Origin of the sequence: Streptomyces sp. NPDC058469 (assembly GCF_042721125.1) — a bacterium.
In the GTDB taxonomy this organism is placed as follows: domain Bacteria; phylum Actinomycetota; class Actinomycetes; order Streptomycetales; family Streptomycetaceae; genus Streptomyces.
In genome coordinates this window covers 1-56,158 of sequence record NZ_JBHXME010000040.1, presented here as the reverse complement: position 1 = coordinate 56,158, position 56,158 = coordinate 1, and the positions used below count along the sequence as shown (strand labels likewise).

General features: G+C 70.6%; 52 protein-coding genes. 32 read left to right on the top strand and 20 right to left on the bottom strand.

Annotation, left to right across the window (positions count from 1 at the left end):
• Positions 1 to 54: 54 nt before the first annotated feature.
• The 4 genes from ACFWP5_RS19450 (at position 55) to sucD (ending at position 3,689) form a co-directional block, all read left to right on the top strand.
• Positions 55 to 927 carry a hypothetical protein gene (locus ACFWP5_RS19450; protein ID WP_384157557.1) on the top strand — a complete coding sequence of 291 codons (873 nt, stop codon included), beginning with the start codon at positions 55 to 57 and terminating at the stop codon, positions 925 to 927.
• An 80-nt stretch (positions 928 to 1,007) separates the two neighbouring features.
• Positions 1,008 to 1,217, top strand: a complete 210-nt coding sequence (locus ACFWP5_RS19445) for a hypothetical protein (RefSeq protein WP_384157554.1) — start codon at positions 1,008 to 1,010, stop codon at positions 1,215 to 1,217.
• Positions 1,218 to 1,603: 386 nt separating this feature from the next.
• Positions 1,604 to 2,782, top strand: coding sequence for an ADP-forming succinate--CoA ligase subunit beta (sucC, locus tag ACFWP5_RS19440; RefSeq protein WP_384157551.1), 1,179 nt, complete (start codon positions 1,604 to 1,606; stop codon positions 2,780 to 2,782).
• Between the two features lie 22 nt (positions 2,783 to 2,804).
• Positions 2,805 to 3,689 (top strand): succinate--CoA ligase subunit alpha, encoded by an 885-nt coding sequence (gene sucD / locus ACFWP5_RS19435; RefSeq protein WP_019055633.1) that lies wholly within the window; start codon positions 2,805 to 2,807, stop codon positions 3,687 to 3,689.
• 262 nt (positions 3,690 to 3,951) lie between these two features.
• Here sucD and ACFWP5_RS19430 read toward each other — a convergent pair whose 3' ends face one another.
• Positions 3,952 to 5,088: a sigma factor-like helix-turn-helix DNA-binding protein gene (locus ACFWP5_RS19430; RefSeq protein WP_384157548.1), complete on the bottom strand. Its 1,137-nt coding sequence runs from the start codon at positions 5,086 to 5,088 to the stop codon at positions 3,952 to 3,954.
• A 96-nt stretch (positions 5,089 to 5,184) separates the two neighbouring features.
• Between ACFWP5_RS19430 and ACFWP5_RS19425 the strand changes: the two genes are divergently transcribed.
• On the top strand, positions 5,185 to 7,047 hold the full coding sequence (locus ACFWP5_RS19425) for a DUF6350 family protein (RefSeq protein WP_384157546.1): 1,863 nt from the start codon (positions 5,185 to 5,187) through the stop codon (positions 7,045 to 7,047).
• Between the two features lie 13 nt (positions 7,048 to 7,060).
• Here ACFWP5_RS19425 and ACFWP5_RS19420 read toward each other — a convergent pair whose 3' ends face one another.
• Positions 7,061 to 7,849, bottom strand: coding sequence for a hypothetical protein (locus tag ACFWP5_RS19420; RefSeq protein WP_384157543.1), 789 nt, complete (start codon positions 7,847 to 7,849; stop codon positions 7,061 to 7,063).
• A 295-nt stretch (positions 7,850 to 8,144) separates the two neighbouring features.
• Between ACFWP5_RS19420 and purN the strand changes: the two genes are divergently transcribed.
• Together purN and purH are read left to right on the top strand one after the other, a co-directional pair.
• Positions 8,145 to 8,774 (top strand): phosphoribosylglycinamide formyltransferase, encoded by a 630-nt coding sequence (purN, locus tag ACFWP5_RS19415; protein ID WP_384157584.1) that lies wholly within the window; start codon positions 8,145 to 8,147, stop codon positions 8,772 to 8,774.
• Positions 8,771 to 10,336 carry a bifunctional phosphoribosylaminoimidazolecarboxamide formyltransferase/IMP cyclohydrolase gene (gene purH, locus ACFWP5_RS19410; RefSeq protein WP_384157540.1) on the top strand — a complete coding sequence of 522 codons (1,566 nt, stop codon included), beginning with the start codon at positions 8,771 to 8,773 and terminating at the stop codon, positions 10,334 to 10,336. The genes purN and purH overlap by 4 nt, the downstream gene beginning before the upstream one ends.
• On the opposite strand, the gene ACFWP5_RS19405 is transcribed toward purH, so the two are convergent.
• Positions 10,308 to 10,757, bottom strand: a complete 450-nt coding sequence (locus ACFWP5_RS19405) for an ATP-binding protein (protein ID WP_384157537.1) — start codon at positions 10,755 to 10,757, stop codon at positions 10,308 to 10,310. The two genes, purH and ACFWP5_RS19405, sit on opposite strands and share 29 nt — an antisense overlap.
• Positions 10,754 to 10,963, bottom strand: a complete 210-nt coding sequence (locus ACFWP5_RS19400) for a hypothetical protein (RefSeq protein WP_384157534.1) — start codon at positions 10,961 to 10,963, stop codon at positions 10,754 to 10,756. Before ACFWP5_RS19400 ends, ACFWP5_RS19405 begins: the two co-directional genes overlap by 4 nt.
• A gap of 109 nt (positions 10,964 to 11,072) precedes the next feature.
• Between ACFWP5_RS19400 and ACFWP5_RS19395 the strand changes: the two genes are divergently transcribed.
• From ACFWP5_RS19395 to ACFWP5_RS19380, 4 genes are all read left to right on the top strand, one after another.
• Positions 11,073 to 11,924: a Scr1 family TA system antitoxin-like transcriptional regulator gene (locus ACFWP5_RS19395; protein ID WP_384157531.1), complete on the top strand. Its 852-nt coding sequence runs from the start codon at positions 11,073 to 11,075 to the stop codon at positions 11,922 to 11,924.
• Positions 11,905 to 12,099, top strand: a complete 195-nt coding sequence (locus tag ACFWP5_RS19390; RefSeq protein ID WP_384157528.1) for a DUF397 domain-containing protein — start codon at positions 11,905 to 11,907, stop codon at positions 12,097 to 12,099. Before ACFWP5_RS19395 ends, ACFWP5_RS19390 begins: the two co-directional genes overlap by 20 nt.
• A 25-nt stretch (positions 12,100 to 12,124) precedes the next feature.
• Positions 12,125 to 12,400: a DUF397 domain-containing protein gene (locus ACFWP5_RS19385; protein ID WP_384157525.1), complete on the top strand. Its 276-nt coding sequence runs from the start codon at positions 12,125 to 12,127 to the stop codon at positions 12,398 to 12,400.
• Positions 12,401 to 12,806: 406 nt separating this feature from the next.
• Entirely contained in the window at positions 12,807 to 15,773 is a 2,967-nt protein-coding gene (locus tag ACFWP5_RS19380) for an alpha-L-rhamnosidase C-terminal domain-containing protein (RefSeq protein WP_384157522.1), read from the top strand.
• Positions 15,774 to 15,842: 69 nt separating this feature from the next.
• Here ACFWP5_RS19380 and ACFWP5_RS19375 read toward each other — a convergent pair whose 3' ends face one another.
• Positions 15,843 to 16,454, bottom strand: a complete 612-nt coding sequence (locus tag ACFWP5_RS19375) for an RDD family protein (protein WP_384157519.1) — start codon at positions 16,452 to 16,454, stop codon at positions 15,843 to 15,845.
• A gap of 244 nt (positions 16,455 to 16,698) precedes the next feature.
• Here ACFWP5_RS19375 and ACFWP5_RS19370 point away from each other — a divergent pair, with 244 nt between their 5' ends.
• The 6 genes from ACFWP5_RS19370 to ACFWP5_RS19345 all read left to right on the top strand — a co-directional run bounded on the left by ACFWP5_RS19370 (position 16,699) and on the right by ACFWP5_RS19345 (position 22,461).
• Positions 16,699 to 17,553: a bifunctional methylenetetrahydrofolate dehydrogenase/methenyltetrahydrofolate cyclohydrolase gene (locus tag ACFWP5_RS19370; RefSeq protein ID WP_384157516.1), complete on the top strand. Its 855-nt coding sequence runs from the start codon at positions 16,699 to 16,701 to the stop codon at positions 17,551 to 17,553.
• Between the two features lie 46 nt (positions 17,554 to 17,599).
• Positions 17,600 to 18,079, top strand: coding sequence for a DUF3017 domain-containing protein (locus ACFWP5_RS19365; RefSeq protein WP_384157581.1), 480 nt, complete (start codon positions 17,600 to 17,602; stop codon positions 18,077 to 18,079).
• Positions 18,080 to 18,391: 312 nt separating this feature from the next.
• Complete coding sequence (locus ACFWP5_RS19360) at positions 18,392 to 18,874, top strand: helix-turn-helix domain-containing protein (protein WP_384157513.1); 483 nt, start codon at positions 18,392 to 18,394, stop codon at positions 18,872 to 18,874.
• A 93-nt stretch (positions 18,875 to 18,967) separates the two neighbouring features.
• A complete protein-coding gene (locus ACFWP5_RS19355) occupies positions 18,968 to 20,200 on the top strand; it encodes a helix-turn-helix domain-containing protein (protein ID WP_384157511.1) in 1,233 nt (410 codons plus the stop codon).
• Between the two features lie 317 nt (positions 20,201 to 20,517).
• Positions 20,518 to 21,507, top strand: a complete 990-nt coding sequence (locus ACFWP5_RS19350) for a malate dehydrogenase (RefSeq protein ID WP_384157508.1) — start codon at positions 20,518 to 20,520, stop codon at positions 21,505 to 21,507.
• 153 nt (positions 21,508 to 21,660) lie between these two features.
• Positions 21,661 to 22,461: a hypothetical protein gene (locus tag ACFWP5_RS19345; protein WP_384157505.1), complete on the top strand. Its 801-nt coding sequence runs from the start codon at positions 21,661 to 21,663 to the stop codon at positions 22,459 to 22,461.
• Between the two features lie 45 nt (positions 22,462 to 22,506).
• On the opposite strand, the gene ACFWP5_RS19340 is transcribed toward ACFWP5_RS19345, so the two are convergent.
• Positions 22,507 to 23,487: a GNAT family N-acetyltransferase gene (locus tag ACFWP5_RS19340; RefSeq protein WP_384157502.1), complete on the bottom strand. Its 981-nt coding sequence runs from the start codon at positions 23,485 to 23,487 to the stop codon at positions 22,507 to 22,509.
• Between the two features lie 196 nt (positions 23,488 to 23,683).
• Between ACFWP5_RS19340 and ACFWP5_RS19335 the strand changes: the two genes are divergently transcribed.
• From ACFWP5_RS19335 to ACFWP5_RS19315, 5 genes are all read left to right on the top strand, one after another.
• Complete coding sequence (locus ACFWP5_RS19335) at positions 23,684 to 25,210, top strand: aldehyde dehydrogenase family protein (protein ID WP_384157499.1); 1,527 nt, start codon at positions 23,684 to 23,686, stop codon at positions 25,208 to 25,210.
• Between the two features lie 117 nt (positions 25,211 to 25,327).
• Positions 25,328 to 26,854, top strand: coding sequence for a GMC family oxidoreductase (locus ACFWP5_RS19330; protein ID WP_384157496.1), 1,527 nt, complete (start codon positions 25,328 to 25,330; stop codon positions 26,852 to 26,854).
• Positions 26,851 to 27,930 carry a glycine betaine/L-proline ABC transporter ATP-binding protein gene (locus tag ACFWP5_RS19325; RefSeq protein ID WP_384157493.1) on the top strand — a complete coding sequence of 360 codons (1,080 nt, stop codon included), beginning with the start codon at positions 26,851 to 26,853 and terminating at the stop codon, positions 27,928 to 27,930. The genes ACFWP5_RS19330 and ACFWP5_RS19325 overlap by 4 nt, the downstream gene beginning before the upstream one ends.
• Positions 27,930 to 29,885, top strand: coding sequence for an ABC transporter permease (locus tag ACFWP5_RS19320; RefSeq protein ID WP_384157490.1), 1,956 nt, complete (start codon positions 27,930 to 27,932; stop codon positions 29,883 to 29,885). The genes ACFWP5_RS19325 and ACFWP5_RS19320 overlap by 1 nt, the downstream gene beginning before the upstream one ends.
• Before the next feature lies 1 nt (position 29,886).
• Entirely contained in the window at positions 29,887 to 30,843 is a 957-nt protein-coding gene (locus tag ACFWP5_RS19315; protein WP_384157487.1) for an ABC transporter substrate-binding protein, read from the top strand.
• Positions 30,844 to 30,849: 6 nt separating this feature from the next.
• Here the strand turns inward: ACFWP5_RS19315 and ACFWP5_RS19310 are convergent, their stop codons facing one another.
• Positions 30,850 to 31,572: an isocitrate lyase/phosphoenolpyruvate mutase family protein gene (locus ACFWP5_RS19310; protein ID WP_384157484.1), complete on the bottom strand. Its 723-nt coding sequence runs from the start codon at positions 31,570 to 31,572 to the stop codon at positions 30,850 to 30,852.
• Positions 31,573 to 31,618: 46 nt separating this feature from the next.
• Positions 31,619 to 32,116, bottom strand: coding sequence for a carboxymuconolactone decarboxylase family protein (locus tag ACFWP5_RS19305; protein ID WP_384157481.1), 498 nt, complete (start codon positions 32,114 to 32,116; stop codon positions 31,619 to 31,621).
• Positions 32,117 to 32,163: 47 nt separating this feature from the next.
• On the opposite strand from ACFWP5_RS19305, the gene ACFWP5_RS19300 reads away from it, so the two are divergent.
• Positions 32,164 to 33,555: a PLP-dependent aminotransferase family protein gene (locus tag ACFWP5_RS19300; protein WP_384157478.1), complete on the top strand. Its 1,392-nt coding sequence runs from the start codon at positions 32,164 to 32,166 to the stop codon at positions 33,553 to 33,555.
• A 174-nt stretch (positions 33,556 to 33,729) separates the two neighbouring features.
• On the opposite strand, the gene ACFWP5_RS19295 is transcribed toward ACFWP5_RS19300, so the two are convergent.
• Both ACFWP5_RS19295 and rocD read right to left on the bottom strand, forming a co-directional pair.
• The gene (locus ACFWP5_RS19295; RefSeq protein ID WP_384157578.1) at positions 33,730 to 34,581 is read right to left on the bottom strand and encodes a hypothetical protein; all 852 of its coding nucleotides are present in this window, start codon (positions 34,579 to 34,581) and stop codon (positions 33,730 to 33,732) included.
• Positions 34,582 to 34,697: 116 nt separating this feature from the next.
• Entirely contained in the window at positions 34,698 to 35,903 is a 1,206-nt protein-coding gene (gene rocD, locus ACFWP5_RS19290; protein ID WP_384157475.1) for an ornithine--oxo-acid transaminase, read from the bottom strand.
• A 212-nt stretch (positions 35,904 to 36,115) separates the two neighbouring features.
• Between rocD and ACFWP5_RS19285 the strand changes: the two genes are divergently transcribed.
• Positions 36,116 to 37,570, top strand: coding sequence for a glycine hydroxymethyltransferase (locus tag ACFWP5_RS19285; protein ID WP_384157472.1), 1,455 nt, complete (start codon positions 36,116 to 36,118; stop codon positions 37,568 to 37,570).
• A 45-nt stretch (positions 37,571 to 37,615) separates the two neighbouring features.
• Here ACFWP5_RS19285 and ACFWP5_RS19280 read toward each other — a convergent pair whose 3' ends face one another.
• The 4 genes from ACFWP5_RS19280 to ACFWP5_RS19265 all read right to left on the bottom strand — a co-directional run bounded on the left by ACFWP5_RS19280 (position 37,616) and on the right by ACFWP5_RS19265 (position 41,030).
• Positions 37,616 to 38,368, bottom strand: coding sequence for a hypothetical protein (locus tag ACFWP5_RS19280; RefSeq protein ID WP_384157469.1), 753 nt, complete (start codon positions 38,366 to 38,368; stop codon positions 37,616 to 37,618).
• Positions 38,369 to 38,404: 36 nt separating this feature from the next.
• Complete coding sequence (locus ACFWP5_RS19275) at positions 38,405 to 39,103, bottom strand: hypothetical protein (RefSeq protein WP_384157466.1); 699 nt, start codon at positions 39,101 to 39,103, stop codon at positions 38,405 to 38,407.
• A 333-nt stretch (positions 39,104 to 39,436) separates the two neighbouring features.
• On the bottom strand, positions 39,437 to 40,441 hold the full coding sequence (locus ACFWP5_RS19270) for a hypothetical protein (RefSeq protein WP_384157463.1): 1,005 nt from the start codon (positions 40,439 to 40,441) through the stop codon (positions 39,437 to 39,439).
• Complete coding sequence (locus ACFWP5_RS19265) at positions 40,428 to 41,030, bottom strand: RNA polymerase sigma factor (protein WP_384157460.1); 603 nt, start codon at positions 41,028 to 41,030, stop codon at positions 40,428 to 40,430. Before ACFWP5_RS19265 ends, ACFWP5_RS19270 begins: the two co-directional genes overlap by 14 nt.
• 100 nt (positions 41,031 to 41,130) lie before the next feature.
• Here ACFWP5_RS19265 and trpS point away from each other — a divergent pair, with 100 nt between their 5' ends.
• Together trpS and ACFWP5_RS19255 are read left to right on the top strand one after the other, a co-directional pair.
• Positions 41,131 to 42,144, top strand: a complete 1,014-nt coding sequence (gene trpS, locus ACFWP5_RS19260) for a tryptophan--tRNA ligase (protein WP_384157458.1) — start codon at positions 41,131 to 41,133, stop codon at positions 42,142 to 42,144.
• A gap of 163 nt (positions 42,145 to 42,307) precedes the next feature.
• Positions 42,308 to 42,889, top strand: a complete 582-nt coding sequence (locus ACFWP5_RS19255; RefSeq protein ID WP_384157455.1) for a 2'-5' RNA ligase family protein — start codon at positions 42,308 to 42,310, stop codon at positions 42,887 to 42,889.
• A gap of 32 nt (positions 42,890 to 42,921) precedes the next feature.
• On the opposite strand, the gene ACFWP5_RS19250 is transcribed toward ACFWP5_RS19255, so the two are convergent.
• Positions 42,922 to 43,665, bottom strand: a complete 744-nt coding sequence (locus ACFWP5_RS19250) for a decaprenylphospho-beta-D-erythro-pentofuranosid-2-ulose 2-reductase (protein WP_384157452.1) — start codon at positions 43,663 to 43,665, stop codon at positions 42,922 to 42,924.
• Between the two features lie 160 nt (positions 43,666 to 43,825).
• On the opposite strand from ACFWP5_RS19250, the gene ACFWP5_RS19245 reads away from it, so the two are divergent.
• Complete coding sequence (locus tag ACFWP5_RS19245) at positions 43,826 to 44,779, top strand: YihY/virulence factor BrkB family protein (protein ID WP_384157449.1); 954 nt, start codon at positions 43,826 to 43,828, stop codon at positions 44,777 to 44,779.
• Here ACFWP5_RS19245 and ACFWP5_RS19240 read toward each other — a convergent pair.
• Positions 44,727 to 46,070: a D-alanyl-D-alanine carboxypeptidase family protein gene (locus ACFWP5_RS19240; protein WP_384157446.1), complete on the bottom strand. Its 1,344-nt coding sequence runs from the start codon at positions 46,068 to 46,070 to the stop codon at positions 44,727 to 44,729. The genes ACFWP5_RS19245 and ACFWP5_RS19240 overlap by 53 nt on opposite strands.
• A gap of 91 nt (positions 46,071 to 46,161) precedes the next feature.
• On the opposite strand from ACFWP5_RS19240, the gene ACFWP5_RS19235 reads away from it, so the two are divergent.
• The 4 genes from ACFWP5_RS19235 to ACFWP5_RS19220 all read left to right on the top strand — a co-directional run bounded on the left by ACFWP5_RS19235 (position 46,162) and on the right by ACFWP5_RS19220 (position 49,957).
• Positions 46,162 to 46,401, top strand: coding sequence for an SCO4848 family membrane protein (locus ACFWP5_RS19235; RefSeq protein WP_384157443.1), 240 nt, complete (start codon positions 46,162 to 46,164; stop codon positions 46,399 to 46,401).
• A 4-nt stretch (positions 46,402 to 46,405) separates the two neighbouring features.
• Positions 46,406 to 47,665, top strand: a complete 1,260-nt coding sequence (locus ACFWP5_RS19230; RefSeq protein WP_384157441.1) for a metallophosphoesterase — start codon at positions 46,406 to 46,408, stop codon at positions 47,663 to 47,665.
• A 202-nt stretch (positions 47,666 to 47,867) separates the two neighbouring features.
• The gene (locus ACFWP5_RS19225; protein WP_384157438.1) at positions 47,868 to 49,424 is read left to right on the top strand and encodes an ABC transporter substrate-binding protein; all 1,557 of its coding nucleotides are present in this window, start codon (positions 47,868 to 47,870) and stop codon (positions 49,422 to 49,424) included.
• 128 nt (positions 49,425 to 49,552) lie between these two features.
• Entirely contained in the window at positions 49,553 to 49,957 is a 405-nt protein-coding gene (locus tag ACFWP5_RS19220) for an ATP-binding protein (protein WP_384157435.1), read from the top strand.
• Between the two features lie 47 nt (positions 49,958 to 50,004).
• On the opposite strand, the gene ACFWP5_RS19215 is transcribed toward ACFWP5_RS19220, so the two are convergent.
• Both ACFWP5_RS19215 and ACFWP5_RS19210 read right to left on the bottom strand, forming a co-directional pair.
• On the bottom strand, positions 50,005 to 51,462 hold the full coding sequence (locus ACFWP5_RS19215; protein WP_384157432.1) for a sensor histidine kinase: 1,458 nt from the start codon (positions 51,460 to 51,462) through the stop codon (positions 50,005 to 50,007).
• Entirely contained in the window at positions 51,459 to 52,145 is a 687-nt protein-coding gene (locus tag ACFWP5_RS19210; protein ID WP_384157429.1) for a response regulator transcription factor, read from the bottom strand. The genes ACFWP5_RS19215 and ACFWP5_RS19210 overlap by 4 nt, the downstream gene beginning before the upstream one ends.
• A 188-nt stretch (positions 52,146 to 52,333) precedes the next feature.
• Here ACFWP5_RS19210 and ACFWP5_RS19205 point away from each other — a divergent pair, with 188 nt between their 5' ends.
• Positions 52,334 to 54,736 (top strand): MMPL family transporter, encoded by a 2,403-nt coding sequence (locus ACFWP5_RS19205; protein ID WP_384157575.1) that lies wholly within the window; start codon positions 52,334 to 52,336, stop codon positions 54,734 to 54,736.
• 91 nt (positions 54,737 to 54,827) lie between these two features.
• Here ACFWP5_RS19205 and ACFWP5_RS19200 read toward each other — a convergent pair whose 3' ends face one another.
• Both ACFWP5_RS19200 and ACFWP5_RS19195 read right to left on the bottom strand, forming a co-directional pair.
• Positions 54,828 to 55,640, bottom strand: coding sequence for a TetR/AcrR family transcriptional regulator (locus ACFWP5_RS19200; protein WP_384157426.1), 813 nt, complete (start codon positions 55,638 to 55,640; stop codon positions 54,828 to 54,830).
• 11 nt (positions 55,641 to 55,651) lie between these two features.
• The coding region (locus ACFWP5_RS19195; protein ID WP_384157423.1) for a thiol-disulfide oxidoreductase DCC family protein at positions 55,652 to 56,158 on the bottom strand (507 nt) is incomplete at its 5' end.

Here is a 56,158-nt window from a genome sequence, read left to right as displayed (position 1 = left end):
GAGTAACAGGGGGCTTGCGCGTCCTCGGGAGGCCCGTGCAAGGATCGACGCCTCATGAACTGGCCAGCCGCACTGCCCGGTGCCGCTCTGCGCGTGACGCGTACGGCGGTTGGGCGGCGTGTGCGTCAACGTGTGTTTCAAGTCGCCCTGCTGGTGGGCGGGTTGTTCGCCCTCGGGTTCTTGTGCGGGGGACAGGCGCAGGCGGCGGACGGGGTGTCGGGGCAGCGGCCGGGGATTCCGGTGGTGGCTTCGGTGGTCAAGCCGGTTCCGGTTTCGGTTCCTGTACTCGCTCCGGTGCTGGCTCCGGTCTCGGACACCGTGGAGCGGCTGGCCCCGGTCTCGGACACCGTCGAGCGGGTCGTGCGGCCCGTGAGTGACGTGGTGACGAAGACGGTGACCGAGGTGTTGACCGAGGCACCTTCGTTGCCCGCTTTGCCCACGCTGCCCTCGGTCCCCGCAGTGCCGAGTCAGCCGGTGCTTCCGGTGCCGGCACCTCCGGCGCACACCGCGCCGGTGCCGGGGCCGGGGCCCGTGCCCGTCCGGTCTGCCCCGCAGCCTTCGGGCGATGGGCATCGTTCGGATGCGAGGCCCGCCGAGGTGACGGCAGGCGTAGGCGCCACGTACGGGCCGCACTTCGTCGTAGACACCGCCGATGAGTCCGGCGCCGTAGGACACGCGGTCGTACGTCACGCGCCGTCCCCCTCCGCCGGACACACCCCCACCCGGCACCAAGCACCCACCGGCGACCCCGATGGCGCGCAGCGCGATCAGCCGGGCGTGGACACCGGGTCGTCGCGGCACTGTGACGCGCATGCGGTGACGTTGGACAGTCGGCTGCCGGTGCGGATCGTGCTCGGTGCCGCCGCGCGTGTGGACGCGGGCGAGGCCCGGGACAGGTACCGGGACGTTCCCGTTTTCCCGGGTTAGGCAGGGACTTTCCGGCAGTTGAGCTGCCCGGAACGTCGCCATGTCTCCAGCCCCGGAATCCCTGAGGAACCGACGCACGCATGAGCATGAACGCCGGCACACGTATGAACCAGAACGCCGACACCACCCCCGCCGAACTCCGACGACGCCTCGTCGACGCCATGGTCTCCGTCCCGAGAGAGTCCAGGGTCAGGGCCGCCGCGGCCATCCAGGGTGCTCGGGCCGCACGCACTGTCTGCACCCAGGTCGGCCCCGCGGCGCAGCCGCGCCGGGCCCGGCACTGGGAGTAACCGACTCCGTGAGGCAGTGACCCCGGACGGCCGAATGCCGTCGGTCTGTCCGGAGCGCGTCTCACGGTATGGGGCCTCGCCGGGCCAACCCCAGCCCGGTGAGGCCCCGCCCGAACCCAATACCCGAACCACCCGCCCGAACGACCTGCCCGAACGTCCCGTCCGCGGCACTCCGTGTCACGGAATCCGGCATCATGTGACAGGTATCACCGCTCAGGTGTGACCCTCGATTTAGGGGCCCCCTGCAACCAGCGATAACCTGCGAGACGGACATGCCGCGCGCTCGGTCACCGTGTGCGCCTCCCTTGTGACAGCGGACGTCACGTTGCCCTTCGCGGCACGCCCACGCATCCAACGAACCGCGATATCACTGAGGACGGAAGCGCGTGGACCTGTTCGAGTATCAGGCGAGGGACCTCTTCGCCAAGCACGATGTACCGGTGCTGGCCGGTGAAGTCATCGACACGCCTGAGGCGGCCCGCGCAGCCACCGAGCGGCTCGGTGGCAAGTCCGTCGTCAAGGCCCAGGTGAAGGTCGGCGGCCGTGGCAAGGCCGGTGGCGTGAAGCTCGCCGCCACCCCGGACGAGGCCGTCGCGCGTGCGACGGACATCCTCGGCATGGACATCAAGGGCCACACGGTCCACAAGGTGATGATCGCCGAGACCGCGCCCGAGATCGTCGAGGAGTACTACGTCTCGTACCTCCTCGACCGCACCAACCGCACCTTCCTCGCCATGGCGTCCGTCCAGGGCGGCGTGGAGATCGAGGTCGTCGCGGAGGAGAACCCCGAGGCCCTCGCGAAGGTCCCGGTCAACGCCAACGAGGGCGTGTCGATCGAGAAGGCCCGCGAGATCGTCGCGCAGGCCAAGTTCCCGGCCGACGTCGCGGAGCAGGTCGCCGAGATCCTGGTGACGCTGTGGGACACCTTCGTCAAGGAGGACGCCCTCCTCGTCGAGGTCAACCCCCTCGCGAAGGTCGCCGGCGGCCGTGTCATCGCGCTCGACGGCAAGGTCTCCCTCGACGAGAACGCCGAGTTCCGCCAGCCGGAGCACGAGGCGCTCGAGGACAAGGACTCGGCCAACCCGCTTGAGGCGGCGGCCAAGGCCAAGAACCTCAACTACGTCAAGCTCGACGGCGAGGTCGGCATCATCGGCAACGGCGCGGGTCTCGTCATGAGCACCCTCGACGTCGTCGCGTACGCCGGTGAGAACCATGGTGGCGTGAAGCCGGCCAACTTCCTTGACATCGGCGGCGGCGCGTCCGCGGCCGTGATGGCGAACGGCCTGGAGATCATCCTCGGCGACCCGGACGTCAAGTCCGTGTTCGTCAACGTCTTCGGCGGCATCACCGCGTGCGACGAGGTCGCCAACGGCATCGTCCAGGCGCTGCAGCTGCTCGCGGACAAGGGCGAGGAAGTCACCAAGCCCCTCGTCGTCCGTCTCGACGGCAACAACGCCGAGCTGGGTCGCAAGATCCTCTCCGACGCCAACCACCCGCTGGTCCAGCGCGTGGACACCATGGACGGCGCGGCCGACAAGGCCGCCGAGCTCGCGGCTGCGAAGTAAGGGAAGAGGGACAGACACAGCCATGGCTATCTTCCTCACCAAGGACAGCAAGGTCATCGTCCAGGGCATGACCGGCTCCACGGGCATGAAGCACACCAAGCTCATGCTGGCCGACGGCACCAACATCGTCGGTGGCGTGAACCCCCGTAAGGCGGGCACGTCCGTCGACGTCGACGGCACCGAGATCCCGGTGTTCGGCACGGTCGCCGAGGCGATCGAGAAGACGGGCGCGAACGTATCCGTCCTCTTCGTACCGCCGGCCTTCTCCAAGGCCGCCGTGGTCGAGGCGATCGACGCCGAGATCCCGCTCGCGGTCGTCATCACCGAGGGCATCGCCGTCCACGACTCGGCCGCGTTCTACGCGTACGCCGTGGCCAAGGGCAACAAGACCCGGATCATCGGCCCGAACTGCCCCGGTCTCATCACCCCGGGCCAGTCGAACGCCGGCATCATCCCGGGCGACATCACCAAGCCGGGCCGTATCGGCCTGGTCTCGAAGTCCGGCACGCTGACGTACCAGATGATGTACGAGCTGCGTGACCTCGGCTTCTCGTCCGCCGTGGGCATCGGTGGCGACCCGGTCATCGGTACGACGCACATCGACGCGCTCGCCGCGTTCGAGGCCGACCCCGACACCGACCTGATCGTGATGATCGGTGAGATCGGTGGCGACGCGGAGGAGCGGGCGGCGGACTTCATCGCGAAGAACGTGACGAAGCCGGTCGTCGGTTACGTCGCCGGGTTCACCGCGCCCGAGGGCAAGACCATGGGCCACGCCGGTGCCATCGTCTCCGGTTCCTCCGGTACGGCCGCCGCCAAGAAGGAGGCCCTTGAGGCCGCCGGCGTCAAGGTCGGCAAGACGCCGACCGAGACGGCGAAGCTCGCCCGCGAGATCCTGGCCGGCTGATTTATCTGGCTTCACGTTGATGGGCCCGTTCCCTGTGTGGGGGCGGGCCCATTGGCGCGTTCTGGGGTGCGTGGTCCGGTTGTCTGGCGGCTGCGGGTGCGTCGTGGCTGGTCGCGCAGTTCCCCGCGCCCCTAAATACGCCGGCCCGCCGTTTCTTTCAGGAGCGCGCGGAACTGCGCCCCTGAAAAACGCAGGCCGGCCCATGTCTTTTAGGGGCGCGGGGAACTGCGCGACCAGCCCCCACCGGCCCGCGGCCAACGACTCAGCGACTCAGCGGTGCCAGCCTCTCCGGACCACTCGTCATCCCGCTCCGCAACCGGTCCCGAAGAGCAACCTCCTCCTCGGACAACGCGCCCTGCACAACCCGCGCCGGCACCCCCTCCACCCGTTCCCCCACCGGCACCGGCGCCTCGTAATGCGTGGGCGCAACCCGCAGCGTGAGCGTCGTCGCGCCGATGATCGCGACCGTGAACGCGATCGCGGTCCGGGTCCAGAACGCGGTCCGGCGTTCGCCGACGAACCGCACCGTCGGCGGCTTGGCCGCGTGCAGCCGCCCGGTGGAGGCCAGTTCGGTCAGCCGCCGGTGCAGTTCGGTCGGGTCGGACAGGTCGGGCAACTGCGCGGCGACGGCCTCGCGCGCGTGCAGCAGCCGGTTCGCCGCCGCAGGCGTGCTCGCCTCCGTCTCCGCCGCGGTCTCCGCGAGCCCGAGCCCGACACCGTCGTAGAGGAGAAGCGTGCGGCGGTACGACGGCGGGAGTTTCAGGAGGGCGGTCAGCAGGGCGCGGTCGGACGTGTCGGGGGGCGGGGGTTCCGGGTGGCGGTATCTGGGGCGGAAGCGGTGCCAGGGGGAGAGGGCGTACTCGTACGCGACCGAGCGCACCCAGCCGGCCGGGTCGCGGTCGACGGCCACCTCGGGCCAGCGCTGCCAGGCGAACTGGAAGGCGCGCTCGACGGCCTCCCGCGCCAGTTCGCGCCGTCCGGTCAGCAGATACGCCTGCCGTACGAGGGCGGGGGCGCAGAACGCGTAGAGCGCGTCGAAGGCCTGAGCGGGCGTCAGGGGAGCGGTCGGCGGCGGCGTTGGCTCGGGTTCCGTCAGCATCGCCGCCAGCCCCGCGATCTCCGCCGTGTCCTCCGCCCTGTCCTGCGCCGTGTCCTCCACGGCTGCTTCCGCGGGGAGTTGTTCTTCGGTAGGGGTGTCTTCACCCAGGCTGGTGAGCAATTTCGCGTACGCCTCCCGTTTCCGGCCACGTGGTGTCGTACGGCCGGTCTCCCACGAGCGCACCGTCTCGCGGCTGACGCCCACCTCTGTCGCGACCTGAGCCTGCGTCAGCGACCGTGCCTCGCGCAGGCGTCGGCGTTCCTTGGGCGGAGGGAGCGGGCTTGCAGGGCTCTGCGTCACCGGAAGCCCCTTCGCACGAAAAAGTACATAAACGTATATTGAGCGACACTTCCGAGGTTAGCCTGTTACGACGAGAAAGCGCGTGTCGTTGGGAGCATGGCGGTCGTGATGCCGATGACCCACCGCCGATCGCTGTTGTCGCCCCTGCTCGCCCGGATGCGCGACCGATCCCCCGGACTGGCCGCCAGCCTGTTGGGTGGCGCGGTCGCGGCGGGGCTCGGGCTCGGTTCGTTCGCGGTGCTCGTGATGGTGCTGTGGATCAGTTCGCCGTACCCCGACAGCGGGCCCGGCGGCGCCCTGCACATGGCCGCCGCCCTGTGGCTCCTCGCGCACGGCGTCGAACTGGTCCGCACCGACACGCTCTCCGGAGTCCCAGCCCCCGTGGGCGTCACCCCGCTGCTCCTTCTCGCCCTGCCGGTGTGGCTGCTGCACCGGGCGGCCCGGGACGCGGCACTCGGCGGAGACGCCGGGGACAGCGGTGACGGAGGAGGCGACGACCACGAGAGCCCACCCCTCGTCGCCGCGCGCACGGCCTGGATCGGCGTCGCCCTCGGCTACCTCGCCGTAGGCACCGCCGCCGCGCTCTACGCGTCCGGTGGCGAACTCTCCCCCTCCTGGAGCTGGACCGCGGTCTGTCTGCCGCTGCTCGCCGCGGGCGCGGCCGGTTCGGGCGTGTGGAAGGCGTACGGGCGCCCGCGCGAGCCCGTGTTGAGCGTGCTGGTCCTGTTGCCACGCGGGCTGCGACGGCTCGTCCTCGGCCCGGAGGCCCGTGAGTCCCGGGCCCGTATCGGCACCGCCGCACGCGCCGCGGGACTCGGCACGGCGGTGCTCGTCGGGGGCGGCGCGCTGCTGCTCGGGGCGTCCCTGGTCTGGCACGGCGGTGCCGCCCGGACGTCCTTCCTCCAGCTGACGGAGGGTCTGTCGGGCCGGTTCGCCGTCCTGTTGCTCTGCCTCGCGCTGATCCCGAACGCGGCGGTGTGGTCCGCGTCCTACGGCCTCGGCCCCGGCTTCGCGCTGGGCGTGCACCACACGGTGGCCCCGCTCTCCTCGGCCCCGGCCCCCCTCCTCCCGCCCTTCCCGCTCCTCGCGGCGGTCCCGGACGCGGGCACCGGAACCCCGCTGAACTGGCTCGCCGGGCTGGTGCCGGTGGCGGCCGGGGTGACGGTGGGGTGGTTCGTGGCGCGGGTCGCGGTAGGGGGCGTCGCGGGTCAACGGGGCGATGACGGGGGCGAGTTGACGGGGGAGAGGAAGAGGACGGCGGTCGCTGCCGGGCTCCGTCAACAGCCGACGTCGGTTCCCGGGCGAACATCGACGTCGGCCCCCTGGGCGCAGGGCCGCACCGCCGCCACCGCCCTGTTCGCCGCCGCGCTGTGTGCCGTAGCGCTGGGTCTGCTCGCGGAGTTGTCCGGTGGGCCGCTCGGGGGTGCCGCGCTCGCGCGGTTCGGGCCGGTGTGGTGGCAGACCGGGGGTGCGGCGCTGGCGTGGATCGCGGCGGTGGCCGTGCCCACGGCGATGGGGCTGCGGGCGTGGCGGCTGCGGGAACGCCGGGTGCCGACGCCGACGATCGGGAAGCCGCGGGAGGGTGGAGTGGAGGTCACGCCGGTGCCTGCGCCCGTGCCGGTCGCGGGGGACTCGGGGCGGCGCTGGTACCGGACGCCGTTCGCGGTCGGGCGGGGTTGGTTCGCGCGCGAGCCGAAGGCGGATCAGCCGGTCCCTGTACCCGTACCGGCCCAGGCTCCCGTCGACCAGCCGTACATCGCCTACGACCACGATCCCACGTTCGACCCGTACGACTTCCTGCCCGTCGACGTGCCGTCGGAGCCGACGCCCACCCCCTGGTACGACGACGCCTCCCGCGAGGCCCGCTGGGCGGCCTTGAGGGAGGCGTCCACGCCGTCTGAAGCCTCGGAACATCCGGACGAGCCGGAACCGCCCGCCGATATGAACGAGACGAACTGACCAGTACCGCCTGTCAGTTGCTGGTCCCCAGCAACCCCCGCAGATCCTTCGGCAGCAGATGGTTGCAGGACTGCTTGGCCTCGTTGGTGAGGGCGTCGTTGGCGCAGGTGTAGTAGTCCTTGTAGGCCAGTTGCGCGACGAACATCGCGGCGACCAGGGCGATCGCCAGGGACGCGGTGACCAGGCCGCTCACCGCCGCCGTCGTCTGGGGGCGGGCCTGCGCCTCGGGCACCGCCGGGGTGTCCGGGTTGGGAGTGGGGGTCTTGGCGCGCAGGGCGCTGCCGCCCCAGTAGAGGGCCAGCGCGCCGAGCAGCAGGGCCACGTACGGCCAGCTGAAGAGGGCGAAGAAGAAGGCCCACATGCCGCTCAGCAGGGCGTAACGGGCGCGGCGCTGGGCCGGGTCCGTCGGGTCCCAGCGCATGCCGCCCTGGCCGGGACCGCCGTTGCCCGGTCCTTCGGGCCCGCCCTGTCCGCTGGGTCCACTGGGCCCACTGGGACCGCCGGGCCGGTCGCCGAAGTTGCCCGGGGAGCGCCCCGGCTGCTGGTCGCTCCACTGACTGCCCCACGGCGAACGATCGCCGTCACCCTGCGGGGCGTCGCCGTCCTCGCGGTCCTCACCCTCCGGGCGCCGCGGCTGCCACGGCCGGTCCGGGGTGCCCTCGGGCGGCGGCGCGAACGGGTTGTCGTCCTGCCCCGCGCCGCTCTTCCCGTCCGAGGGCGCGTCGGGCGGCGACGAGGGCCGCTCCCGGAGCAGCACCGACTGCGGCGGGAACGTGAGAAGTCGCAGACTGCGGTCCGGCATCAAATGAGCGTCTTCCCCTTGATGGATACGTCTCTCCGACATGAGCTGTCACTCCGTGAACGCGTCGCACGACAACGGCGTTCCCGAACCCGCTCTCCCCAGACGCTACCTTCCGGCCACGCCCCCGTCCCGTGGGGGCTGTCCGGTGTGCCGGTATCGTTGCTGACGGTCGGCCGCTTCGTAGACTTCCCCGTATCCCGGGGCGCGAAGCATTCGTATGAACGCACGAGACGTACGCATGCACGAGCCGGCCGTGCAGGACGCTCCCCCCGCTCCCCCGAGAAAGGGCACCGCCGTGGCCGCCAAGCCCGTGGCCAAGCGCCTCGTCGTGCTGGTCTCCGGATCCGGTACGAATCTGCAGGCGCTCCTCGACGCCGTCGGTACCGCCGGCACCGAGGCGTACGGAGCCGAGATCGTGGCCGTCGGCGCGGACCGGGAGGGCATCGAGGGGCTCGCCCGCGCCGAGCGCGCCGGGCTGCCCACGTTCGTCCGCAAGGTGAGGGACTTCGGGACCCGCGAGGAATGGGACGCGGCCCTGGCCGAGGCGACCGCTGCCTACGAGCCCGACCTGATCGTGTCGGCCGGGTTCATGAAGATCGTGGGCAAGGAGTTCCTGGCCCGCTTCGGCGGCCGGGTCGTGAACACGCACCCCGCCCTGCTGCCCAGTTTTCCGGGAGCCCACGGCGTACGGGACGCGCTCGCGTACGGCGCCCGGGTCACCGGCTGCACCGTCCACTTCGTCGACGACGGCGTCGACACCGGGCCGATCATCGCTCAGGGCGTGGTCGAGATCCGGGACGAGGACGACGAGAGCGCTCTGCACGAGCGCATCAAGGAAGTCGAGCGCACGCTGCTCGTCGATGTCGTGGGGCGGCTCGCCCGCAACGGCTATCGCATTGAGGGACGAAAGGTAGTTATCCAGTGACCGCCGAGAGCAACAAGCGAGCCATCCGTCGCGCGCTGGTCAGCGTCTACGACAAGACCGGCCTGGAGGAGCTGGCCCGCGGCCTGCACGAGGCGGGCGTGGAGCTCGTCTCCACGGGTTCCACCGCCGCCCGTATCGCCGCAGCCGGTGTCCCCGTCACCAAGGTCGAGGAGCTGACCGGCTTCCCCGAGTGCCTGGACGGCCGGGTCAAGACCCTGCACCCCAAGGTGCACGCCGGCATCCTCGCCGACCTGCGCCTGGAGAGCCACCGTCAGCAGCTCGACGAGCTGGGCGTGGCCCCCTTCGACCTGGTGGTCGTCAACCTGTACCCGTTCCGGGAGACGGTCGCCTCGGGCGCGTCCCCGGACGAGTGCGTCGAGCAGATCGACATCGGCGGCCCGTCGATGGTCCGCGCCGCCGCCAAGAACCACCCCTCGGTCGCGGTGGTCACCAGCCCGGCCCGCTACGCCGACGTGCTGAGCGCCGTACAGAACGGCGGTTTCGACCTCAACACCCGCAAGCGGCTCGCGGCGGAGGCCTTCCAGCACACGGCGTCGTACGACATCGCGGTCGCCGGCTGGTTCGCCAGCGCCTACGCACCCGTGGACGACTCCGGGTTCCCCGACTTCCTGGGCGCCACCCTGGAGCGCAAGAGCACCCTCCGGTACGGCGAGAACCCGCACCAGCCCGCCGCGCTCTACGTCGACGGCCTCGGCGTCGGTCTCGCCGAGGCCGAGCAGCTGCACGGCAAGGAGATGTCGTACAACAACTACACGGACACGGACGCCGCCCGCCGTGCCGCGTACGACCACGACGAGCCCTGTGTCGCGATCATCAAGCACGCCAACCCCTGCGGTATCGCGATCGGTTCGGATGTCGCCGAGGCGCACCGCAAGGCACACGCGTGTGACCCGCTGTCGGCGTTCGGCGGCGTGATCGCGGTCAACCGCCCGGTGACGAAGGAGCTGGCCGAGCAGGTCGCCCCGATCTTCACCGAGGTCATCGTCGCGCCCGACTACGAGGAGGACGCGCTGGAGATCCTCGCCAAGCGGAAGAACCTCCGGGTCCTGAAGACCCCGGGCGCGCCCTCGCACCCGGCCGAGGTCAAGCCCATCGACGGTGGCGCCCTGCTCCAGGTCACCGACCGCCTCCAGGCCGACGGCGACGACCCGGCCAACTGGACGCTGGCGACGGGCGACGCGCTCTCCGAGTCCGACCTCGCCGACCTCGCCTTCGCGTGGAAGGCCTGCCGCGCGGTGAAGTCCAACGCGATCCTGCTCGCCAAGGACGGCGCCTCGGTCGGCGTCGGCATGGGCCAGGTCAACCGCGTCGACTCCGCGAAGCTCGCCGTCGAGCGGGCGGGCGAGGAGCGGGCCCGGGGTTCGTTCGCGGCCTCGGACGCGTTCTTCCCGTTCCCGGACGGGCTTGAGGTCCTGACCGAAGCGGGCGTCAAGGCCGTGGTCCAGCCCGGCGGTTCGCTCCGCGACGAGCTGAGCATCGAGGCCGCGAAGAAGGCGGGCGTCACGATGTACTTCACGGGGACGCGGCACTTCTTCCACTGAGATCAGCCAGATCCTCCGGGATCGAAGCGGGAGTTGAAGCAGGGGCCGGAGGCGGCTCGGACGGTGGCAGTTCGCACCACACCGTCTTGCCCTCCGGCCCCTGTTCCACGCCCCACCGCACCGCGAGCGCGTCGAGCAGCAGCAGGCCGCGACCGTTCTCGTCGTCCGGCCCGGCCGCGCGTACGACGAGCCAGGCGTACGGCTCCGGGTCCGTGACGGCGACGCGGATACGGCCGTCCTCGCACGTCACCCGCAGCGTCACCGGTGTGCCCTCGCCGAGGTGCTTGATCACGTTGGTCAGTAACTCGCTGACACAGAGCTGGACTTCGGGACACGGGACGCCGAGGTGTTCGCGTACGGCACGGCGGGCGTCCGGTACCGCCTTGGGGACGGCGAGGAGTTCCAGGGCGAGCGGCGTCACCGGTCGGCCGCCTTGCGGAGGGCGGCGGTGAGGGCCCTGGCGGTGTCGAGGTTGCAGTTCCCGAGTTCGACGAGCGGGGCGCCGTAGGTCTGGACGACCGAGGGAAGGTCGACGCCGAGGGACGGCAGGGTGATCCCGTGCGCCTTCAACGCGGCCTGTAGTTCGGCTACTTCGGTGTTGGCCTCGTGGGAGTGGGGGCTGATCATTGCCGTACGCCTCTCTCTGTGACGAATTGCTCACACAGTGACGCGAAATCTCGTACCGTGACAGTGCTTTGGGTTGCACCCGGGAACTGGCAAAAGGCGGTGGTGAGTTGTGCCCCCACGCAAGGACACCGACGCGTCGGCGAATGTCCCTTCCTTCTACGGCGCGGAGTTGCGCTTCAAGAGGGAAGCGGCGGGCTTGACGCTCGAACAGTTGGCGGAGGGAAGCTTTCGTGGCGTTCCTTTTCTGAGCCTGATCGAGCGGGGTGAGCGGCGAATGCCGTTGGATCTCGCCCAGCACGTCGACAGGCGGCTCGGCACGGACGGCTTTTTCGAGCGGCGTTGTGAAGACGCGCGGAAAGCGAAGCAGGCAGGGCATGCGGAGTACTTCGCGGATGTCGCGGAGATGGAGAAGAGCGCGGAGTCGATTGAGGACTGGGCGCCCTCGCTGATTCCTGGGCTGTTGCAGACGGAGACCTACGCCACGGCGGTTGTCCGCACTTCGCTGCCTTGGTTGCCGCCAGAGACCGTCGAGAAGCAGGTCAAGGCTCGCATGGCCCGTTCGAAGCTGTGGGAACGGGACGAGCGTCCGTCGTTCTGGGCGGTACTGCACGAGTCGCTGATCCGTAAACCGCTGTTGTCCCCCGAGGAGATGGCGGTCCAACTGGAGCACATCGGGCAGGTGATCAGCTCCAATCAGGGCGTTTTGCAGATCCTGCCGGAAACGGCGGTGGCTCACCCGTTCATGATGGGCATGGTTCGGGCCATGACCTTCCCGGACGCACCACCCGTGGTGTACACGGAGGGTCTGCACAGCGGCCAACTGATCGACTTCCCAGCCCTCGTGAAGGACTACCGCAGGTCGTACGATCTGCTCAGGGCTGCGGCGCTACCGCCGGACGCATCCCTGACCATGATCGAGCAAGCGGCAGAGGACTACCGAAATGGCAAGCACCGAGCATGACTTGAGCTGGCGTAAGAGCACCTACAGCAACGGCTCTGGTGGCGAGTGCGTCGAAGTCCGCGACGATCTCCCCGGCGTTGTCCCTGTGCGGGATTCCAAGGTCCCGCACGGTCCGGCGCTGTTCATCCCCGCTCCCGCCTGGGCGCCCTTCGTCGACTGGGCCGGTACTGCCTAGCCGTCCACCTTGGAGGATCACGGAAATGGCAAGCACAGGGCCTGACTTGAGCACTGCGGTGTGGCGCAAGAGCAGCTACAGCAACAGCAGCGGCGGTGAGTGCGTCGAGGTTGCGGAAGCCTTCCCCGGTGCCGCGCTCTGGCGCGCAAGCAGCTACAGCTACGGCTCTGGCGGCGAGTGCGTCGAAGTCCGCGACGACCTCCCCGGCATCGTCCCCGTCCGTGACTCCAAGGTCCCGGACGGCCCCGCCCTCCTCATCCCCGCCCCCGCCTGGGCGCCCTTCGTCCACGGGCTCAAGTAACTCAAGTAACGGCGAGTACGACCGCGGCCTCCGATGTACCGCACGGGGACGGCCGCACTTCTTCCACTGAACGGCGGCAACTGCCGCGACCTGTCGGTGAGTTCGCCGGGCGTGAGGCTCGGCGAACTCACCGCACACCGGCTGATTCCGGTGTCGTGATGCCGTAGACCGCCCGCAAAACCCCGCCCTGTCACATCCATTGACGCGTACCTGGCGAATCAATAGCCTCCCAGCGACACCTGTGATTGAAACGTTCCAATCGGTGAGGCGAGCCGCCCGCCGATCCGCTTCTCGTCACCAGGATCCCCCCATGGTCGCTGATCGCCGAACCCCCCACCACAGACGAAACCGCAGGCTGGCAGCCCTCGCCGGGGCCGCCGCACTCCTCCTCTGGTGCCTTCCGCAGATGGCGCAGACCGCGTCCGCCGCCACGTCCGCCACCCCGTGGCCGTCGGCGCCGGACTGGCAGAGTTACGTCGAGGCGCCGAGCGGCGCGACCGTGTGCCCCACGGCGGTGACGAGCACGTCGGGCAGCGTCAGCGGGGCGGCGAACCTGGTGTGCGGGGGCTCGGGTGGGGCGACGCTGACGCTGGCGGCCGGGGGGACGACGCCGACCATCGTGCTGGACTACGGGAAGAACGTCGGCGGGTTGCCGTACTTCACGGTCTCCGCGGAGACGGGGTCGCCGCAGCTCAAGGCGGGGTACAGCGAGAGCTCGCGGTATGTGTCGGCCTCGGGCGACGGCGGCACCCCATGGGGGGAGGGTGACTCCGCCCGCTCGGACACGTACACGGTGACCGGGCCGGGGACGATCACCAACCGCTCAGTGCAGGGCGGCGAGCGGTACGAGGAGATCACCCTCACCTCGCCGGGCACACTCACGCTCACCGCCGCCGGGGTCCAGTACATCGCCGACCGTACGACGGCCGACGGGTACCAGGGCTACTTCGTGTCCAGCTCGGACCAGTTGAACAAGATCTGGTACGAGGGCGCGTACACCGCGCAGCTCGACTCGGCCGCAGCGGGTTCCCTGCCCGGGAGCTGGCGGGTCAGCGGCGGTGTCCTCGACGCGTACGGCAGCGCGCCGCCCAACGCGGGGCTGCTGAACCAGGGCGGTTCGTGGGGCGACTACACCACCACCTTCGACACGAACCTCGTGAGCAACCAAGCGGGTTGGGTGGTGCGCGGCCAGAACGCGGACAACGGCTACGTGTTCATCCTGAACGCGCACGACGACACCAGCGGCGCCGCGGACACGCTCCAGGAACTCGACCTCCACGACGGCACCTACACCAGCGTCGGAAGCACCCCGCTCCCGGCGTCGCTGACCACCGGCAGCTGGCACACCGTCACCACCACCGTGTCCGGCACGACCATCACCGTGTCGCTGGACAACACCCCGCTCGTCACCCTGAACTCGGCGTCCTTCCCCTCCGGCACCACCGCCTACCCGACCGGCACGGTGGGCTTCCGCGAATACACGGGCGAGGAGGCGTACTTCCGCAATCTGAAGGTCGTGAACAGCTCCGGCGCCACCCTCTACAGCAACGCGCTCGGCACGACATCCGCGCTGTCCGACTTCGCCGTACCCGGGGTCAACTCCGTGGCGTCCATCCTGGACGGCGCGAAGCGCGACCGCGCGATCTGGTCCGGCGACCTCAACGTCGAGGGCCCGACGGTGTACGACTCCACCGGCCGGACGGACTACCTCAAGGGCGCCCTCCAACTCCTCGGCAGCTACCGGTTGTCCAGCGGTTTCGTCACCGGCGCCCTGCCCCCGCAGAGCGCACCGCACACCGGCGCCGCGATCCAGGGCACCACCGGTACCTACTCGGCGACGTACTCGATGTACTGGCTGCTCGCCTTGGAGTCGTACTACCTCTACACCGGTGACACCGCGTTCGTGCAGCAGGAATGGCCCATCGCCCAGGCCGAGTTGGCCTGGAACGCGACCCAGGTCGATTCCCGCGGACTGTTCGTCACCGACGCCGCCGACGGCGCCGACTGGGACTTCTACGACAACGTGAAGACGGGTGCGGTCACCGAGTACAACCTCATCTACTACAAGGCACTGCTCGACGGAGCCCAACTGGCCACCGCGGCAGGCCAGTCGACGCTCGCCGCGCAGTACACCCAACAGGCCGCGACCCTCAAGGCGGCCATCAACACGTACCTGTTCAACAGCGCGACCGGCCTCTACCGCATCAGCGACACCAAGACCACCGGTGTGCCGCAGGACGCCAACGCCCTCGCCGTGCTGTACGGGGTGGCCCCGGCGGCGAACCACGCCTCGATCCTGGCGGCACTGAAGACCGCCCTGTGGACCACCCCCTACGGCCCCCTGCCGTTCAGCTCCGACGCGGGCTACAGCCCGGTGATCAGCCCGTACACCAGTGGGTACGAACTCGAAGCCCGGCTGGCCGCGGGCGACACCGCCGGCGCGGAGACCCTGCTCGGCACGCTGTGGGGCCACATGGCCACCGCGGGGACCGACTTCACCGGGACCATGTGGGAGAACGTCGCCACCGACGGCTCCCCGGGCCTGGGAACCAGCACCAGCCTGGCGCACGGCTGGTCGACCACCCCGACCTCGGCACTGTCCGGCTACGTACTCGGCGCCCAGCCCGTGACCGCCGGATACGCCACCTGGTCCGTGCGGCCCCACCCGGGCGACCTGGCCTGGGCCGAGGGCAGAGTCCCCACCCCGCACGGCGCGCTGGCGGTGTCCTGGGCGGGCGAGAGCGGCATCGGCCAGTTCGGGATGCAGGTCACCGCGCCCTCCGGCACCAGCGGCACGATCGCGGTGCCGACGTACGGCGGAGCCAACCCCGTCGTGTCGGTCGGTGGTCAGGTGGTGTGGAGCAACGGCGCGTTCACCGCGGCCGGCGGCATCGGCGGCGCCCACGCGGACGCGGACTACGTCTACCTCACCGGAGTCCAGCCCGGCACCTACCTGGTCGCGGCGAACCCCGGCGGCGCGGCCACCCCGGCCGGCTACACCTCCTGCGCGCAGGAGAACGGCACCTGCTCCTTCACCGGGACCCGGTCGGTGGCCTTCGGAGCGAACGGCATCTACTCGTACCAGACCCTGACCGACGGCACACCCTGTACCAGTGCCGCGCTCTTCGACCCCGACTACGGCGTCGCGAAGTCCTGTTACACCGGCCCCGTCACCACCGGCCCGGCCGGATCGACGCTCTGCGCCACGGAGAACGGCATGTGTCCTTTCACCGGCACCCGCACGGTCGCGTACGGCGCGGGGAGCACGTACATCCAGAAGTCGCTCACCAGCGGTACCCCTTGCACCAACGCGGTGTTCACCGACCCACTGCAGGGCACGGCCAAGGCCTGCTATCTACTGCCGACCACCTAGCCGCACAACGAAACGGCCGCCGGTTCTCCCGCGAGAACCGGCGGCCGCCGTCGTTCGACGAACCAATGCTCACTGCGTGCGGATCACGATCGAACCGCAGACCTTGTCCGCGAACGTCTGACGCTTCGCGTCCCACGCCGGCCACAGCCAGCCCAGGTAGCACGCGATGCTGTCGAGGAAGTGGGCGAGGCGGCGGACGAAGGCCATGCCGACGCCGAGCGGCTGGCCGTCGCTCTCGCGAACCAGGCGGATGCCCAGCGCCTGCTTGCCGACGGTCTGGCCGGTGCGGCCCTCGCGGATCAGCTGCCAGATGGCGAGACCGATGATGAGGATGCCGCCGATGGCCGTCAGCGCTCCGTTGCCGCGGCCGACGATGATGAGGATGTACGGCACGATGAAGACGAGGGCGTCGACCAGGGTGCCGAGGAAGCGCTGACCCCAGTTCGCGTACGGCGGGGTCGCGCCGTAACCGGCCTGCTGGTAACCGGGGTAGCCCGGCTGCTGCGGGTAGCCGTAGCCCTGCTGCGGCGGGACACCCTGGGGGGCGCCCTGCGGGTAGCCGTAGCCCGGCTGACCCTGGGGCTGCTGGGGCTGGCCGTACCCGGGCTGGCCCTGCGGCTGGCCGTAGCCCTGCGGGGGCTGCTGCGGCTGCCCGTAGGGGTTGTTCGGGTCGTAACTCATGGCGGGTTTTCCTCCGTTGGCAATGCGGGGACGATGCGGATTGCGCGGAGGTATGTCACAAGATGAGCGGCTTGCCCCCCAACACCTACCGCAGTACTGCGGCGTTCATCGTTCTAGCCGGGGCTGGATTTTGTCCAGCGGCATTCCATAGGTGTTGTGTAAGTGCAACATCAGTGATCATGGCGATACACCCGGGGTGTACCCGGATTGGAACCCGGAGGGCGTCATCCGCGAGGATGGGTCCATGACCGCCCAGATTCTCGATGGCAAGGCCACCGCAGCCGCGATCAAGTCCGATCTGACCGCCCGCGTGGCGGCGCTGAAGGAGAAGGGCGTCACGCCCGGCCTCGGCACGATCCTGGTCGGGGACGACCCCGGCAGCCAGAAGTACGTCGCGGGCAAGCACCGGGACTGCGCCCAGGTGGGCATCGCGTCCATCCAGCGCCAACTGCCCGCCACCGCCACGCAGGACGAGATCGAGGCGGTGGTGAAGGAGCTGAACGAGGACCCGACCTGCACCGGTTACATCGTCCAGCTCCCGCTCCCCAAGGGCATCGACGAGAACCGCATCCTCGAACTCATGGACCCGGACAAGGACGCCGACGGCCTCCACCCGATGAACCTCGGCCGTCTCGTCCTCAACGAGCCCGCCCCGCTGCCCTGCACCCCGAACGGTGTCCTCACCCTCCTCCGTCGCTACGGCGTGGAGATCAAGGGCGCCGAGGTCGTGGTCGTCGGCCGCGGAGTCACCATCGGCCGCCCGATGCCGCTCCTCCTGACCCGGCGCAGCGAGAACGCGACGGTGACCCAGTGCCACACGGGTACGCGCGATCTCTCCTCGCACCTCAAGCGCGCCGACATCATCGTCGCCGCCGCCGGTTCCGCCCACCTGATCCGGCCCGAGGACGTGAAGCCGGGCGCCGCCGTCCTCGACGTCGGTGTCTCGCGGGGCGCCGACGGCAAGATCGTGGGCGACGTCCACCCGGGCGTCGCCGAGGTCGCCGCCTGGATCTCCCCGAACCCCGGCGGAGTCGGCCCGATGACCCGCGCCCAGCTGCTCGTCAACGTGGTCGAGGCGGCGGAGCGCAGTGTCGCCTGAGAGCAAGGACCCCGGTCTCGGCAAGGGCACGGATGCCGTGGACGACATCGAACCCGACAGTGGTGCGGACTCCGTGGACGACATCGAGGTCACGGACGCGGTCAGCGCGCCCGACGCCGAGGGGAACCCGCGCCGCACCACCCGCCGCTTCCCCCTCTTCACCCGGGACACCGCCCGCCCCGAGGGCGGCGGCCGGGCCGCCCCGCGCGACGCCCCGGCCCCGGCCCGCCAGTGGCCGATCCTCGCCGTCCTCGGCACGGTCGGCCTCGGCCTCCTGCTGACCGCCTTCGACGTCTTCCGCTACGGAATCCTGCTGATCGGCGCCGCGCTGCTGGCCGGCGCCGTCCTGCGCTGGGTCATGCCGGACGTCGGCATGCTCGCCGTACGCTCCCGCTTCACCGACATCGTCACCTACGCCGTACTCGGCCTCGCGATCGTCCTGCTGGCGATGATGGCGCAGCCGAAGCCGTGGCTGACGATCCCGTACCTCAAGGACACGCTCCACTACACGGTCAACAGCAACTAGCGCCCGGCACACGGCAGTTCGCGACACCCGCAGTTCGCGAAACACGACGGCGGCCCGTCCTCTCCCCCGAGCAAGGACGCGCCGCCGTCTGCGTTCACCTTGCCGACTTGTGGACCGGCTGTTCAATGGCTGTCGGCGCGCTGTGGCAGGGAGGTGACCGTTTCGCTACGCGGTCCGCACCGCCCGGCGACGAGGGAACCGTTCCCCTTCCGGCGTCGTCATTTCGCTCGGAGCGGCCAAATGAGGACACCTATGGGGAACGCCTATGGGGAACACCTGTGGGGACCCCTATGGGGACGCGGGGGAGGTGCGATGGGCGGCTGGCAGCCGCTGCCGGACGAACTGCCGGCGGAGGTGCGGCACTTCGTGGAGCAGTTGCGCCTCCTCAAGGACCGCACCGGGCTGAGCCTGGTCGCGCTCGGCGCGCGCACCGCGTACAGCAAGTCCTCCTGGCACCGCTATCTCAACGCCACCCAGCCCCCGCCCCGCCAAGCCGTCGTCGCCCTGTGCCGGGTGGCCGGCGTCGACCATGAACGCATCGGTGTGCGCTGGGAGTTGGCGGTCCAGGCATGGCCCCGCCCGGAGACGGTTCCGGGAAAGGGGGAGGGGGAGGAGGAGGCCGGGGACGAGTACCGGGACGATCCGACCCTGCCGTGGTGGGACACACCGCCGGAGAAGCCGAAGAGCGGGCGAGGGCAACCCGGTGGACGACTGCTCCGGTACGCGTTGTTGCTGTTGCTTTTCATGCTCCTCACGGCTGTTGTGGGAGTGATGGCCCTTGTGTCGATGTATTGACAAGTTTGCGGATTTGCAACGAACTCGACCAACAACCGCGTTAGCGTGGGCAATTCAGGGCAGAGGGGGGAAGCAATGCCTCGTTGGAGGGCCTTGCCGGATGAACTCGATCCGCAGGTCAGGGAGTTCGCGAGCCAGTTGCGCAGGCTCGTGGACCGCAGCGGCCTGAGCATCGCGGCGGTGGCCGACCGCACGGGCTACAGCAAGACGTCCTGGGACCGTTATCTCAACGGCCGGCTCCTCGCACCGAAGGGCGCGATCGTCGCCCTGGCCGAGGTCACCGGCACCAGTCCCGTTCATCTGACCACGATGTGGGAGCTCGCCGAGCGTGCCTGGAGCCGCTCCGAGATGCGGCACGACATGACCATGGAGGCGATGCGGGTCTCCCAGGCGCGTGCCGCGCTGGGGGAGTTCGGAGCGCCCCCGGCACCCGCACAGGGCGGCAAGGCGCAGGGCGGCAGGACGGCCCGTAAGGGTGGCGGCGGTGCCACCGCAACTCCGGGGATCGCAGGCCCGGCGGGAGTGTCCCCGACGGTGCCGCCACAGCCGACGACACCCGACAGCGACGTACGGGAAGGTGCTTCGAAGGACGCACGGGAGGGTCCGTCGGACGTACGAGAAGGTGCGTCGGACGTACGGGAGGGTCCGTCGAAGGTCGCCAACTCCTGGGGGATCGCCGGGTATCCGGGACCGAAGCAGGCCGGTGGCGGGGGCGGCTCCGGTGCCGAAGCGGCGGCCGTGAAGCCCGAGCCCGAGGTGCCGGTTCCGTACGGCGAACCGGCGCAGCCGTCCCGGCCCTTGGCGCCGCCCGGCGGGGTGGGCGGTGCCAAGCGGCGGGTGCTGATGTTCGGTGCGGGGGTCGTCGGGGTGCTCGTGGTGATCGCGGCCGTGTTCCTGTTCACCAACAACGGCGGCGAGGACAAGAAGGCCAGGGCCACGCACACCTCGGCCTCGGCGTCCGCCCGTACGAACCCCGACCTGCCGGCCGGAGTGAAGTGCGTGGGCTCCGGCTGCACCGGCAAGGACGCCGAGGGCATGGGCTGCACCACGGAGGCGGGCGCGGTGACCACCGCCAAGACCGCGACCGTCGGCACGACCGTCGTCGAGGTCCGCTACAGCAAGACCTGCGGCGCCGCCTGGGGCCGTATCACCACGGGTGTGGCGGGGGACTCCGTCCAGGTGAGCGCGGGGACCGCCAAGGAGACCGACACCATCACGGCGACCGGCGACGCCATCGCCTACACCCCGATGGTGGCCGTGAAGGACGCCGGCGAGGCGAAGGCCTGCGTGACGCTGGCGTCGGGGCAGAAGGGGTGCACGACGTAGTCCACATGTGTGGGGATTCTGTGTACGTGCGGAATGCCTGCCCCCGATCGGGGGCAGGCGGAAAGTACCCCCACGGGAGTCCGGACACTCGGTACCCCCGACGGCGGTCGTCCGGTGTTCCTCTCCCGAGCCGGACGGCCGCCTCATTTGTGCGTGGACCCGTTCTGTGGGGTGGGCCACATGGACCCGGGAGTCCGGGATCGCGGATGCGCGATAGCCTGACCGGTGGATCTCTTGACGCCAAGAGATCGATCATTTGTACGTCCCGCACCCCGGGGCAGTGCCGCCCCACCGCCAGCTGTCATACGGAGAACGCCATGACCCGCACTCCCGTGAACGTCACCGTCACCGGCGCGGCCGGCCAGATCGGTTACGCCCTGCTCTTCCGCATCGCCTCCGGCCAGCTGCTCGGCGCGGACGTGCCGGTCAAGCTGCGTCTCCTGGAGATCACCCCGGCGCTCAAGGCCGCCGAGGGCACGGCGATGGAGCTCGACGACTGCGCCTTCCCGCTCCTTCAGGGCATCGACATCACGGACGACCCGAACGTCGCCTTCGCCGGCACCAACGTCGCCCTCCTCGTCGGCGCCCGCCCCCGCACCAAGGGCATGGAGCGCGGTGACCTGCTCTCCGCCAACGGCGGCATCTTCAAGCCGCAGGGCAAGGCCATCAACGACAACGCCGCGGACGACATCAAGGTCCTCGTCGTCGGCAACCCGGCCAACACCAACGCGCTCATCGCGCAGGCCGCCGCCCCGGACGTACCGGCCGACCGCTTCACCGCGATGACCCGCCTCGACCACAACCGCGCGCTGACCCAGCTCGCGAAGAAGACGGGCACCACGGTCGCCGACATCAAGCGTCTGACCATCTGGGGCAACCACTCCGCCACCCAGTACCCCGACATCTTCCACGCCACGGTCGCCGGCAAGAACGCCGCCGAGACCGTGAACGACGAGAAGTGGCTGGCCGAGGAGTTCATCCCGACCGTCGCCAAGCGCGGCGCCGCGATCATCGAGGCCCGCGGCGCGTCCTCGGCGGCCTCCGCCGCGAACGCCGCGATCGACCACGTCCACACCTGGGTCAACGGCACGGCGGACGGCGACTGGACCTCGATGGGCATCCCCTCGGACGGTTCCTACGGCGTCCCGGAGGGCCTCATCTCCTCCTTCCCGGTCACAACGAAGGACGGCGTCCACGAGATCGTCCAGGGCCTGGACATCAACGAGTTCTCCCGCGCCCGCATCGACGCGTCGGTGAAGGAGCTGGAGGAGGAGCGCGAGGCGGTCCGCTCCCTCGGCCTCATCTGAGCCGCTCGATCCGAGCCATCTGCGGGCCGTTCTCGACGGCTCTGTCACGGGCTTGCGCGGGCCCTGTTCCGGTTACGACCGGAGCGGGGCCCGTTCCCTTTTCTGTCGCTACCGTCTGAAGCGGTACGTGGTGGGTGATTCGGGGGGTTCGTGATGGCTGGTTGGGATGGCTCGGGCGATGGCTCCGGGGGCTTCGGTGCCGAGCGCGGTCCGAGCGAGGAGAGGGGACAGGCGGCCTGGTCCGTGTGGTCCACGGCGGAGACGCAGACCTCGCTGACCCCGCCGGCGTGGGTGTCACCACCGGCTCCCGCCCCGGCTCCAACTCCGGTTCTCGCGCCCGCTTCCGGCCGTCGTGCCTGGCGGGTGGTCCTCGCGGTGGCTCTCGCGGTGGTGCTGGGCGCCGGCGCCGGGGGCGGGGTCTGGTACGTCACGCACGGGCGCGGCACGCACAACCACGTGGACGCGAGCGCGAGTTCGAGTCCGAGTGCAACCGGGCCCGGATCGTCGTACCGCGCCGCCCAGGACCCCACCGGCTACACGGTCGACGTCCCCAAGGGCTGGACCCGTACCCAACGGCAGGGCGCGAAGGCCCCGGTGATCACCTACGACTCCCCGGACCGCACCCGCCGCCTCCAGATCTTCCGCGTCTCGGAGAACTCCCCGGCCGAGTCCCTCGACCTGGCCGAGAACGACCCCGGCTACGGCTTCGTCCGGCAGCCCGGTTACCAGGTCGTCGACCGCGCCTCCGGCCCCACTTGGGCCGAATTGACCTACCGCTACGACGACCAGGACAAGGGCGCCCGCCGGGTGATCGACCACCGCTTCCGGGCGGCCGACGGCAGGCTCTACGCGATCCGGTCCAGTGGCCCCGAGTCTCTCGATCCCGCCCTGGTCAGGGGCGCGCTCACCGCGGCGGTGGGTTCCTTCTGCCCGGCGGGCGCGAACTGCGGGTAGGCCGGAGGCGGACTACGGGTAGGCCGGGGGCGGACTACGGATGGGTCAGGGGCGGACTAGGGGTGGGTCAGGGCGCCGGGGGGTCGGGTCCACCAGCCGCTTCTCGAACCAGTGGTCCGCGTAGACATGGTCCACGTACGCCGGAATCTCCGCGTACCCGCACGCCCGGTACATCGCCTGCGCCTCCGTGAGCGCCGCGTGCGTGTCCAGCCGTACGACGGTGAAGTCGTGTTCTACGGCGGCCCGTTCCAACTCCGCGAGGACGCGGCGGGCGAGGCCGAGGCGGCGGGCGTCGGGGTGGACCCAGAGGTGCCGGATCTCGCCGACGCCCGGCTCCAGGGTCCGCAGCGCCCCGCAGGCCACGGGCCGCCCCTCCTCGTACGCGACGAAGAACGCGCCCGCGTCCCCGGTGACCTCCTGCGGCCGTACGAGATCGGTCTTGTCGAAGCCCTCCGGGAAACGGGCGTCGATGTCGGCGGCGTAGGCGTCGAGGCAGGCGCGGGCGTCCTCGGTGGCGCCGTCGACGAGGGTGATCGTGATGCCGGCGAGGCGGAGGAGGCGTTGTGTCGTTGCCAACGCGTGGGTCAGTTCGGTGCGTTGGGGTGCGGTGAGGGTGGCGAGGAGACCGGCGGCGAGCGCGTTGGCGCGGCGTTGCTGCTCCTTGACCTCGACGCGGCCTGCGTCGGTGAGCTCGATCAGGCGCAGGCGGGTGTCGTGCGGGGGCACGGTGAGCCGTACCAGGCCCTGCGCCTCCAGGGACTTCGCCATCCGGCTCAAGTAGCCCGCGTCCAGGGCGAGTCGGCCGCGCAGTTCCCGCAGCGAGACCCCGTCACCGATCTCGAAGAGCAGCCGGGCCTCGCCGAGCGGGCGGTCCTGGCCGAGGTAGTGGTCGTCGAGCGCGCCGATGCGGCGGGTGAAATAGCGGTTGAAGTGCCGGAAGGCCGCGACGTCCTCCGCCGGCGCCGATTCGGTCGGCATCGATTCGGTCGGCACCGGTTCCGCCGGGGTGTCCGTGACTGGCTCCATAGTTCTTTGACTTTAGTCAAAGGAGTCGAGGGAGTCCATGGTGATGCGGCTTTTGTGCCTCTGTTAAGTGACTCGGCCCACTTTCGGCCATGGATTGCGCATGCATACGGACGTCCCGGGCAGGCGCTCCCGGTCCCCGAGAGTGACAGTTAGGTGACGCTGGGACGCTGAACAGGAACGGAAGGCAATACCGATCATGGCCGACAACACGGAACAGCAGGCGGGGAAGACCATTCACGCGGGCGGGGAGTGGCTGGAAGCGGTCTCCGGCGCCACGCGCGAGATCATCGACCCCGCGGACGCGCTGCCGTTCGCCGTGGTCGCGGAGGGCGACGAGAAGGACACGGACATAGCCGTCGCCGCCGCCCGCGCCGCCTTCGACGGCGGTGAGGGGGCCTGGCCGCGCACGCCCGTCACCGAGCGCGCCGACCTGCTGCGCCGCGTCGCCGACCTGCTCGTGCGCGACCGCGAGCAGCTCGGCCTGCTGGAGAGCCGGGACGCGGGCAAGACCGTAGAGGAGGGTCGTGTCGACATCGACTGTGTCGCCGACGCCTTCCGCTACTTCGCCGACCTCGTCGCCGCCGAGGCCCCCGGCCGGGTCGTCGACGCGGGCACGCCCGAGGTGCACAGCGTCGTCGTGCACGAGCCCGTCGGCGTCTGCGCGCTGATCACCCCCTGGAACTATCCGCTGCTCCAGGCGAGTTGGAAGATCGCGCCCGCTCTCGCGGCCGGCAACACCTTCGTCGTCAAGCCCAGCGAGATCACCCCGCTGACGACGGTCGCCCTGATCGACCTGCTCGTCGAGGCCGGACTGCCGTCCGGTGTCGCCAACATCGTCACCGGGCCAGGGCACTCGGTCGGCGCCCGGCTCGCCGAGCACCCCGACGTCGACCTCGTCTCCTTCACCGGCGGTCTGGCCAGCGGCACGAAGGTGGCCCAGGCCGCCGCCGTGAGCGTCAAGAAGGTCGCCCTCGAACTCGGCGGCAAGAACCCCAACGTCGTCTTCGCCGACGCCTGCGCCACCGAAGAGGGCTTCGACACCGCCGTCGACCAGGCCCTCAACGCGGCCTTCATCCACAGCGGCCAGGTCTGCTCGGCGGGCGCCCGGCTCATCGTCGAGGAAACCGTCCGGGAACGCTTCGTCGCCGAACTCGCCCGCCGCGCCGAGAAGATCCGCCTGGGCCGCGGCACCGAGGACGGCGTCGAGTGCGGCCCGCTCGTCTCCGAACAGCAGCGCGCCAAGACCGAGTCGTACGTCGCCGCCGCCCTCGCCGACGGCGCGGTGCTGCGCTCTGGCGGCAAGCGTCCCGAGCCGACCGCGACCCGGCCCGCCACCGGTTACTTCTACGAGCCGACCGTCCTGGACCAGTGCCACCGCGAGATGAGCGTCGTACGCGAGGAGGTCTTCGGACCGGTCCTCACCGTAGAGACCTTCCGCACCGAGGACGAGGCGGTCGCGCTCGCCAACGACACCGAGTACGGCCTCGCGGGCGCCGTCTGGACCGCCGACGCGGGCCGCGCGCGACGCGTCGCCGGACGGCTGCGGCACGGCACCGTCTGGATCAACGACTTCCACCCCTACCTCCCGCAGGCGGAGTGGGGCGGCTTCGGAAAGAGCGGTGTGGGCCGGGAGCTGGGCCCCGCCGGACTCGCCGAGTACCGCGAGGCCAAGCACGTCTACCAGAACCTGGCGCCGAAGCCGGTGCGCTGGTTCGCGGGCTGACGCTTGTCCGGTTCGCGGGCCGACCCGTGCTCGGCTCGCCGGCCAACCCCCCCGTTCGGTTCGCGGGCGGCCCCACGTCCCCTTCGACCCCCAGCCCCCACTGGAGTGAGTACCCCCATGCCCGACAACGAATACGACTATGTCGTCATCGGCGGCGGCACCGCAGGCTCCGTCATCGCCTCCCGTCTCACCGAGAACCCCGACGTCACCGTCGCCGTCATCGAGGGCGGCCCCAGCGACGTCGGCCGCGAGGACGTACTGACCCTGCGCCGCTGGATGGGCCTCCTCGGCGGCGAGCTGGACTACGACTACCCGACCACCGAACAGCCGCGCGGCAACTCCCACATCCGGCACAGCCGCGCCCGTGTGCTCGGCGGCTGCTCCTCGCACAACACCCTCATCGCCTTCAAGCCGCTGCCGTCCGACTGGGACGAGTGGGAGGCGGCCGGCGCCAAGGGCTGGGGCGCGATCTCGATGGAGGCGTACTACGCCCGCCTCCTCAACAACATCGTCCCCGTCGACGAGAAGGACCGGAACGCCATCGCCCGCGACTTCGTCGACGCGGCCCAGGCGGCGCTCGACGTCCCGCGCGTCGAGGGTTTCAACAAGGCGCCCTTCACGGACGGCGTCGGCTTCTTCGACCTCGCCTACCACCCGGAGAACAACAAGCGGTCCTCGGCTTCGGTCGCGTATCTCCACCCGGTGATGGACGAGCGCCCCAACCTCACCCTTTTCCTTGAGACCTGGGCCCACCGCCTGGAGTTGGACGGCACTCGCGCGGAAGGTGTGCACGTCCGCACCAAGGACGGCGAGGAACTCCTCGTCCGCGCCCGCCGCGAGGTCGTCCTGTGCGCCGGCGCCGTCGACTCCCCGCGTCTGCTCCTGCACTCGGGCATCGGCCCCCGCGAGGACCTCGAAGCGCTCGGCATCCCCGTCGCGGTCGACCTCCCGGGCGTCGGCGAGAACCTCCTCGACCACCCCGAGTCGGTGATCGTCTGGGAGACCCACGGGCCGATCCCGGAGAACTCCGCGATGGACTCCGACGCGGGCCTGTTCGTGCGCCGCGACCCCGGGCACCCGGGCCCCGACCTGATGTTCCACTTCTACCAGGTGCCCTTCACCGACAACCCCGAGCGCCTCGGCTACGAACGCCCCGAGTTCGGCGTCTCCATGACCCCCAACATCCCCAAGCCGAAGAGCCGCGGCCGCCTGTACCTGGAGAGCGCCGACCCGGCGGTCAAACCCGCCCTGGACTTCCGCTACTTCACCGACGAGGACGACTACGACGGCCGCACCCTCGTCGACGGCATCCGCATCGCCCGCGAGATCGCGAGGACCGAACCACTCGCCGGCTGGCTGAAGCGGGAGGTGTGCCCCGGCCCGGAGATCCTCGGCGACGCGGAACTGAGCGAGTACGCCCGCAAGGTCGCCCACACCGTCTACCACCCGGCGGGCACCTGCCGCATGGGCGCCGACACCGACGAACTGGCCGTGGTCGACCCCGAGTTGAGGGTCCGCGGCCTGGACGGTCTCCGTGTCGCCGACGCCTCCGTCTTCCCGACCATGCCCGCCGTGAACCCGATGATCGGGGTGCTCATGGTCGGCGAGAGGGCCGTCGACCTGATCGGAGGCGGTGCCCGATGAGTACGACTCCGATGACACCCCCGACCCTGCCCCCGACCGGGCCGGTCTTCTCCGTCGAGGGCCTGTGGAAGGTCTTCGGCCCGAAGGCCGACCAGGTCCCCGCCGACCCCGAGCTCACCGCCCTGGACGCCGCCGGCCTGCGCACCCGCACCGGCTGCACCGCCGCCGTCCGTGACGTCTCCTTCGACGTGCGCAAGGGCGAGGTCTTCGTGGTGATGGGCCTGTCCGGCTCCGGCAAGTCCACCCTGGTCCGCTGCCTCACCCGCCTCATCGAACCCACCGCGGGCACCATCGCCATCGACGGCGAGGACGTCCGCGCCATGGACAAGGCCCGGCTGCGCGAACTCCGCCGCCACCGCGCCGCGATGGTCTTCCAGCACTTCGGCCTCCTCCCGCACCGCACGGTCCTCGACAACGTCGCCTACGGCCTGGAGATCCAGGGCATCGGCAGGGCCGAGCGCCGCCGCCGGGCCGCCGAGGTCGTCACCAAGGTCGGCCTGGAAGGCATGGAACAGCGCCGCCCCGGCCAGCTCTCCGGCGGTCAGCGCCAACGCGTCGGCCTGGCACGGGCGTTGGCGGTCGACCCCCAAGTCCTCCTGTTCGACGAGCCGTTCAGCGCGCTCGACCCGCTGATCCGGCGCGACATGCAGGAGGAGGTCGTCCGGCTGCACCGCGAGGAGGGCCGCACGATGGTCTTCATCACCCACGACCTGAACGAGGCGCTGAAGCTCGGCGACCGCATCGCCCTGATGCGCGACGGCCGCATCGTCCAACTCGGCACCCCCGAGGAGATCGTCGGCTCACCCGCCGACGACTACGTCCGCGAGTTCGTACGGGACGTACCGCGCGCGGAGGTCATGACGGTCCGTACGGCGATGCGGCCCGGCGACTGCGGAGGTCAGGAGCACCCCGGTGCGCTCGCGGCCGACGCGGTCGTCGCCGAGGCGATCAAGGTCGTGTCCCGCACCGGACAGCCCGCCTGCGTCGTGGAGGACGGCCGCTGTCTGGGCGTGGTCGACCACGCGCGGTTGCTGGACGTCGTGGCGGGGGCGGAGCTCCACAAGGAGGCGGTCTGATGGCCACGGTCACCGCACCCGCCCCGCGCCTCGCCCTCCCCGGAGTCCTCCGGCACCGGGCCGCGCACAAGCTCCTGCTGCTCGCGCTCGCCGCGGCGGTCCTCGTGCCGCTCGCCAACGCGCACTGGTCCAGCGGCAGTTGGCCGCACGCCCTCACCGTCGACCTGTCCGGGCCGCTGGGCCGGGCCAACGACTGGATCATCGACAACCGCGACAGTTCCCCGCTGTTCCTCTACTTCTTCGGCTACATCAGCAACGCCGTCGTCCTCTCCGTACGCGCCGTGTACCTGGTCCTGCTCGCCGCGGGCTGGGCGGGCGTCACAGCGTTCGGCGCGCTCGTCGCCTGGCGGGTGGCGGGCGTACGGCTCGCGATCGGGACGGGCGTCGCCTTCCTCGCCTGCGGGCTGCTCGGCATGTGGGTACCGACCATGCAGACCCTCGCCCTGATGGTGGTCGCGGTGCTCACCTCGGTCGTCGTGGGCGCGCTGCTCGGCCTGGCCGGCGGCCTCTCCGAGCGGACGGACCGCGCACTGCGCCCGGTCCTGGACACCATGCAGGTGCTCCCGGCCTTCGCCTACCTCCTCCCCGTCGTCCTCGTCTTCGGCATCGGCGTCCCCGCCGCCGTCCTCGCCACCGTCGTCTACGCCGCCCCGCCCATGGCCCGCCTCACCGCGCTCGGCCTGCGCGACGCCGACCCGGAGGTCCTGGAGGCCGTCGAGTCCCTGGGCGCCACCGGACGCCAGCGCCTGTTGACCGCACGGCTCCCGCTGGCCCGCAAACAACTCCTCCTCGGCCTCAACCAGACGATCATGATGGCCCTCTCCATGGCCGTCATCGCCTCCGTCATCGGCGCCGGAGGCCTCGGCGACCGCGTCTACCAGGCCCTCGCCTCCGTGGACGTCGGCGCGGCCCTGGCCGCCGGCATCCCGATCGTGCTCCTGGCCGTCGTACTGGACCGCGTCACCGCGGCGGCGGGCCAACAGTCCGACGCGTCCGCGGGGGAGCCGGGGTCGGGACTCCGCCCGTGGCTGTACGCGCTCGGCGCCACCGTGGTCGTAGCGGTGGCCGTCCGTCTGGCCGGCGCCCTGGACTGGCCCTCCGGCTGGACCCTGAACATCGCCGAACCGGTGAACCGCGTCGTCGACTGGATGACCGCCCACCTCTACTCCGGCGTCCCCTACCTCGGCGGCACCGCCGACTGGGCCGGCCGCTTCACCACCTGGGTCCTGGACCCCGTCCGCGACGGTCTGCAGTGGCTGCCCTGGTGGTCGGTGCTGCTGATCGTCGCCGCCCTCGCCTGGGTGATCGGCACCTGGCGCACCGCGATCACCGCCGTCCTCGCCATGGCCGCGATCGGCGTGCTCGGGGTGTGGAAGCCGTCCCTCGACACGCTGTCGCAGGTGTTGGCCGCCGTGGCCGTCACCCTCGTCCTCGGCTTCGCGACCGGCATCGCCGCCGCCCGCAGCGACCGCTTCGAACGGGCCCTGCGCCCCGTCCTCGACGTCTGCCAGACGATGCCGCAGTTCGTGTACCTGATCCCGGTCGTCGCCCTGTTCGGCGTAGGCCGCGCCCCCGCCGTCGCGGCGGCGGTCGTCTACGCCCTCCCCGCCGTCGTCCGCATCACCACCCAGGGCCTGCGCCAGGTCGACCCGGCCGCCCTGGAGTCGGCCCGCTCACTCGGCGCGACCAGTGCCCAGCAGCTACGGCAGATCCAACTCCCGCTCGCCCGCCCGGCGTTGCTCCTCGCCGTCAACCAGGGCGTGGTCCTCGTCCTCGCCGTCGTCATCATCGGCGGCCTGGTCGGCGGCGGCGCCCTCGGCTACGACGCCGTATTCGGCCTCGCGCAGGGCGACTTGGCGACCGGACTCGTCGCCGGCGCCGCGATCGTCTGCCTCGGCCTGATGCTCGACCGGGTGACCCAGCCGACGGAACGCCGCACCAAGAAGGGAGCGTGACATGCGAGTTCGTACGGTGTATTCGGTCGCCGCGGTGACGTCCCTCGCCCTGCTCTCGGGCTGCGGCGCCGCCGACATGACCAAGCAGGCCTCGCCCTTCGCCAACGCGCAGGGCGCCAAGACCGTGACCCTCTCCGTCCAGTCCTGGGTGGGCGCGCAGGCCAACGTGGCTGTCGCGCAGTACCTGTTGGAGCACAAGCTCGGCTACCGCGTCGACACCGTCCAGGTCGACGAGGTCCCCGCGTGGGACGCGCTCAGCCAGGGCCGGGTCGACGCGATCCTGGAGGACTGGGGCCACCCCGACCAGGAGAAGCGCTACGTCGACGACAAGAAGACGATCACGCGCGCGGGCGGCCTCGGGGTCACCGGGCACATCGGCTGGTACGTCCCGACCTACCTGGTCAAGCAGCATCCGGACATCACCAACTGGAAGAACCTCAACAAGTACTCCTCGCTTTTCCGCACCGCCGAGAGCGGCAGCAAGGGCCAGTTGATGGACGGCTCGCCCTCCTACGTCACCAACGACAAGGCCCTGGTGACGAACCTGAAGCTCGACTACCAGGTGGTCTTCGCCGGTTCGGAGGCCGCGCAGATCACCCAGATGAAGCAGTTCGCCAAGGAGAAGAAGCCCTTCCTCACCTACTGGTACGCACCCCAGTGGCTCTTCAAGAAGGTCCCCATGACGGAGGTGAAACTCCCCGCCTACAAGGAGGGCTGCGACGCCGACGCCGCCAAGGTCGCCTGCGCCTACCCCCACACCCCGCTGGAGAAGTACCTCAACACGGACTTCGCCAAGCGCGGCGGCAAGGCGGCGGCCTTCCTGAAGAAGTTCAACTGGACGACCGAGGACCAGAACGAGGTCTCCCTGATGATCGCCGACCAGAAACTGTCCCCGGCCGACGCCGCGAAGAAGTGGGTGGACAACCACCCCTCCACGTGGAAGGCGTGGCTGTCCTGACCCCGCTCACCGCTTCAGCTCGTCGGCCCTTCCCCGGAGTGCGAGTGCCGCCCAGCGCTGGAGCCCCGGCCCGAACGTGATGCGCGTGGCCCCGAGTTCACCGAGTGCGGTGGGCGAGGGGCCGCTGCCGTCCAGCCGCGCGAGCGCGTTGACCGGCCCGCGGATACCGGACCGCAGCAACGGCAGCACATCCGCTGGAGCCATGATCGGATAGACACAGTCGGCACCCGCCGCGACGTACAACGCGGCCCGCTCGATGGCCCGTTCGGGGTTCCCGTCACCGTGCAGGAAGGTGTCGACCCGCGCGTTGACGAACAACCGGTCCGCCGCCACCGCCCGCACCTCGGCCAGCCAGTCCGCGTGCCGCCGCGGGTCCTTGAGCACACCCCCGTCGGAGTCCTCAAGGTTGCAGCCCACCGCCCCCGCCTCCAGCAGCCGCTCCACCAACTCCTTCGGCGCGAGACCGTACCCGCCCTCGATGTCCGCCGACACCGGCACGTCCACGGCCCGCACGATCCGCGCGACCGCCGCGAACATCTCGTCCGCCGGCGTGGCCCCGTCCTCGTACCCGAGCGAGGCGGCCACCCCGGCACTGGGCGTGGCGAGCGCCGCGAACCCGGCCTCCACGAACACCCGCGCACTGACCGCGTCCCAGGGCCCGGGCAGCACCAGCGGATCACCGGGCAGCCGCCGCTGATGCAGACTCCGGAACAGCTCGACCTCGCTCACGGCCGACGCTCCCGGACCTCGCGGTCCAACGCCCTTGCAGGTGAGGTCACTTGTACTGTCCCGCCTTGTAGTGCCCCGGCACCATCCGCGTGCTCACACCGAACCGGTTCCACGCGTTGATCACCGTGATCGCGGCGATCAGCTGCGCCAGCTCGGCCTCCTCGAACTGCTCGGCCGCCCGCTCGTACACCTCGTCCGGCACGAAACCGTCCGTGATCACGGTGACCGCCTCGGTCAGCTCGATCGCCGCCAGCTCCTGCTCGGTGTAGAAGTGCCGCGACTCCTCCCACGCGCCGAGCTGAATGATCCGCTCCACGCTCTCGCCCGCCGCGAGCGCGTCCTTGGTGTGCATGTCGAGGCAGAACGCGCAGTGGTTGAGCTGCGAGGCGCGGATCTTCACCAGTTCCAGCAGCTTCGGGTCGAGGCCCCGACGGGCGGCGGCGTCGAGACGGACCATCGCCTTGTAGACCTCGGGCGCGTGCTGGGCCCAGTCCAGGCGGGGGCTGTGTTCGGGGGCGTAAGGAGCTTCCTGTGCTGTGGTCATGTCTTCGACTCTAGAAGCCAGGCAGCCCAGGAGTATGGTCCATTTCCATGGCGAAATCTTGGGCCACTTTTGGCGTCGACCTGCATGTCGAACCGACTGGCACCAGCACCGGTGTCCGCCGCGGCCTCACGGACGCCCTGCGCGACGCCGTCCGCACCGGCCGCCTCGCCCCCGGCACCCGGCTGCCCTCCTCCCGCTCCCTCGCCGCAGACCTGGGCATCGCCCGCAACACGGTCGCCGACGCCTACGCCGACCTCGTCGCCGAGGGCTGGCTCACCGCCCGCCAGGGCTCCGGCACCCGCGTCGCCGAACGCGCCGTCGTCCCGCCCACGGACGCGGCCCCGCCCCGCCGCCTCCGCGGCCGCCCCACCTACGACCTCGTCCCCGGCACCCCCGACCTCGCCTCCTTCCCCCGCACCGAGTGGCTCAAGGCCGCCCGCCGCGCCCTCACCACCGCCCCCTATCAGGCCCTCGGCTACGGCGACCCACGAGGCCGTGTCGAACTGCGCACCGCCCTCGCCGCCTACCTCTCCCGCGCCCGCGGCGTACGCGCCGACCCCGAGCACATCCTGATCAGCGGCGGCATCTCCCACGGCCTACGGCTGCTCGGCGCCGTCCTGCGGGCCCGCGGCGCCCACACGATCGCGGTGGAGTCCTACGGCCTCGCGGTGCACTGGCAGATCCTGGCCGAGGCCGGTCTGCGCACCCGCGCGCTCCCCTTCGACCAACTGGGCACGAACCCCGGGCAGTTGACGGACGAACCGGCGGTGCTGCTCACCCCCGCCCACCAGTTCCCCATGGGCGTCCCCCTCCGCCACGACCGCCGCTCCGCCGTCGTCGACTGGGCCCGGCGCACCGGCGGCCTGGTCCTGGAGGACGACTACGACGGCGAGTTCCGCTACGACCGCCAGCCGATCGGCGCCCTCCAGGGCCTCGACCCGAACCACGTCGTCTACCTCGGCACCGCCAGCAAGTCCCTCGCCCCCGGCCTCCGCCTGGCCTGGATGGTCCTGCCCCCCTCACTGATGGAGGAGGTCGCGAAGGCGAAGGGCGGCATCGACACCTGCGGCGTCCTGGACCAACTGACCCTCGCCGAGTTCATCACCTCCGGCGCCTACGACCGCCACGTCCGCGCCGCCCGCCTGCGCTACCGCCGCCGCCGCGACACCCTGGTCGACGCCCTCGCCCAGCACGCCCCCGACGTCCACGTCACCGGCATCGCGGCCGGCTTCCACGCCGTCCTCAGCCTCCCACCCGGCACCGAACAGTCGGTGGTCCAGGCCGCCGCCTGGCAGGGCCTGGCCCTCCACTCCCTGTCCTTCTACCGCCACGAACACGCCCTCGCCGACCCCCTGGACGCCCTGGTCGTGGGCTACGGCACACCACCGGACCACGCGTGGGCGGGGGCGGTGGAGGCGCTGTGCCGGGTGCTGCCGTGAAGGTGCGCACCACTCAACGCAGGCCGGTGCAATCCAGCCCATCCGGCGCTTGAGGACAAGCCGGAGACGGCCTCTTTTCAGCGCAGGCCAGCACATTCAGCCTGTCCGGCGTTTGAGGACGAGGCCTCTTCAGGGCCGAAGCGGGGTCTGGGGGCGCAGCCCCCCCCGGGACGGTCACCCCAACTCACCCGCACCCTCCACCGCTCCACCGCCGGAGGCCGGCGCCTCTCCAAACCGCGCCAACGCCAATGCCCCCGCCACCGCCACCAGGAACCCCAGCACCGCCAGCCACTCCAGCCCGTCCCGCGTACGGTCCCCGAGCCACACCACCCCCACCGCCGCCGGCCCGAGCGTCTCCCCGATCACCAACCCCGCCGTCGCCGTCGTCACAGACCCCCGCTGCAGGGCCGTCGTCAGCAACAAGAACCCCGCACCGCCACCGACAAGCAGCGCGTACGTCGCCGGATTGCCGACCAGCGTCGAGGGGGAGAGCGAGTCGATCAACCGAACGGCCACCTCGACCACCCCGAACCCGAACCCGGCCCCCAGCCCCAGCGCCAACGCCCGCCCCCGCTCCGGCAGTCGCCCCCCGACCAGCCCGAGCAACAGCACCGCCCCCGCCGTCCCCAGCATCGCCCACTTCAACGCCATGGACCCGTCCCGGTGCCCCTCCGCCCCGGACGCCAGCCCCAGCATCGCCAGCCCCGCGCACACCACGCCGACGGCCGCCCACTCCATCCCGCTGAGCCGAACTCCCAGCAGCCGGGCGGCCACCACCGCCGTCACCGCGAGGCTCGACGCCAGTGCCGCCCCGACCGCGTAGATGGGAAGCGACCGCAGCGCCGCGATCTGGAACACGAACCCCAGACCGTCCAACCCCAGCCCCGCCAGATACCGCCACTGCCGCAGCGCCCGCAGCAACAGCGCCGCGTCCCCGCCCCCACCCGTCGTGGCCGCCCGGGCGGCGACCGCCTGCAACACCGTCGCCGTACCGAAGCAGACCGCCGCGCCGAGCGCGCACACCATTCCAAAGAGCACAAAGTGACTCTAGGGGAGGGGAGATCGCCGCGGTCTCCCAGGTGAGCCCTCTCACCCAACTCCAGGAACTCCGGGGCTGTCCCCAGGAACTCCCGGGGCGGTGTCTAGACCCCCAGCACCGCGCGCAGTCGGTCCAGCCCCCAGTCCAGGTCCTCCTGGCTGATCATCAGCGGCGGCGCGATCCGGATCGTCGACCCGTGGGTGTCCTTCACCAGGACGCCCCGGTCCATCAACCTCTCCGAGATCTCCCGGCCCGTCCCGACCGCCGGGGCGATGTCGACCCCCGCCCACAGGCCCCGCCCGCGCACCGCCGTCACCCGGCCCGTACCGGTCAACTGCCGCAGCTCCCCGTGCAGATGCTCCCCGAGCTCCGCGGCCCGCGCCTGGTACTCGCCCGACCGCAGCATCGCGATCACCTCCAGCGCCACCGCACACGCCAGCGGATTCCCGCCGAACGTCGACCCGTGCTCCCCGGGCCGGAACACGCCCAGCACCTCCGCACTCGACACCACCGCCGAAACCGGCACCACCCCGCCGCCCAGCGCCTTCCCGAGCACGTACATGTCGGGCACCACCCCCTCGTGCTCGCACGCGAACGTCCGCCCCGTCCGTCCGAGCCCCGACTGGATCTCGTCGGCGATGAAGAGCACGTTCCGCTCCCGCGTCAACTCCCGCACCCCCGCCAGATATCCGGCCGGCGGCACCAGCACCCCCGCCTCCCCCTGGATCGGCTCCAACAGCACGGCCACCGTGTTCTCACTGATCGCCGCCCGCATCGCGGTGAGATCCCCGTACGGCACGATCTCGAAGCCCGGCGTGTACGGCCCGAAGTCCGCCCGCGCCTCCAGGTCGGTCGAGAAGCTGACGATCGTCGTCGTACGGCCGTGGAAGTTGTTGCCCGCCACCACGATCTTCGCCCTCCCCGCAGGCACGTCCTTGACCTGGTACCCCCACTTCCGGGCCGTCTTCACCGCGGTCTCCACGGCCTCCGCACCCGTGTTCATCGGCAGCACCAGCTCCATGCCGCACAGCTCGGCCAACTGCTCGCAGAACGCGCCGAACCGGTCGTGGTGGAACGCCCGCGACGTCAGCGTCACCCGCTCCAACTGGGCCTTCGCCGCCGCGATCAGCCGCGGATTGCCGTGCCCGAAGTTCAGCGCCGAATAACCGGCCAGCAGATCGAGATAGCGCCGACCCTCCACGTCCGTCATCCACGCACCGTCGGCGGTGGCGACGACCAACGGCAGCGGGTGGTAGTTGTGCGCGGTGTGCGCGTCGGCGGCGGCGATGAGTGCTTCCGTACTGGTCACGGCGTCTCCCGGAGGTGAAGGTGCCCCTTTCTTATCCTCGCCCGCATGGTGGACGCAGGAGCCGCACCGTCCGGCACGCCCGGTAGGCTGAGCGGCGGGCCGTGACTGGCGCGCTGGGATGGGACCGACCATCGGGGAGCGGCCCGAGCTGGAATGTGTGCCGTGCGCCTGGGCCGTACCGAGAACGCCGAACGCCACGTCCGGAGGTCCCCATGCCCGACAATTCCGCGCCCCTCTCCAACGAGTCCACCGCCTTCCGCGCCGCCCTCGACGTGATCCGCGCCGTCGAGCCGCGCGTCGCCGACGCCATCGGCCAGGAAGTCGCCGACCAGCGCGAGATGCTCAAGCTGATCGCCTCCGAGAACTACGCCTCCCCGGCCACCCTCCTGGCCATGGGCAACTGGTTCAGCGACAAGTACGCCGAGGGCACCATCGGCCGCCGCTTCTACGCCGGCTGTCGCAACGTCGACACCGTCGAGGCCCTCGCCGCCGAGCACGCGCGCGAACTCTTCGGCGCCCGCCACGCCTACGTCCAGCCGCACTCCGGCATCGACGCCAACCTCGTCGCCTTCTGGTCGATCCTCGCCGACCGCGTCGAGGTCCCCGCCCTCGCGAAGGCGGGCGTCCGCCAGGTCAACGACCTCTCCGACGCCGACTGGGCCGAACTCCGCCACGCCTTCGGCAACCAGCGCATGCTCGGCATGTCCCTGGACGCCGGCGGCCACCTCACCCACGGCTTCCGCCCCAACATCTCCGGCAAGATGTTCGACCAGCGCTCCTACGGCACCGACTCGGCGACGGGCCTGATCGACTACGAGGCGCTGCGGGTCTCCGCCCGTGAGTTCAAGCCGCTGATCATCGTCGCCGGCTACTCCGCCTACCCCCGCCTGGTGAACTTCCGCATCATGCGCGAGATCGCCGACGAGGTCGGGGCGACCCTGATGGTGGACATGGCGCACTTCGCCGGCCTGGTCGCGGGCAAGGTGCTGACCGGCGACTTCGACCCGGTCCCGCACGCCCAGATCGTCACCACCACCACCCACAAGTCGCTGCGCGGCCCGCGCGGCGGCATGGTCCTGTGCGACGACTCCCTCAAGGACCAGGTCGACCGCGGCTGCCCGATGGTCCTCGGCGGCCCGCTCCCGCACGTCATGGCCGCCAAGGCCGTCGCCCTCGCCGAGGCCAGGCAGCCCTCCTTCCAGGACTACGCCCAGCGCATCGTCGACAACTCCCGTGCGCTGGCGGACGGTTTGATGCGCCGGGGCGCCACCCTCGTCACCGGCGGCACCGACAACCACCTCAACCTGATCGACGTCGGCTCCTCCTACGGTCTCACCGGCCGCCAGGCCGAGGCCGCCCTGCTCGACTCGGGCATCGTCACCAACCGCAACGCCATCCCCGCCGACCCCAACGGCGCCTGGTACACCTCCGGCATCCGCATCGGCACGCCCGCCCTGACCACCCGTGGCCTGGGCACCGCCGAGATGGACGAGGTCGCCGGTCTCATCGACCGCGTCCTCACCACGACGGAGCCCGGCACCACCAGCAAGGGCGCGCCGTCCAAGGCCCAGCACATCCTCGACCCGAAGATCGCGGACGAGATCTCCCACCGCGCCACCGACCTCGTCGCCGGCTTCCCGCTGTACCCGGAGATCGACCTCGGCTGACAGCTGACACACGCCCTCTGTTGAGTTGTCAAAGATCGGCGACTCTCACAGATCGATGAGTTCCTGTCGTGGTTCCTCGCGCGGCGGTCCGGCCACACGCCGGGCCGCCGCGCGGCGTATCACCAGCGTGCTGCCGACCCCGACAGCCACGCCCGCGGCCGCCCACCAGATGGGTCCGGCCGGCCCGGCCGATCCAGACCCGCCCCCAACTGCCTTGTCATCGGTACCGGTCCCGCCGAGCAGTCCCGTCCGCTCCACCTGTGCGAAGACCGCGCGCGGTGCCCGATGCCAGCGGATGTCGTCGTCCGCCACCTCCGGAGCCGGGTCCGTCCGCACCCACGGTGTGCCGTCCGCGGCCACGAACAACTGGTCCTCCCGCTCCACCGCCACATCACCACCCGGGGCCCGACTCGTCCGAGGCCAGCCCCCGACCCCGGTCAGCCCCCACACCACGGTGATCCGCACCGCCGGATACCGGCCGGCCTCCCACTCCTGCGACACCCGCTCCGTCCCCGCGTACGTCGGCTGCAACAACGTCCACAGGCGGGCGAACGACGACTCCCCGGAGCGCCACGCCTCCGTCCGGCCCGTGTCACCCGACACGACCAGCGCCAGATCCGGGATGTCCCGGCGCGGGTCCTGCGCCCCGGTCTGTGCCTGATCCGTAGCCCGGGTCCACGCCTGACCCATCCCGACAGCCTGGGCCTGGGCCTGAGCCGTCCCGGCCAGAGCCATCAGCACCGGCCCGGCCACGAGACACAGGCCCCGCGACCTCGCCCGTCCCCTCCCGCGTTCCATCCGTCCCCCTCCATCTCTCCTCGGCCCCTCCGCCCCTCACACGTCCCGCAACTCCTGCCTGGGCCCCGGCTCCCGCCCCTTCCGCCACCGGTCCAACGGCAGCCGCGCGGCGAACGGCCGCAGAACGAGCGCCAGTACCGCTCCGGCCGCCGCGCCCGGTATCGCCCACCACCAGTCGGTGCCATGGCCCTTGTCCGGCAGGGAGACCTGCACGGTGGTGGTCCCCGTACCCGCCCCCGTGTCGGCGTCAGGTGCGACGGTGGCCGGAGCAGGCTCGGTCGACTGCCACGGCGCCGGGAGGATGCCGGAGTATCCGTCGCCGGTGCCCTTGCCCATCACGCCCAACTTCTTCAAGAGGGCGCGCAGTTGGGCGGGTTGCCCGGCCCGGTGCCAATAGCCGTTGAGGTTCGTGTTCTCCGACACGTCGGCCGCTGTGTGGATCCAGACCGCCTGCGGCCGGGACTCGACCGGAAAGACCCGGTCGATCCGCCAGGGTGATATGTCGTGCGCCAGCCAGGTGACGTTGATCTGACGGGCGTGGGCCAGATCGGCCTCGGGCGGCTTGTCGCGGGTGCCCTTGCCCTCCGGTCCGAGCAACTGCTGGAGCTTTCCGTACTGTTCGTCCGAGTAGTACAGCGCCGTGGCCTGCCCGCTCTCCGGCGAGGTCACGAGCACGCTCGTCGGTCCGCCCGCCGACGCGTCCGACGCGCCCCACACCATCAGAGCCAGCGTCATCGCCAACGCCCCGCTCAGAGCCGCCAGTTCACGAATCCCGCCGGCACTCCTCCCTGTCCCGCCCGCACTCATCTCTGTCCTGTCTGCACTCCCGCCCGTCCCGCCCGCCCGCCTCCCAGCCCGGCCCGCACCCCCGCCAGTCCTACCCGCACTCCCGCCTGCCCCGCCCGTACTTCCGCCTCCGGACATCCGAACCCCCAACCAGCCGATCCCCGTACGGCCCGCCCGCGAGCCGCCTGTCACTTCTGGTACACCGCTCGGCCCGCCGAGGTTCCCACCCCACCCGCGCTGCTTTCGCTACTCGCCCTACTCGCCCGACTCGCATCACTCGCCCTACCCACGCCGGTCGAGCGACTGCGCGATCTCCACGGCCCGCCGCTTCGACGCCACGCCCTCCAGACGGAACGTCAGATCACCGCCCGGAACCCCGCCGACCGCATGGGTCCACAGCAGCGTCGGCCCCGCCGTCCGCTCCTCCCGCGTATAACGGCCCCCGTCAGCGTCCACCAGCCAGAAGCTCAGCAGATGCGGTCGCGCGAACCACAGCGCCGGGTCCTGTATGCCCTCCGGCGGGACGGTCCCGTCCAGCGACAGCCACTCCGGCGGTTCACGCACCGTCTTGGCGAAACCGACGTCCAGCCGCGCCGGATACTCGTCGACCCGGACCGTGTGCCCGCTCTCCCGCCAGCACAGGCTCACCAGAAAGCGCCCCCGCGGCTCAGCGGTCACCGTCACCGCGTCCGGAACGCCCAATGCGTCCGGCACCAGCGGATCGAACCCCGCCCGCTGACGGGCCTGCGCCGGCGTCACCGACCGCCCGCACCCCGGCACCTCGGCACCGGCCGAGGGCACCGCCGACGGGTCGTACCGCACCTCGACCCCGCCGAAGCCGAACCAGTCGAAGACCGCCGCCCGCACCGGAGGCGTGAGCACGAGCACCGTCAGCAGACCGCACAGGGCCGCCGCCAGCGCCCGCCGCCGCATCCGCGCCCAGCGCCGGACGGCGCGCAGCCGCGCCCGAATCCCGGTGGGCCCGGTCTCCTGGACGGGGACCGGGATCTGCTCGGCCAGTATCTGCGCCAGCACCCGCTCGACCATCGACTCGGACCCGGCGGCCTCGCCTTCGCCACCGCCACTGCCACCGCCCCGCGCGTCCAGCGAACGCCCCAGCGCCCGCAGCTCCGCGGGCAACCGAGAGGCACCCGCGTGCCCTTCAGGGCCCGCACGCCCACGCCCGGTGCCGTCACTCGCACCGGCGCCCTCACCCGCAGCGGCGGCCTCACCGTCGTACGACTCCCGTCCACCGTCGTACGAGGACCGTCCGTCACTCACACTCATCACCCCCTTCCCGAGGCCGGAAATCCTGCAGCAACCGCCCGAGTTTCCTCAACGCGCGGTTCAGCCGGGACTTCACCGTCCCGCGTGGCCAGCCCAGGGCCTGGGCCGTCTCCGGTTCGTCCATCTCCAGGAGATAGCGGTAGGTCACGACCAGGCGGTGCTCCTCGCTCAGCTGGTCCAGGGCTGACAGCAGGGCCGCGCGGCGCTCCGTCTCCAACGTGGCCACCGCAGGGTCCGCCGATTCCGGTATCAAGGGCTCAGCCTCCGCGAACGCCGCCTCCCGGCCGGCGAGCGTGCGCTGACGAGCCGCCGTACGCACTGTGTTCCTCGTCTCATTGGCGACGATCGACAGCAGCCACGGCTTGAACGAGGCGCCGTCCCGGAACCTGCCCAGCGCGCAGTACGCCTTGACGAAGGCCTGCTGCACCACGTCCTCCGCGTCCGCTCCCGCCCCGAGTGCCGCGGCCGCCCTGAGTGCGATGCCCGTGTGGGCCCGCACCAGCTCCGCGTACGCCTCCGGCTCTCCGGTGCGTACGCGTGCGATCACCGCGGCCTCATCGACGATGCGGCCCCCCTCCCGCGTCTCCACATCTTTGGTACACCGCCCGAGCCGGATCGGTTCCCACCCGTGTCACGTCACTTCCGAACCAGTTCCGGACCGGGCCCCAAGACCTGAGAGAATGGTGAACATGGCCTCTGATCGACCCCGCGTGCTCTCCGGAATCCAGCCCACAGCAGGCTCGTTCCACCTCGGCAACTACCTCGGCGCCGTGCGCCAGTGGGTGGCCCTGCAGGAGTCCCACGACGCGTTCTACATGGTCGTCGACCTGCACGCGATCACGGTCCCGCAGGACCCGGCGGACCTGCGCGCCAACACCCGGCTCGCCACCGCACAGCTGCTGGCCGCCGGGCTGGAGCCGGAGCGCTGCACGCTCTTCGTCCAGAGCCATGTCCCCGAGCACGCCCAGCTCGCCTGGGTCATGAACTGCCTGACCGGCTTCGGTGAGGCGTCCCGCATGACCCAGTTCAAGGACAAGTCCAACCGGCAGGGAGCCGACCGCGCGAGCGTCGGCCTGTTCACGTACCCGATCCTCCAGGTCGCCGACATTCTGCTCTACCAGGCGCACGAGGTCCCGGTCGGCGAGGACCAGCGCCAGCACGTCGAGCTGACCCGCGACCTCGCCGAGCGCTTCAACGGCCGCTACGGCGAGACCTTCACGATCCCGAAGCCGTACATCCTCAAGGAGACGGCGAAGATCTACGACCTTCAGGACCCGTCGATCAAGATGAGCAAGTCGGCGTCCACCCCGAAGGGCCTCATCAACCTCCTCGACGACCCGAAGGCGACCGCCAAGAAGGTCAAGAGCGCGGTCACCGACACGGACACGGTGATCCGCTACGACGCCGAGCACAAGCCGGGTGTCAGCAACCTGCTCACCATCTACTCGACCCTCACCGGCACCGGAATCCCGGAACTGGAGCAGCAGTACGAGGGCAAGGGCTACGGTGCGCTCAAGACGGACCTCGCCGAGGTCATGGTCGAGTTCGTGACGCCCTTCCGGGAGCGCACCCAGCAGTATCTGGACGACCCGGAGACGCTCGACTCGATCCTGGCCAAGGGCGCGGAGAAGGCGCGAGCCGTCGCGGCCGAGACCCTCGCCCAGGCGTACGACCGGGTCGGCTTCCTGCCCGCCAAGCACTGAGGCGCACGACCGCACTGAAGTACCACTGGACAGAGCGCTGCACATCACTACGGTTGCGCCTGCCCACAACTCAGTCGTGGCCGTACAGTCGATAGCCGGGTGGCCGCACGGGTGGCCGCCCCCGCTCACCATCAGGACCACCGACAGGACGACAGGAGACGACGTGGGGACCGTAACGATCGGCGTGTCGATCGCGGTCCCGGAGCCTCACGGCAGCCTGCTCCAGGAGCGGCGCGCGGGCTTCGGCGACGCCGCGGCCCACGGCATCCCCACGCACGTCACGCTGTTGCCGCCGACCGAGGCGGACGCCTCGCAACTGCCCGCGATCGAGGCCCACCTCGTCGATGTCGCCGCCGCCGGGCGCCCCTTCCCGATGCGGCTGTCCGGCACCGGGACCTTCCGGCCGCTCTCCCCGGTCGTCTACGTCCAGGTGGTCGAGGGCGGCTCCGCCTGCACCTGGCTCCAGAAGCAGATCCGCCACACCTCCGGGCCGATGGCGCGCGAGCTGCACTTTCCGTACCACCCGCACGTCACCGTGGCGCACGGCATCGACGACGAGCTGATGGACCGCGCCTTCGAAGCGCTCGCCGACTACCGCGCGGAGTGGTCGTGCACCGGCTTCGCGCTCTACGAACAGGGCGCCGACGGCGTCTGGCGCAAGCTGCGCGAGTTCGCCTTCGGCGGAGCCGTCGTACCGCCCCAGGCGGCCCACACCGAGCGCGGCACGATCCCCAGCCACCAGTAGGCAGCCAATAGGGCCGACTCAGCCGTCCGTGCTCATACGGGCAGCCGGCGGAACAGCGCCCGCGGCACGTGCCGCAGCGCCGACATCACCACACGCAGCGTCCCGGGCACCCAGACCGCCTCCGAGCGTCGGCGCAGGCCCAGTTCGATGGCTGTGGCGACGGCTTCGGGGGTCGTCGCGAGCGGGTCCTCCTCCAGACCGGCTGTCATCCTCGACCGTACGAACCCCGGTCGTACGACCATGACGTGCACGCCCGTGCCGTGCAGCGCGTCGCCCAGTCCCTGAGCGAAGGTGTCCAGGCCGGCCTTGCTGGAGCCGTAGATGAAGTTCGAGCGGCGGGCCCGCTCGCCGGCGGCCGAGGAGAGCACCACCAGGGAGCCGTGCCCCTGGGTCTGCAGCGCCCGCGCGCTGACCAGGCCGGCCGCCACGGCACCGATGTAGTTGGTCCGCGCGACACGCACCGCGGCGGCCGGTTCGCGCTCGTCCCGCGCCTGGTCGCCGAGGATGCCGAAGGCGAGCAGCACCATGTCGATGTCGCCCTCCGCGAAGACCTTGCCGAGCACGATCTCGTGGGAGTCGGGGTCGAGCGCGTCGAAGGCGACGGTGCGGACATCGGCCCCCAGGACACGCAGTTCCGAAGCGGCACTCTCCAGGGCGGGCGACGGACGGCCCGCCAGCCACACCGTGCGGGTGCGCCGCGCGATCATCCGGCGGGCGGTGGCCAACGCGATCTCGGACGTACCACCGAGGACGAGCAGGGACTGTGGAGGACGCATGTCTGTGACCGTATCGCCCGTTTAGGGATGGTTGGTCGTGCGGCATCGACGCCCTCCCTGAAATGGGCGATTAATCGGATGCCGCTCAATAGGGCGCCACGCCCCCGTGTTTGCGGGGTACTCGCACATCGGTCTCCCCGGACGAGGGCAGAATCGGATCATGGACTGGCTGAAGAAGCTCCCCTTCATCGGGCCGCTGGTGGCGCGCCTGATGCTCACGCACGCGTGGCGGTCGTACGAGCGGCTGGACCGGGTGAAGTGGTCGCAGCTGTCCGCGGCGATGACGTTCATCAGCTTCATCGCGCTGTTCCCCCTGCTGACCGTGGCCGCCGCGATCGCCGCCGCCACCCTCAGCACCGACCAGCAGCACCAACTGCAGGACAAGATCGCCGAGCAGGTCCCCGGCATCTCCGACCAGCTCAACATCGCTTCCCTGGTCGACAACGCGGGCACCATCGGTCTCATCGCTGGTGCCGTCCTGCTGTTCACCGGCATCGGCTGGGTCGGCTCGATGCGGGAGTGTCTGCGCGCGGTGTGGGAGCTGCCCGACCGCGACGAGAACCCCCTCCTGCGCAAGCTCATCGACACCGGGGTGCTGATCGGCCTGGGCGGCGCCGTCCTGGCGACGATCGCCATCTCCACCGTCGCCTCCGCCCTGGTCGACTGGATCAGCGGCGAACTGGGCCTGGTGCAGGGCGGCTGGGGCGGGGTCCTGCTCCGAGTCGCCGCCTTCGGTGTCGCCGTGTTCGTCGACTTCCTGCTTCTGCTGTACGTGCTGACGCTGCTGCCCGGTGTCGAACCCCCGCGCCGCCGGCTCTTCGTGGCCGCGCTGATCGGCGCGGTCGGCTTCGAACTGCTGAAGCTGCTGCTCAGCGGCTACATCCAGGGCGTGGCCGCGAAGAGCATGTACGGCGCGTTCGGCGTCCCCGTGGCGCTACTGCTGTGGATGAACTTCACCTCGAAGCTGGTCCTGTTCTGCGCCGCCTGGACGGCGACGCGGAGCAAGGGGGACCCCGAGGACGACGAGTACGACCCGGCCGACGAGACCCAGAACCCCAAGGTCAGGGACGAGGGCGACGACGGACCAGATCCGGCAGTGGCCAGCGCCGGTTGACCAGGAAGACAGCGGCCGCGAGCAGCACCAGCAGCCCGCCGGTGACCGCGAGCGCGATCCCGACCCCGCTCGAACCGTCGTCGTCCGCGGCCGATGCCGAGGCCGAACCGCCGGCGCTCGGCTTCGTGGACGTGTCGCCGCCCGCCTCCCCGGTGGCCGTAGCACCTGGCTGTGCGCTCGTCTGCGGGACGTTCTTGGGCGCGACGAGCTCGCCCACCGGTTGGACCTTGCCGTCCGCCTGGAAGCCCCAGTCGAGGATCTTCGCGGCTTCCTTGTAGACCTCGTTGTGCTCGTCCTTCTCCGGGTTCATGACCGTCACCAGCAGCACCTTGCCGTTGCGCTCGGCGACCCCGGTGAAGGTCGCGCCCGCGTTGGTGGTGTTGCCGTTCTTGACGCCCGCGATGCCCGGGTACACCGAGACGTCCGAGTCGCCGCTCAGCAGCCGGTTGGTGTTCCGGATGTCGAAGGTTCCGCGGACCGACTTGCCCTTCTTCTTCGTCGTCTCGCCCGGGAACTTCGTGCTCACCGTCGAGCAGTACTCCCGGAAGTCCTTCTTCTGCAGCCCGGAGCGCGCGAAGAGCGTCAGGTCGTACGCCGAGGAGACCTGCCCCGGCTCGTCGTAGCCGTCCGGCGTCACCACGTGCGTGTCGAGCGCTTGGAGGTCCTGGGCGTGCGTGTTCATGTCGGTGACGGTCTTGTCGACGCCGCCGTACATGTGGGACAGGACGTGCACCGCGTCGTTGCCGGAGCGCAGGAAGACACCGAGCCACAGATCGTGGACCGTGTAGCTCTCGCCCTCCTTTATCCCGACCAGGCTGGAACCGGCGCCCATGCCGGCCAGGTCGGACGCGACGACCTTGTGCTCGGTCGTCTTCGGGAACTTCGGCAGCACGGTGTCCGCGAACAGCATCTTCAGGGTGCTCGCCGGAGGCAGCCGCCAGTGCGCGTTGTGCGCGGCGAGCACCGCGCCCGACTCGGCGTCGCTCACGATCCACGACCGCGCGGTCACGTCCTTCGGCAGCACCGGGACGCCGGACGTCAGATTGACCTGCGTCCCCGCCGTGCCGAGGCGGGTGCCGCCCACCGACGACATGTTCGCCGGGGGAGTGGCCGTAGGACTCGCCGACGAACTGGCCGACGAACTGGCCGACGAACTCGGAGTCGCGGTCGCGGTCGGGGTCGGCGTCGGACTCGGGGCCGCGAGGGCGGCGGGCGCGGTGAGCGCGAGGGACGACAGGGCGGCGGAGAGCACCAGCAGGGATCGCCTGATGGTCTGCAGTGGAGCGGGCACGGACGAGAACGTACATGCCGGGGGACCCGAAGTCCCGTCACCGGCCCCACCCCGGACACGGGCCCCCGGGGACGACGGCGATACTGGACTCATGAAGCTCAGCCGCCCCGTCTCCTGGTTCCTGCTCGCCTTCGGGGTGTGGAGCTGGGTCATCTGGGTCACTTTCGTCAAAAACCTGGTTGCGGACAGCAGCGGACTGGCCTTCGACGACGGCCACCCGACGGCGTACTTCTGGGTGCATCTGACCCTCGCCATCGTCTCCTTCGTATTGGGGACGGTCATCGGGGGCCTCGGGTTGCGTGGACTGCGCGCACTGCGCCGGACTTCATAAAGAAGTGGCCATCGTCGTCATCGCTCTGGTGGTCCTGGTCGCCGTCGCCGTCCTCGGCGGGCTCCACTGGTACGTCTGGCGCCGCCTCGTCCGCGACACCACGCGCGCGTGGGGGCCCGCCCGCGTCACCGGCACGGCCGTGCTCGTCGCCGGCCCGGTGCTGATGATCGCGGCCCCGGCCGCCGAACGCGGCGGCGCGCCCTTCTGGCTCCAACAAGCCCTGGGCTGGCCCGGCTTCCTGTGGATGGCCCTGGCGATCTACCTGCTCCTGGCCGTCCTCGCGGGTGAGGTCCTACGGCCGCTGCTGCGCCGGCTCCTCGAACGGCGCGGGCGGGCCGAGACGGCCGTAGAAGAGCACGAGGCACCGGCCTCCGCGACAGTCCCCGTAGGAGCCTCTGAGGCGGCCCCTGGAGAGCTGCAGAGCGGTCCGCTCGCCGTCCCCTCGCGTCGTCTCTTCGTCTCCCGTGTCGTCGGGGGTGCCGCCGCCGCTGCGGCCGTCGGGACCGTCGGGTACGGCACCTACGGCGTGCTGCGCGGGCCGAGTGTCAAGCGGGTGACCGTGCCGTTGGCCAAACTGCCGCGCTCCGCGCACGGGTTCAGGATCGCGGTCGTCAGCGACATACACCTGGGGCCGCTCCTGGGGCGGGGGTTCGCGCAGAAGGTCGTCGACACGATCAACGCGACCCAGCCCGATCTGATCGCGGTCGTCGGTGACCTGGTCGACGGCAGCGTCAAGAACCTGGGGCCCGCTGCGGCGCCCCTGGCCGGGCTGAAGGCGCGGCACGGCAGCTTCTTTGTCACTGGTAATCACGAGTACTTCTCCGGTGCCGCGGCCTGGGTCGAGGAAGTGCGGCGGCTCGGAATCCACCCCCTGGAGAACGCCCGTACCGAACTCCCCGGGTTCGACCTCGCCGGGGTCAACGACCTCCAGGGCGAGAGCGAGGGACAGGGGCCCGACTTCGGGAAGGCGCTCGGCGATCGTGACACCACGCGCGCGTGCGTGCTTCTCGCGCATCAGCCCGTGCAGATCCACGAGGCCGTGAAGCACAACGTCGACCTCCAGCTCTCCGGGCACACCCACGGCGGCCAGTTGTGGCCCGGCAACTTCATCGCGGCCGCGGCCAATCCGACGGTCGCGGGCCTGGAGCGTTACGGCGACACCGAGTTGTACGTCAGCAGGGGCGCCGGCGCGTGGGGACCGCCCACGCGCGTGGGGGCGCCGTCGGACATCACGGTCGTCGAACTGGCCTCGAAACAGGCTTAGTTGCCGCTGCCGGAGCACGTCTGCGAACTGGCTGAGAACCGGCTGTGAAACGGGCAATTAACACCCGTCGGTAAGTTCTTCCTCATCTCGGCAGAACCCTCTTCCCCCAGGCGAAACTCCTGTGGTTAGGTGATCCGCGCCACTAGGGGAGTGGCATATGTGCGAGGGACCCGGGAGGGTCCTTCCTTGGGAGGGCACACCGATGCGGTCGGTTCGCATACGGATTCTCGCGACGCTGCTGGTTCTCGCAGCCGTGGGAATCGGTGGCTGGCAATTGCTGCCGTCGGACGGGAGCAAGGACAAGACGATTACCGTCGGGTCGACGGACGCTGTCACGTCCCTCGACCCGGCCGCCGCCTACGACGCCGGTTCCTGGGCGTTGTACAGCAACGTCTTCCAGTCGCTGATGACGTTCGACTCGGGCGGCACGACACCCGTACCGGACGCGGCCAAGAGCTGCGCGTTCGTGGGCGGCGGGCTGACGACGTACCGCTGTGTGGTGCGCGACGGGCTCGCCTTCCCGAGCGGGCGCGCGATGACCGCCGAGGACGTGAAGTTCTCCTTCGACCGGGTCAAGAAGATCAACTCCGATGTGGGTCCGGCGTCGCTGCTCTCCACGCTCGGCTCGGTCGACGCCTCCGGGATGACCGTCACCTTCCATCTGTCGTCGCCGGACGCCACGTTCCCGTTCAAGGTGGCCACCGGCGCCGGTGCGATCGTCGACAGCACCAAGTACCCGAAGGACGCCGCGCGCAACGGTTACCGGGTCGACGGCACCGGGCCGTACACCTTGTCCACGTATACGAAGGACAAGAAGGCGGTCCTTTCGCCGAATGGCCACTACAAGGGTGCCGTCAAGAACACCGGGAGCCCGATCGAGCTGCGCTACTACGCCGACTCGGACGCGCTGCAGAAGGCGTACGCGGCGAAGCAGGTCTCGGTCGCCACCCGCCAGTTGCCGCCGAAGATGCTCTCCGGGCTCTCCGCGAGCGACCCCAACCAGCGCGTGTCGGAGGCGGACAGTTCCGAGACCCGCAACCTGTACCTCAACACCCGTAAGGGCACGCCCCTGCACGACGTCCTCGTGCGGCGGGCGATGGCCTGGCTGATCAACCGCGATCAGCTGGCCGCCACGGTGTACGACGGCACGGTCGACCCGCTGTACTCGCTGATCCCCACCGGGATCGTCGGCCACACGACGTCCTTCTTCGACGACTACCCCTCCCGGAACACCAAGAAGGCGAAGGCACTCCTCGAAGAGGCCGACGTCTCCCTCCCGGTCCACTTCACCTACGGCTACGGCATCGGGCACGGTTCCGGCAAGGAGGAGGCCGCCGAGCTGAAGAAGCAGCTGGAGGCGAGCGGGCTCTTCAAGGTGGACGTCAAGGGCTACGAGTGGACCGACTTCCAGAAGCGCTGGGCGACCGGCAAGCTGGACGCGTACGCCGTCGGCTGGGTCGCCGACTACCCCGACCCGGACACCTTCGGCTCCCCGCTCGTCGGCACCGGCTCGACCATGAACACCGGCTACAGCAACAAGATCGTCGACCAACTGATCCTCAGCAGCCAGAAGTTCGCCGACCGCAGCCGCGTCGACGACGACTTCCGCGACCTCCAGTCGGACGTGGCCGCTGACGTGCCGCTGATCCCGCTGTGGCAGCGCAAGGAGTACGTCGTGAGCAGCGAGGACATCGGCGGTATCTCCTACCTCACGGACGGCACCGGCGTGTTCCGGCTGTGGGCGCTGGACTGGATCTGAGGTGATCCCGCGCCGTCGGACGTGATCCTCTTCCGTTGACCTTCGTTCGATCTTTTGTCCGAGTGACGCCGGGCGGCCATCGCACGCAGCACCATGTGACGGAGGTGTGTGCGGGGTGAGGAGCCGACGTGGTCAGACGCAACTCCTTCCGGCTGCCCCGGCACCCGGCTTCCGTGGGTCTCGCCCGGCGCCGGGTCCGGGATCATCTGGCCGACTGGGGGCACCGGAGTGACGATCCGGCGCTCGAGGACGCGGTGCTGCTCGTGTCCGAGCTGGCGACCAACGTCGTACGCCACGGGCCGCTGCTGGAGCGGGAGTTCGAGGTGGCGGTGACGGCCCTCGCGGACGGCTCCTGCCTCATAGAGGTGTCGGACGAGGGCCGGCTCGAACCCCGGCTGCGGGTCGTGACGGCCCTGGAGGAGGCCGGCCGCGGCCTCCACCTCGTGGAGGGCATCGCGGCCGCCTGGGGCGTCTGGAGCCGCGGCCCACACGGCAAGACGGTGTGGGCACTGGTCCAGGCCGACACCCCATGACACCCGCGATGTTCTACGACCCGCCGTGTTCTACGACCCGTGATGTCCTACGACGGCACGGGCGTCCGCGTCGGCAGGGTCACCGTCACCGCGAGCCCCTCGCCCGGCGCCGTCCGCACCGCCACGTCGCCGCCGTGCGCGAGCACGACCCCCTGCACGATCGCCAGCCCCAGACCGCTGCCCGCGCCGCCGCCCGCCCGGAAGAAGCGGTCGAAGATGCGCGCCGCGTCGTCCTGGCAGAGCCCCGGACCCTGGTCCGCGACACACAAACGTACGACCCCGTCCTCGCGCTCCACACCGAGCCGTACGGGCACGTCGGCGGGGGTGTGGGTGCGGACGTTGGTCACCAGGTTGCCGAGTATCTGGCGCAGGCCCGACTCGTCGGCGCGCACCAGGAGGGAGCCGTCGGCGCCGACCGTGACGGGCCGTTCCGGCTGCTGCACCCGCAGGTCCTCGGCGGCGTCGCGCACCAGGCGGCTCAGATCGACGTTACGGAAGCGCAGTTCGGGCTGCTGGTCCAGGCGGGCCAGCATGAGGAGTTCGTCGACGAGACGGCCCATACGGTCCGCCTCCGCGTTCATCCGGTCCCAGGCCCGCTTGCGCTCGTCGGGTTCGGTCAGCATGCCCTTGTCGTACAGCTGGAGGTAGCCGCGTATCGCCGACAGCGGGGTGCGCAGCTCGTGCGAGGCGTCGGCGACGAAGCGGCGCAGCTGGGCCGCCGTACGCTCGCGCGTGCGGTACGCCGACTCCACCTGGTGGAGCATGGAGTTGAGGGCGACCCGCAGCTGCTCGACCTCCTGCGTCGGATGGTGGCTGGAGGGCACGCGCCGGGTCAGATCGCCCTCGGCGATCGCCGACGAGGTCTCCACCATGTCCTCCAGGGGCAGCATCCGCCGTCGCACGCTGACCATGGTCAGCGCGGCGAGCAGCACGAGCAGCAGGCTGCCGAAGGCGAGGTCCAGTTTGAGGGCCTTGGCCATGCCGTTGTGGAGGCCGCCGGTGGAGGCGGCGATCAGGATGTACGTGCCGTCGGAGAGCCGGGTCCCGACCGCCCGGTACGAGTCGCCGCGCAGCTTGATGTCGCGCGGTGTGCCGTCGGCGGCCAGCGTGGCCGGGTCGCTGAAGACGGCGGCGAGTGCCCGCTGGTCGGCAGTGGGGGTGAAGCCGGCGATCGTGAGTACCTTGCCCTGGGGGCCGACCGCCGCGAACACCTTGTCCGGCTTCGGCGAGTCGGCGCTCTTCTGGGGCATCAGTTGGTCGCCGATGCCGGCCAGGGTGCTCAGCGTGTTGAGCTGCTGGATGGTGAGCTGCGAACCGCTCAGTGAGTCACGGGACTTGGTCAGCTCGGTGTCGACCTGGGCGAGCAGGTAGTGCCGCATGCCCATCAGGCTGACGGCGGTGGCCATGACGATGCCGAGCGCCAGCAGTGCCACGTTCGCCAGCGTCAGTTTGGCGCGCAGGGAGTCGATCCCGCGCTCGCAGTTCGGGAGGTGGAACTTCCTCATGCGAGCCCGTATCCGACGCCCCGCCGCGTGGTGATCACGGGCGGTCCCAGGGCCTCCAGCTTGCGCCGCAGATAGCTGATGTAGGTCTCGACGACCGTCGACTCCTGCGGGGTGTGCTCGTACTGCCAGACGTGGCGCAGGAGTTGCTCCTTGGGTACGACCCGGCCGCCGTTGCGCACCAGGAAGCGCAGCAGGGCGTATTCGGTGGGGGTCAGCTCGACCGAGCGGCCCGCGCGGTGCACCGAGTACGTCGTCTCGTCCAGCTCCAGGTCGCCGTAGCGCAGGGGCGGGCGCTGCGGGAGGACGTCGGCGGAGCGGGTGCGGCGCAGGACGGCGGTGATGCGGGCGACGACCACGTCGATGTCGAACGGCTTGGTGATGTAGTCGTCGCCGAAGCCGAGGGCGCCGACGATCTCGGCCGGCGCGTCCCGCGCGGTGAGGAAGACGACCGCCAGGTCCGGTCTGCGGGCGCGCAGTTCGTGCCCCAGGGCGCGGCCGTCGCCGTCCGGGAGCATCACGTCGAGCAGCGCGCAGTCCGGGCGGGTGCGCTCGGCGAGGGCGAGCGCCTCGCGCACGGTGCCCGCGACCATCACCTCGAAGCGGTGGTAGCGCAGCGCGATGGCGAGGACGTCGGCGATGCTCGGTTCGTCCTCGACCACCAGCACGGTTCCTGGAGCCGTCATGCCCCCAGTATCGGCCGGGGCACTGACAGTCGGGCCGGTTGGGTCTTTGGAGTTCCTTGAGAGTCATGGCCAATGCGTGTCCACGCGTGCGTGCCGCCGCCAATTCTGTAGCCCAGGACCTGGGGGACCAACCGACCGATCGACCGATTCAACCCGGTTTCGACTAAGGAGCGTTGAGCGTGGCGGCATTGGCACGGTGGTGCTATCGGCACCGGCTGGTGGTCCTGTTGGTGTGGGTGGGGGCATTGTTCGGCCTGGGCCTGTCGGCCTCGACGGCCGGGACGGACTACGCGAACGTCTTCTCCCTCCCGGACACGGACTCCAAGAGCGCGTACGACCAGATGGCGAAGGCCTTCCCGAACACCTCGGGCGACACCGACACGGTGGTCTGGAAGGTCGACTCGGGTTCGGTGAAGGACCAGTCCGTACGGTCCCGGATCCAGCCCGCGCTCGACAAGATCGCCGGCATGAAGGGCGTCGGCGGGGTCACCGGCCCGTACTCCGGCACCCGGGGCGCGACGCAGATCAGCTCCGACGGAAAGATCGCGTACGCGCAGATCACCTTCGCCGACCAGGCGAACGCCGTTCCCAAGGACCTTGTCCAGAACGTCGTGGACACCGCGCAGAACGCCGGACGCAAGGGCCTCCAGGTCGAGCTGGGCGGCCAGGCCGTCCAGCGGGTCGAGGAACCGCCGGGCGGCATAGCCGAAGGGGTCGGCATCCTCGCGGCGGCCGTCGTCCTGTTCCTGGCCTTCGGCTCGTTCTACGCGGCCCTGCTCCCGATCGGCATCGCGATCTTCGGCGTCGGCACGGGCCTGTTCTCCACCCAACTCCTCAGCCACACCACCGACATCCCCGACCTGGCCCCGCTGCTGGCCACCCTGATCGGCCTCGGCGTCGGCATCGACTACGCCCTGTTCATCGTCACCCGGCACCGACGAGGCGTCCAACGCGGCCTGGATCCCGAGGAGTCGGCGGTCATCGCCCTCAACACCTCGGGGCGCGCGGTGCTGTTCGCGGGCGGCACGGTGTGCATCGCGCTCGCCGGGATGCTGGTGACGAACCTGCGCTTCCTGGACGGCGTGGTCATCGGCACCTCGCTCACGGTGGTCCTGAGCGTGCTCGCGGCCACGACGCTGCTCCCCGCCCTGCTCGGCTTCCTGGGCATACGGGTGCTCAGCCGCAAGCAGCGGCGCAAGCTGGCAGCGACCGGGTCCGAGCCGGAGCGCACCGACAACCTCGCGGTCCGCTGGTCGGCCGCCGTGCAGAAGCGCCCGCGCCGGATCGCCGTGTTCGCCCTCGTCGTGATGGCCGTCCTCGCCTTCCCCATCCTGTCGTTGCGCCTCGGCGCCACCGACCAGGGCAACGACAACACGTCGACGACCACCAGGCAGGCGTACGACCTGCTCGCCGACGGCTTCGGACCGGGCTTCAACGGCCCCCTTCAGGTGGTCACTTCGGGCGGCGACACCGCCACGCTGGTCAAGGACATCCAGGCGACGAAGGACGTGGCCCAGGTCGCCGCGCTGCCGCCCGCGCACGGCGTGACGGTGATCCAGGTCGTCCCGAAGACCTCACCGCAGTCCAAGCAGACGGACGACCTGATCGACACCCTGCGCGACAAGGTGATACCCGAGGCCGGTGTGACCGGCCACGTCGGCGGTGTGACAGCGATCTCGAAGGACTTCGCGTCCGTCACGGGCGACCGCCTCCCGCTCTTCGTCGCGACGATCATCGGCCTGAGCTTCCTGCTCCTCCTGCTCGCCTTCCGTTCGCTCGTGGTGCCGCTGACGGCCGCCCTGATGAACCTCATCGCGGCGGCGGCGTCCTTCGGTGTCCTGGTGGCGATCTTCCAGTGGGGCTGGGGCCTGAGCATGCTCGGCCTCGGCAAGGAGGGCCCGATCAACGCCTTCTTGCCGGTCATCATGCTGTCCCTGCTCTTCGGCCTCTCCATGGACTACCAGGTGTTCCTGGTGAGCCGTATGCACGAGGAGTGGGTCCACACCAAGGACAACGCCCGCGCGGTCCGCGTCGGCCTCGCGGAGACCAGCCGCGTCATCAACAGCGCGGCCCTGATCATGGTCTGCGTCTTCCTGGCCTTCGTCCTGAGCGGCAACTCCGGTGCGGCGACGGCAGGCGTCGGCCTGGCCGCCGCGGTCGCCCTCGACGCCTTCATCCTGCGTACGGCCCTGGTGCCGGCCGCGATGCACCTCCTGGGCAACTCCAACTGGTGGCTGCCCGGTTGGCTGGACAAGGCGCTGCCGCACCTCGCGGTGGAGCCCGCCGAGGAGCCCGAGCCGGTCGTCGCGGACGGCCCGGCATCGGCCGTCCACGGCTTCGTCCGTACGGCCGAGGGCGAGCCCCTGGAGGGCGCCGCGGTGACGCTCCTCACGCCGGGAGGACGCCAGCTGGACCGCGTCGAGACCCTGGCGGACGGCTCGTACATCGTGTCGGTGCCGGGCCCGGGGACCTACCTCCTGGCCACGACGGCGACTTCGTACGGCTCGATCGCCCGCCACGTGGCGGTGGCGGACGGTCCGCTGGTCTACGACGTCGAGCTCGCGGAGGGCGAGGTGGACGCCGTCAACTGAGCGGTGCGGGGCGCCTGTCGGAGGTGGACGGGTGCTCTGGGGAGGGCGTTTTGGGAACGCGCTCCCCAGGAGGGCGTTTTGGGAACGCGTCTCAGGGGCGTTCGTCGTCGGTGGGTCCGGCGGCGGGCGCCCCGCGCTTCTCCTTCTCCTTCTCCCTCTCCTTCTTCGGCTTCGCCGGGTCGGGCAGTGCGTGGGTCATGCCCGGCAGGAAGTCCGTGAACAGCTCGTGCACCTCCAGGACGAGCGGCCGCAGCACCCGGAAGCGCGCGAGGGACACACCGCGCGCGGTGAGACGGGCGCCGCGCTCCGCGAGCCGATAGCTCCGTTCGCGCCCCTCGGTCCGGTCGAACACCCAATACAGGACGAGCCCCATCTGGGAGAGCCACAGCAACTCCGGGAGCACGTCCCGCAGTTCCGGCGCCACCTTGGTCTTCGCGCCGGACAGCACCTCCCTGTGGACGCTGATGGCATCCACGCGCGCGTGCTCGCTCTCCGGGGAGAACGGGCTGAGCGGGCTGTCCGGGTCGGCGGCGTTCTTGAAGAACTGCACCGCGAACTCGTGGTAAGGCTTCGCGATGTCCAGCCACACCCGCAGCACGCCCGCGAGCCGCGCCTCCAGATCGGTCTCCCGGTCCAGCACCTCGCGGACCGCGAGCCGGTGTTCCTCGGCGATCCGGTCGTAGAAGCCCTGGATCAGGTGCTCCTTGCCGGCGAAGTAGTAGTAGGCGTTGCCGACCGAGACGCCCGCCTCCTTGGCGATCGCCCGCATCGTCGTCTTGTCGTAGCCGTGCTCCTGGAACAGCCGCATGGCCGTCTCCAGGATCAGCGCACGGGTCTGCTCGGACTTCGCGGACTTGGCGGGCGTACCGCCGTCCTCTTCGGGGCTGTCGTTCTTCGCGGGCACGGAAAGAGAGCCTATCCAGTGGGGCAGGAGCCGTCGGCGCAGCCCGGCGCGGTGTAGGTCCACCCCTGGTGCGGGTCGTACGACCAGCCGTCGCCCCGCCGGTACGTCCGCCCGCCCCACTGCCGGGCGTTGGACTGCCCGGCGCCCCACTGCGCCCCGCGCCACTTGGCGGCGGCGAGCACGGCGCCCCTCGCGAGCCGGGCCCCGGCCGGGGTGTTCAACCGGTGGGCCAGGGGCCGCTGTTCGCGCAGGGCCCACAGGGTGACGATCCAGGCGGCGGCGCCCCGGTAGACCTGCCCGGAGTCGCCGACGACGGTGACCTCTTCGAGGGTGGCGCGATGGTCGAGCCCGGGAAAACGCTGCCGGGCCTCTTCGGAGGACGCCGGTACCAGCTCCAGGGGCACCTGCTGCGGCTGCCGTACGAGCCAGTCGCGCAGGAAGGTGCACAGGGAGCAGTCGGCGTCGTACAGGACGGTGAGCCCGTGGACCGGGACGCGCGAGGCGTCCCGGTCCTGGGT

What these genes read in the sequence shown, in the direction of transcription:
- ACFWP5_RS19450 (WP_384157557.1), top strand. Translation starts at nt 55, where the DNA reads ATGAACTGGCCAGCCGCACTGCCCGGTGCCGCTCTGCGCGTGACGCGT.
- ACFWP5_RS19445 (WP_384157554.1), top strand. Translation starts at nt 1,008, where the DNA reads ATGAGCATGAACGCCGGCACACGTATGAACCAGAACGCCGACACCACC.
- sucD (WP_019055633.1), top strand. Translation starts at nt 2,805, where the DNA reads ATGGCTATCTTCCTCACCAAGGACAGCAAGGTCATCGTCCAGGGCATG.
- ACFWP5_RS19425 (WP_384157546.1), top strand. Translation starts at nt 5,185, where the DNA reads ATGGCGGTCGTGATGCCGATGACCCACCGCCGATCGCTGTTGTCGCCC.
- ACFWP5_RS19420 (WP_384157543.1), bottom strand. Translation starts at nt 7,849, where the DNA reads ATGCCGGACCGCAGTCTGCGACTTCTCACGTTCCCGCCGCAGTCGGTG.
- ACFWP5_RS19400 (WP_384157534.1), bottom strand. Translation starts at nt 10,963, where the DNA reads ATGATCAGCCCCCACTCCCACGAGGCCAACACCGAAGTAGCCGAACTA.
- ACFWP5_RS19390 (WP_384157528.1), top strand. Translation starts at nt 11,905, where the DNA reads ATGGCAAGCACCGAGCATGACTTGAGCTGGCGTAAGAGCACCTACAGC.
- ACFWP5_RS19385 (WP_384157525.1), top strand. Translation starts at nt 12,125, where the DNA reads ATGGCAAGCACAGGGCCTGACTTGAGCACTGCGGTGTGGCGCAAGAGC.
- ACFWP5_RS19380 (WP_384157522.1), top strand. Translation starts at nt 12,807, where the DNA reads ATGGCGCAGACCGCGTCCGCCGCCACGTCCGCCACCCCGTGGCCGTCG.
- ACFWP5_RS19375 (WP_384157519.1), bottom strand. Translation starts at nt 16,454, where the DNA reads ATGAGTTACGACCCGAACAACCCCTACGGGCAGCCGCAGCAGCCCCCG.
- ACFWP5_RS19370 (WP_384157516.1), top strand. Translation starts at nt 16,699, where the DNA reads ATGACCGCCCAGATTCTCGATGGCAAGGCCACCGCAGCCGCGATCAAG.
- ACFWP5_RS19360 (WP_384157513.1), top strand. Translation starts at nt 18,392, where the DNA reads ATGGGCGGCTGGCAGCCGCTGCCGGACGAACTGCCGGCGGAGGTGCGG.
- ACFWP5_RS19350 (WP_384157508.1), top strand. Translation starts at nt 20,518, where the DNA reads ATGACCCGCACTCCCGTGAACGTCACCGTCACCGGCGCGGCCGGCCAG.
- ACFWP5_RS19345 (WP_384157505.1), top strand. Translation starts at nt 21,661, where the DNA reads ATGGCTGGTTGGGATGGCTCGGGCGATGGCTCCGGGGGCTTCGGTGCC.
- ACFWP5_RS19340 (WP_384157502.1), bottom strand. Translation starts at nt 23,487, where the DNA reads ATGGAGCCAGTCACGGACACCCCGGCGGAACCGGTGCCGACCGAATCG.
- ACFWP5_RS19335 (WP_384157499.1), top strand. Translation starts at nt 23,684, where the DNA reads ATGGCCGACAACACGGAACAGCAGGCGGGGAAGACCATTCACGCGGGC.
- ACFWP5_RS19330 (WP_384157496.1), top strand. Translation starts at nt 25,328, where the DNA reads ATGCCCGACAACGAATACGACTATGTCGTCATCGGCGGCGGCACCGCA.
- ACFWP5_RS19325 (WP_384157493.1), top strand. Translation starts at nt 26,851, where the DNA reads ATGAGTACGACTCCGATGACACCCCCGACCCTGCCCCCGACCGGGCCG.
- ACFWP5_RS19320 (WP_384157490.1), top strand. Translation starts at nt 27,930, where the DNA reads ATGGCCACGGTCACCGCACCCGCCCCGCGCCTCGCCCTCCCCGGAGTC.
- ACFWP5_RS19315 (WP_384157487.1), top strand. Translation starts at nt 29,887, where the DNA reads ATGCGAGTTCGTACGGTGTATTCGGTCGCCGCGGTGACGTCCCTCGCC.
- ACFWP5_RS19305 (WP_384157481.1), bottom strand. Translation starts at nt 32,116, where the DNA reads ATGACCACAGCACAGGAAGCTCCTTACGCCCCCGAACACAGCCCCCGC.
- ACFWP5_RS19300 (WP_384157478.1), top strand. Translation starts at nt 32,164, where the DNA reads ATGGCGAAATCTTGGGCCACTTTTGGCGTCGACCTGCATGTCGAACCG.
- ACFWP5_RS19295 (WP_384157578.1), bottom strand. Translation starts at nt 34,581, where the DNA reads ATGGTGTGCGCGCTCGGCGCGGCGGTCTGCTTCGGTACGGCGACGGTG.
- ACFWP5_RS19285 (WP_384157472.1), top strand. Translation starts at nt 36,116, where the DNA reads ATGCCCGACAATTCCGCGCCCCTCTCCAACGAGTCCACCGCCTTCCGC.
- ACFWP5_RS19280 (WP_384157469.1), bottom strand. Translation starts at nt 38,368, where the DNA reads ATGGAACGCGGGAGGGGACGGGCGAGGTCGCGGGGCCTGTGTCTCGTG.
- ACFWP5_RS19275 (WP_384157466.1), bottom strand. Translation starts at nt 39,103, where the DNA reads ATGACGCTGGCTCTGATGGTGTGGGGCGCGTCGGACGCGTCGGCGGGC.
- ACFWP5_RS19270 (WP_384157463.1), bottom strand. Translation starts at nt 40,441, where the DNA reads ATGAGTGTGAGTGACGGACGGTCCTCGTACGACGGTGGACGGGAGTCG.
- trpS (WP_384157458.1), top strand. Translation starts at nt 41,131, where the DNA reads ATGGCCTCTGATCGACCCCGCGTGCTCTCCGGAATCCAGCCCACAGCA.
- ACFWP5_RS19250 (WP_384157452.1), bottom strand. Translation starts at nt 43,665, where the DNA reads ATGCGTCCTCCACAGTCCCTGCTCGTCCTCGGTGGTACGTCCGAGATC.
- ACFWP5_RS19245 (WP_384157449.1), top strand. Translation starts at nt 43,826, where the DNA reads ATGGACTGGCTGAAGAAGCTCCCCTTCATCGGGCCGCTGGTGGCGCGC.
- ACFWP5_RS19235 (WP_384157443.1), top strand. Translation starts at nt 46,162, where the DNA reads ATGAAGCTCAGCCGCCCCGTCTCCTGGTTCCTGCTCGCCTTCGGGGTG.
- ACFWP5_RS19225 (WP_384157438.1), top strand. Translation starts at nt 47,868, where the DNA reads ATGCGGTCGGTTCGCATACGGATTCTCGCGACGCTGCTGGTTCTCGCA.
- ACFWP5_RS19215 (WP_384157432.1), bottom strand. Translation starts at nt 51,462, where the DNA reads ATGAGGAAGTTCCACCTCCCGAACTGCGAGCGCGGGATCGACTCCCTG.
- ACFWP5_RS19210 (WP_384157429.1), bottom strand. Translation starts at nt 52,145, where the DNA reads ATGACGGCTCCAGGAACCGTGCTGGTGGTCGAGGACGAACCGAGCATC.